Source organism: Corallococcus sp. AB032C (assembly GCF_003668935.1).
Lineage (GTDB): Bacteria > Myxococcota > Myxococcia > Myxococcales > Myxococcaceae > Corallococcus > Corallococcus exiguus.
This window is the reverse complement of the sequence record NZ_RAWP01000009.1, coordinates 1-54,653: the sequence shown is the minus strand read 5'-3', so window position 1 is coordinate 54,653 and position 54,653 is coordinate 1. Positions and strand designations below refer to the sequence as shown.

The 54,653-nt window shown below is 70.8% G+C and carries 55 protein-coding genes (1 of these 55 running past the window's edge); 31 read left to right on the top strand and 24 right to left on the bottom strand.

Translation table 11 applies throughout. The features are described 5' to 3' along the window. Both D7X99_RS05740 and D7X99_RS05735 read right to left on the bottom strand, forming a co-directional pair. On the bottom strand, window positions 1-40 hold the 5' portion of the coding sequence (locus tag D7X99_RS05740; protein WP_121776840.1) for a glycosyltransferase. Its footprint begins 1,031 nt before the window's first position; only the first 40 of its 1,071 coding nucleotides appear in the window; it begins with the start codon at window positions 38-40; the stop codon falls past the left edge of the window. Next, window positions 37-1,176, bottom strand: coding sequence for a glycosyltransferase (locus D7X99_RS05735; protein WP_121776839.1), 1,140 nt, complete (start codon window positions 1,174-1,176; stop codon window positions 37-39). The genes D7X99_RS05740 and D7X99_RS05735 overlap by 4 nt, the downstream gene beginning before the upstream one ends. A 237-nt stretch (window positions 1,177-1,413) precedes the next feature. On the opposite strand from D7X99_RS05735, the gene D7X99_RS05730 reads away from it, so the two are divergent. From D7X99_RS05730 to D7X99_RS05705, 6 genes are all read left to right on the top strand, one after another. Further along, a complete protein-coding gene (locus tag D7X99_RS05730) occupies window positions 1,414-1,800 on the top strand; it encodes a BlaI/MecI/CopY family transcriptional regulator (RefSeq protein WP_120565186.1) in 387 nt (128 codons plus the stop codon). After that, window positions 1,797-3,626, top strand: coding sequence for a M56 family metallopeptidase (locus D7X99_RS05725; RefSeq protein ID WP_121776838.1), 1,830 nt, complete (start codon window positions 1,797-1,799; stop codon window positions 3,624-3,626). Before D7X99_RS05730 ends, D7X99_RS05725 begins: the two co-directional genes overlap by 4 nt. Window positions 3,627-3,716: 90 nt before the next feature. Continuing rightward, window positions 3,717-4,592, top strand: a complete 876-nt coding sequence (locus D7X99_RS05720) for a 4-hydroxy-3-methylbut-2-enyl diphosphate reductase (RefSeq protein WP_233613101.1) — start codon at window positions 3,717-3,719, stop codon at window positions 4,590-4,592. 53 nt (window positions 4,593-4,645) lie between these two features. After that, a complete protein-coding gene (locus tag D7X99_RS05715) occupies window positions 4,646-4,984 on the top strand; it encodes a helix-turn-helix transcriptional regulator (protein ID WP_121776837.1) in 339 nt (112 codons plus the stop codon). Beyond that, window positions 4,981-5,472, top strand: a complete 492-nt coding sequence (locus D7X99_RS05710) for an SRPBCC family protein (protein ID WP_121776836.1) — start codon at window positions 4,981-4,983, stop codon at window positions 5,470-5,472. The genes D7X99_RS05715 and D7X99_RS05710 overlap by 4 nt, the downstream gene beginning before the upstream one ends. Before the next feature lie 160 nt (window positions 5,473-5,632). Then, a complete protein-coding gene (locus D7X99_RS05705) occupies window positions 5,633-6,022 on the top strand; it encodes a VOC family protein (RefSeq protein WP_121776835.1) in 390 nt (129 codons plus the stop codon). Window positions 6,023-6,030: 8 nt separating this feature from the next. Here D7X99_RS05705 and D7X99_RS05700 read toward each other — a convergent pair whose 3' ends face one another. Continuing rightward, on the bottom strand, window positions 6,031-6,648 hold the full coding sequence (locus D7X99_RS05700; RefSeq protein ID WP_121776834.1) for a hypothetical protein: 618 nt from the start codon (window positions 6,646-6,648) through the stop codon (window positions 6,031-6,033). A gap of 103 nt (window positions 6,649-6,751) precedes the next feature. Here D7X99_RS05700 and D7X99_RS05695 point away from each other — a divergent pair, with 103 nt between their 5' ends. The 10 genes from D7X99_RS05695 to D7X99_RS05650 all read left to right on the top strand — a co-directional run bounded on the left by D7X99_RS05695 (window position 6,752) and on the right by D7X99_RS05650 (window position 19,788). Next, the gene (locus D7X99_RS05695; protein ID WP_169826174.1) at window positions 6,752-7,570 is read left to right on the top strand and encodes a lysophospholipid acyltransferase family protein; all 819 of its coding nucleotides are present in this window, start codon (window positions 6,752-6,754) and stop codon (window positions 7,568-7,570) included. Then, complete coding sequence (locus tag D7X99_RS05690; RefSeq protein ID WP_121776832.1) at window positions 7,567-8,508, top strand: SDR family oxidoreductase; 942 nt, start codon at window positions 7,567-7,569, stop codon at window positions 8,506-8,508. Before D7X99_RS05695 ends, D7X99_RS05690 begins: the two co-directional genes overlap by 4 nt. Then, entirely contained in the window at window positions 8,498-9,727 is a 1,230-nt protein-coding gene (locus D7X99_RS05685) for an MFS transporter (RefSeq protein WP_121776831.1), read from the top strand. The genes D7X99_RS05690 and D7X99_RS05685 overlap by 11 nt, the downstream gene beginning before the upstream one ends. A 136-nt stretch (window positions 9,728-9,863) precedes the next feature. Beyond that, complete coding sequence (locus D7X99_RS44215) at window positions 9,864-11,081, top strand: endonuclease domain-containing protein (RefSeq protein ID WP_147476033.1); 1,218 nt, start codon at window positions 9,864-9,866, stop codon at window positions 11,079-11,081. After that, the gene (locus D7X99_RS05675) at window positions 11,062-12,078 is read left to right on the top strand and encodes a hypothetical protein (protein WP_121776918.1); all 1,017 of its coding nucleotides are present in this window, start codon (window positions 11,062-11,064) and stop codon (window positions 12,076-12,078) included. Before D7X99_RS44215 ends, D7X99_RS05675 begins: the two co-directional genes overlap by 20 nt. Before the next feature lie 22 nt (window positions 12,079-12,100). Then, window positions 12,101-15,346 carry a DUF87 domain-containing protein gene (locus D7X99_RS05670; RefSeq protein ID WP_121776829.1) on the top strand — a complete coding sequence of 1,082 codons (3,246 nt, stop codon included), beginning with the start codon at window positions 12,101-12,103 and terminating at the stop codon, window positions 15,344-15,346. 171 nt (window positions 15,347-15,517) lie between these two features. Then, window positions 15,518-17,935 carry a PAS domain-containing protein gene (locus D7X99_RS05665; protein WP_121776828.1) on the top strand — a complete coding sequence of 806 codons (2,418 nt, stop codon included), beginning with the start codon at window positions 15,518-15,520 and terminating at the stop codon, window positions 17,933-17,935. A gap of 43 nt (window positions 17,936-17,978) precedes the next feature. After that, the gene (locus D7X99_RS05660; protein ID WP_121776827.1) at window positions 17,979-18,416 is read left to right on the top strand and encodes a hypothetical protein; all 438 of its coding nucleotides are present in this window, start codon (window positions 17,979-17,981) and stop codon (window positions 18,414-18,416) included. 2 nt (window positions 18,417-18,418) lie between these two features. Further along, a complete protein-coding gene (locus D7X99_RS05655; protein ID WP_121776826.1) occupies window positions 18,419-19,243 on the top strand; it encodes an aminotransferase class IV in 825 nt (274 codons plus the stop codon). An 83-nt stretch (window positions 19,244-19,326) separates the two neighbouring features. After that, window positions 19,327-19,788, top strand: a complete 462-nt coding sequence (locus tag D7X99_RS05650) for a carbonic anhydrase (protein WP_121776825.1) — start codon at window positions 19,327-19,329, stop codon at window positions 19,786-19,788. On the opposite strand, the gene D7X99_RS05645 is transcribed toward D7X99_RS05650, so the two are convergent. Further along, window positions 19,789-20,544, bottom strand: a complete 756-nt coding sequence (locus tag D7X99_RS05645) for a DeoR/GlpR family DNA-binding transcription regulator (RefSeq protein WP_169826168.1) — start codon at window positions 20,542-20,544, stop codon at window positions 19,789-19,791. A gap of 140 nt (window positions 20,545-20,684) precedes the next feature. On the opposite strand from D7X99_RS05645, the gene D7X99_RS05640 reads away from it, so the two are divergent. Then, window positions 20,685-21,869 carry an MFS transporter gene (locus tag D7X99_RS05640; protein WP_121776823.1) on the top strand — a complete coding sequence of 395 codons (1,185 nt, stop codon included), beginning with the start codon at window positions 20,685-20,687 and terminating at the stop codon, window positions 21,867-21,869. Window positions 21,870-22,036: 167 nt separating this feature from the next. Here the strand turns inward: D7X99_RS05640 and D7X99_RS05635 are convergent, their stop codons facing one another. Beyond that, complete coding sequence (locus tag D7X99_RS05635; protein ID WP_121776917.1) at window positions 22,037-22,774, bottom strand: tetratricopeptide repeat protein; 738 nt, start codon at window positions 22,772-22,774, stop codon at window positions 22,037-22,039. Window positions 22,775-22,869: 95 nt separating this feature from the next. Here D7X99_RS05635 and D7X99_RS05630 point away from each other — a divergent pair, with 95 nt between their 5' ends. Both D7X99_RS05630 and D7X99_RS05625 read left to right on the top strand, forming a co-directional pair. Further along, window positions 22,870-23,580: a hypothetical protein gene (locus tag D7X99_RS05630; RefSeq protein ID WP_121776822.1), complete on the top strand. Its 711-nt coding sequence runs from the start codon at window positions 22,870-22,872 to the stop codon at window positions 23,578-23,580. Window positions 23,581-23,618: 38 nt separating this feature from the next. Then, window positions 23,619-24,446 (top strand): alpha/beta hydrolase, encoded by an 828-nt coding sequence (locus D7X99_RS05625; protein ID WP_121776821.1) that lies wholly within the window; start codon window positions 23,619-23,621, stop codon window positions 24,444-24,446. Window positions 24,447-24,505: 59 nt separating this feature from the next. On the opposite strand, the gene D7X99_RS05620 is transcribed toward D7X99_RS05625, so the two are convergent. After that, entirely contained in the window at window positions 24,506-25,699 is a 1,194-nt protein-coding gene (locus tag D7X99_RS05620; RefSeq protein ID WP_121776820.1) for a FadR/GntR family transcriptional regulator, read from the bottom strand. A gap of 597 nt (window positions 25,700-26,296) precedes the next feature. On the opposite strand from D7X99_RS05620, the gene D7X99_RS42680 reads away from it, so the two are divergent. Next, window positions 26,297-26,455 carry a hypothetical protein gene (locus D7X99_RS42680; RefSeq protein WP_158626929.1) on the top strand — a complete coding sequence of 53 codons (159 nt, stop codon included), beginning with the start codon at window positions 26,297-26,299 and terminating at the stop codon, window positions 26,453-26,455. A gap of 15 nt (window positions 26,456-26,470) precedes the next feature. Here the strand turns inward: D7X99_RS42680 and D7X99_RS05615 are convergent, their stop codons facing one another. Further along, the gene (locus D7X99_RS05615; protein ID WP_121776819.1) at window positions 26,471-27,355 is read right to left on the bottom strand and encodes an SDR family oxidoreductase; all 885 of its coding nucleotides are present in this window, start codon (window positions 27,353-27,355) and stop codon (window positions 26,471-26,473) included. Between the two features lie 70 nt (window positions 27,356-27,425). Here D7X99_RS05615 and D7X99_RS05610 point away from each other — a divergent pair, with 70 nt between their 5' ends. Then, on the top strand, window positions 27,426-28,097 hold the full coding sequence (locus tag D7X99_RS05610) for a TetR/AcrR family transcriptional regulator (RefSeq protein ID WP_120580940.1): 672 nt from the start codon (window positions 27,426-27,428) through the stop codon (window positions 28,095-28,097). A gap of 96 nt (window positions 28,098-28,193) precedes the next feature. Here the strand turns inward: D7X99_RS05610 and D7X99_RS05605 are convergent, their stop codons facing one another. From D7X99_RS05605 to D7X99_RS05555, 11 genes are all read right to left on the bottom strand, one after another. Continuing rightward, window positions 28,194-28,997, bottom strand: a complete 804-nt coding sequence (locus tag D7X99_RS05605) for a heme ABC transporter ATP-binding protein (RefSeq protein WP_120580939.1) — start codon at window positions 28,995-28,997, stop codon at window positions 28,194-28,196. Beyond that, window positions 28,994-30,079 carry an iron ABC transporter permease gene (locus D7X99_RS05600; protein WP_121776817.1) on the bottom strand — a complete coding sequence of 362 codons (1,086 nt, stop codon included), beginning with the start codon at window positions 30,077-30,079 and terminating at the stop codon, window positions 28,994-28,996. Before D7X99_RS05600 ends, D7X99_RS05605 begins: the two co-directional genes overlap by 4 nt. After that, on the bottom strand, window positions 30,076-30,969 hold the full coding sequence (locus D7X99_RS05595) for a hemin ABC transporter substrate-binding protein (protein WP_121776816.1): 894 nt from the start codon (window positions 30,967-30,969) through the stop codon (window positions 30,076-30,078). The genes D7X99_RS05600 and D7X99_RS05595 overlap by 4 nt, the downstream gene beginning before the upstream one ends. Further along, window positions 30,966-32,045: a hemin-degrading factor gene (locus D7X99_RS05590; RefSeq protein ID WP_121776815.1), complete on the bottom strand. Its 1,080-nt coding sequence runs from the start codon at window positions 32,043-32,045 to the stop codon at window positions 30,966-30,968. The genes D7X99_RS05595 and D7X99_RS05590 overlap by 4 nt, the downstream gene beginning before the upstream one ends. Further along, on the bottom strand, window positions 32,045-32,704 hold the full coding sequence (locus D7X99_RS05585; protein ID WP_121776814.1) for an HmuY family protein: 660 nt from the start codon (window positions 32,702-32,704) through the stop codon (window positions 32,045-32,047). Before D7X99_RS05585 ends, D7X99_RS05590 begins: the two co-directional genes overlap by 1 nt. Before the next feature lie 31 nt (window positions 32,705-32,735). Continuing rightward, window positions 32,736-34,928 (bottom strand): TonB-dependent siderophore receptor, encoded by a 2,193-nt coding sequence (locus D7X99_RS05580; RefSeq protein WP_121776813.1) that lies wholly within the window; start codon window positions 34,926-34,928, stop codon window positions 32,736-32,738. 137 nt (window positions 34,929-35,065) lie between these two features. Beyond that, window positions 35,066-35,260 (bottom strand): hypothetical protein, encoded by a 195-nt coding sequence (locus tag D7X99_RS05575; RefSeq protein WP_121776812.1) that lies wholly within the window; start codon window positions 35,258-35,260, stop codon window positions 35,066-35,068. A 103-nt stretch (window positions 35,261-35,363) separates the two neighbouring features. Then, window positions 35,364-36,338 (bottom strand): metallophosphoesterase, encoded by a 975-nt coding sequence (locus D7X99_RS05570; protein ID WP_121776811.1) that lies wholly within the window; start codon window positions 36,336-36,338, stop codon window positions 35,364-35,366. A gap of 52 nt (window positions 36,339-36,390) precedes the next feature. Beyond that, a complete protein-coding gene (locus tag D7X99_RS05565; RefSeq protein ID WP_121776810.1) occupies window positions 36,391-36,741 on the bottom strand; it encodes a hypothetical protein in 351 nt (116 codons plus the stop codon). A 125-nt stretch (window positions 36,742-36,866) separates the two neighbouring features. Then, on the bottom strand, window positions 36,867-38,246 hold the full coding sequence (locus D7X99_RS05560) for a hypothetical protein (RefSeq protein WP_121776809.1): 1,380 nt from the start codon (window positions 38,244-38,246) through the stop codon (window positions 36,867-36,869). A 78-nt stretch (window positions 38,247-38,324) separates the two neighbouring features. After that, window positions 38,325-39,461, bottom strand: coding sequence for an NAD(P)/FAD-dependent oxidoreductase (locus D7X99_RS05555; protein WP_121776808.1), 1,137 nt, complete (start codon window positions 39,459-39,461; stop codon window positions 38,325-38,327). Between the two features lie 234 nt (window positions 39,462-39,695). On the opposite strand from D7X99_RS05555, the gene D7X99_RS05550 reads away from it, so the two are divergent. Next, window positions 39,696-40,154: a YaiI/YqxD family protein gene (locus D7X99_RS05550; RefSeq protein WP_014394487.1), complete on the top strand. Its 459-nt coding sequence runs from the start codon at window positions 39,696-39,698 to the stop codon at window positions 40,152-40,154. A 12-nt stretch (window positions 40,155-40,166) separates the two neighbouring features. Here D7X99_RS05550 and D7X99_RS05545 read toward each other — a convergent pair whose 3' ends face one another. Both D7X99_RS05545 and D7X99_RS05540 read right to left on the bottom strand, forming a co-directional pair. Continuing rightward, window positions 40,167-40,652 carry a hypothetical protein gene (locus tag D7X99_RS05545; protein WP_121776807.1) on the bottom strand — a complete coding sequence of 162 codons (486 nt, stop codon included), beginning with the start codon at window positions 40,650-40,652 and terminating at the stop codon, window positions 40,167-40,169. 112 nt (window positions 40,653-40,764) lie between these two features. After that, entirely contained in the window at window positions 40,765-42,099 is a 1,335-nt protein-coding gene (locus D7X99_RS05540; RefSeq protein ID WP_121776806.1) for an amidohydrolase, read from the bottom strand. 250 nt (window positions 42,100-42,349) lie between these two features. Between D7X99_RS05540 and D7X99_RS05535 the strand changes: the two genes are divergently transcribed. From D7X99_RS05535 to D7X99_RS43460, 6 genes are all read left to right on the top strand, one after another. Then, on the top strand, window positions 42,350-42,970 hold the full coding sequence (locus D7X99_RS05535; protein WP_121776916.1) for an outer membrane beta-barrel protein: 621 nt from the start codon (window positions 42,350-42,352) through the stop codon (window positions 42,968-42,970). Window positions 42,971-43,640: 670 nt separating this feature from the next. Next, window positions 43,641-44,789, top strand: a complete 1,149-nt coding sequence (locus D7X99_RS05530) for an acyltransferase family protein (RefSeq protein ID WP_368667742.1) — start codon at window positions 43,641-43,643, stop codon at window positions 44,787-44,789. Window positions 44,790-44,873: 84 nt separating this feature from the next. Next, window positions 44,874-45,614, top strand: a complete 741-nt coding sequence (locus tag D7X99_RS05525; RefSeq protein WP_121776804.1) for a YqjF family protein — start codon at window positions 44,874-44,876, stop codon at window positions 45,612-45,614. Window positions 45,615-45,660: 46 nt separating this feature from the next. Beyond that, a complete protein-coding gene (locus tag D7X99_RS05520) occupies window positions 45,661-46,092 on the top strand; it encodes a DUF2089 domain-containing protein (protein WP_121776803.1) in 432 nt (143 codons plus the stop codon). A 6-nt stretch (window positions 46,093-46,098) separates the two neighbouring features. After that, on the top strand, window positions 46,099-47,127 hold the full coding sequence (locus D7X99_RS05515; RefSeq protein WP_121776802.1) for a hypothetical protein: 1,029 nt from the start codon (window positions 46,099-46,101) through the stop codon (window positions 47,125-47,127). Beyond that, complete coding sequence (locus D7X99_RS43460) at window positions 47,124-47,732, top strand: hypothetical protein (RefSeq protein ID WP_233613100.1); 609 nt, start codon at window positions 47,124-47,126, stop codon at window positions 47,730-47,732. The genes D7X99_RS05515 and D7X99_RS43460 overlap by 4 nt, the downstream gene beginning before the upstream one ends. 7 nt (window positions 47,733-47,739) lie before the next feature. Here the strand turns inward: D7X99_RS43460 and D7X99_RS05505 are convergent, their stop codons facing one another. Both D7X99_RS05505 and D7X99_RS05500 read right to left on the bottom strand, forming a co-directional pair. Then, window positions 47,740-48,390: a hypothetical protein gene (locus tag D7X99_RS05505; RefSeq protein ID WP_121776801.1), complete on the bottom strand. Its 651-nt coding sequence runs from the start codon at window positions 48,388-48,390 to the stop codon at window positions 47,740-47,742. 10 nt (window positions 48,391-48,400) lie between these two features. Further along, entirely contained in the window at window positions 48,401-49,228 is an 828-nt protein-coding gene (locus tag D7X99_RS05500; protein ID WP_121758817.1) for an endonuclease I family protein, read from the bottom strand. A 279-nt stretch (window positions 49,229-49,507) separates the two neighbouring features. On the opposite strand from D7X99_RS05500, the gene D7X99_RS05495 reads away from it, so the two are divergent. After that, complete coding sequence (locus D7X99_RS05495; protein WP_121776800.1) at window positions 49,508-50,470, top strand: TIGR01777 family oxidoreductase; 963 nt, start codon at window positions 49,508-49,510, stop codon at window positions 50,468-50,470. A 2-nt stretch (window positions 50,471-50,472) separates the two neighbouring features. Next, window positions 50,473-51,354: an alpha/beta hydrolase gene (locus tag D7X99_RS05490; protein WP_171805368.1), complete on the top strand. Its 882-nt coding sequence runs from the start codon at window positions 50,473-50,475 to the stop codon at window positions 51,352-51,354. A gap of 36 nt (window positions 51,355-51,390) precedes the next feature. Here D7X99_RS05490 and D7X99_RS05485 read toward each other — a convergent pair whose 3' ends face one another. Beyond that, on the bottom strand, window positions 51,391-52,461 hold the full coding sequence (locus D7X99_RS05485) for a helix-turn-helix transcriptional regulator (RefSeq protein ID WP_121776799.1): 1,071 nt from the start codon (window positions 52,459-52,461) through the stop codon (window positions 51,391-51,393). A 244-nt stretch (window positions 52,462-52,705) separates the two neighbouring features. Between D7X99_RS05485 and D7X99_RS05480 the strand changes: the two genes are divergently transcribed. Next, window positions 52,706-53,044, top strand: a complete 339-nt coding sequence (locus D7X99_RS05480) for a TerB family tellurite resistance protein (RefSeq protein ID WP_169828155.1) — start codon at window positions 52,706-52,708, stop codon at window positions 53,042-53,044. A gap of 51 nt (window positions 53,045-53,095) precedes the next feature. Here D7X99_RS05480 and D7X99_RS05475 read toward each other — a convergent pair whose 3' ends face one another. After that, entirely contained in the window at window positions 53,096-54,466 is a 1,371-nt protein-coding gene (locus D7X99_RS05475) for a TAXI family TRAP transporter solute-binding subunit (RefSeq protein WP_121776912.1), read from the bottom strand. Between the last annotated feature and the right edge of the window lie 187 nt (window positions 54,467-54,653).

Sequence of the window (54,653 nt, the reverse complement as noted above, 5' to 3'; positions counted from 1 at the left end):
GGCTGGAACCGAAGAAGGCGAAGCGCAGGCCGCGGCTCATGCGAGGACTCTTTCCGAGGACAGCGGGTGGAGGACGTCGCCGGACATCCCCAGCTCCTGACAGAAGACGAGCAGCGCCTCCACCCGGTGCGCGCAGGTGTGGCGCGACAGTACCGTTCGCAGGCCGGCTTCCGCGAAGGCGTGCCGCATCTCCGCGTCCGCGACCAGCGCTGACAGGTGGCGCCGCATCTGCGCTCCGTCCCGGGCGACGAGGTAGTCCTTCCCCGCGGTGAAGAGCCCGTCCGAGTCCTCCCAGGGAGCGGACACCAGCGGGATGCCGCACGCCAGCGCCTCGAAGGGGCGGATGGTGGGGATGCCGGGCAGCAGCGTGGCGTAGGGCCGCCGGGGGATGTGCACGGTGACGCGCGCCTGGGAGAAGGCCAGGGGTACGCGGTGGTTGGGCAGCCAGCCGGCGTACTCGATGCCGGCGTCGAAGAGGGCTCGCAGGGCGGGGACCGGGTAGCGCACGCCATGCACCCTCGCGGTGAGGCCCAGCTCGTGCACCGGCTCCACGAGGAACTCCTGCAGCTCCTTCGTGCGCTCGTCGTCCCCCCAGTTGCCAATCCAGACCAGGTCGCGCACCTCGCGGTTGCGCGGGTGCGGGTGGAACACGCGCACGTCGGCGGCCTCGTGCCAGGTCCACGCCCGCCGCGCCCAGCCCCGCTCCAGGTAGAGGTCCCGGAGCACGTCTCCAGAGGCGAGCACCCCGTCGTACCGGGACAGCTCGTAGCCAGCCATCACCTCCGGCGCGCTCACGCACCGGTGCCAGGTGTCGTGGAAGAGGAGGCGGAAGCGGCCGCCGTCACGGCGGTGCACTCCCATGCGGCGCACCAGGTCCGGCGGCGTCCAGGCATGCACCAGCACCAGGTCCGCGCCTTCGAGCACGGCCTCCAGGTCCAGCGTGTCGGGCGCGTACCGCTCCGGACGCACGTGCGGATAGAGGGCGCGGACCTCGTTGAGCGCGGCCACGCCGTGGGGCTCCTCCAAGAGGCACTGGAAGCTCCCCGAGTCCTCGGGTTCGAACACGCGCACGGAGTGGCCTCGCGCGGCCAGCTCCGTCACCACCCCGCGCAGGAAGTGGGCGTCACCATGGTTCCAGTCCGACAGCAGGGAATGACAGAAGAGGATGACGCGCATGGATGGACAGGCTCCTCGGGCTCCCCGCCGCGTGGCCGTGGGACCCGGTCGGGAAAACGGTAAACACCCCGCCGTCCGGTTCACCCCTCCCTGATGGCTTGTCTGGGCGTCAGCCCTCGCGCACGCCCGTTCCCCTCCCCCAAGGGCCCCTTGCCCATGAAGTACGAAATGCTTCGTTGACACCTACGAAATCGTTCGTATAACTATGCGTAGGAAGCGGTGAGGAGAGAGGAAGCCATGAGCCGAGGAAAGCTGCCGCGCCCCACGGATGCCGAGCTGGCCATCCTGCGGGTGCTGTGGGACGGGGGCGCGCGCACGGTGCGCGAGGTCCACGAGACGCTCCAGGACGGGGGCGGCTACACCACCGTCCTGAAGACGATGCAGATCATGACGGAGAAGGGGCTGGTGACGCGCGACGAGTCCCAGCGTGCGCACGTCTACAGCGCCCGGCTCCCCCGGGAGAGCACCCAGCAGCAGCTGGTCACCGACCTGGTGGACCGCGTGTTCGGCGGCTCCCCGGCGCGGCTCGCCCTGCAGGCCCTGTCCACGAAGAAGACGTCCCCCGAGGAGCTGGCGGAGCTGCGCCAGCTGCTGGATTCGCTCGAGAAGGAGTCGGAGTCATGAACGGTCTCGTCCTGGAAGCGGTGGGTTGGGCGCTCGTGCACCTGGTGTGGCAGGGCGCGCTCGTGGCGGTGGCCCTGGCGCTGGCGCTCCGGTGGGTGGGCCGGCGTTCGGCGAACCTGCGCTACGCGCTGGCGTGCGGCGCGCTGGGCATCATGCTGGCGCTGCCGGTGGCCACCGCGTGGCGGCATGCCTCGCGCGCGGTGGAGTCCCGTCCCGTGGTGAGCACGGCGTCCGTCCCGCGGACCGTGGCGCCCATGCAGGCCCGGGTGTCCCCCGCGCTGACGCAGCTGCCCGCTCCTCGTCACATGAAGGAGACCGCGACGTTGCCCCGGCTGGACGGGCTGTTCCAGCAGGTGGGCGAGCACCTGCCCTGGCTGGTGCTGGCGTGGGGCCTGGGCGTGGCGGCGTCGTCGCTGCGGCTGCTCAAGGGCTGGATGGGGCTGCGCCAGCAGGTGGATGAGGCGGTGCACGCGTCGTGGGAATGGCAGCAGCGGCTGGAGGTGCTGGCGCGGCGGCTGAACCTCACGCGTCCGGTGCGCCTGCTGGTGTCGTCGAAGCTGGATGTGCCGTCCACGCTGGGCTGGCTGAAGCCGGTGGTGCTGGTCCCCACCGCCACGCTCACCGGGCTGGCCGTGCGGGAGCTGGAGCTGGTGCTGGCCCACGAGCTGGCCCACATCCGCCGTCACGACTTCGCGGTGAACGTGGTGCAGACGCTGGTGGAGACGCTGCTCTTCTACCACCCGGCCGTGTGGTGGATGTCCCAGGTCATCCGCGTGGAGCGCGAGAACTGCTGTGACGACCTCGCGGTGCGCCATGGCCCCGGCGCCCTCCCCTACGCCCGAGCGCTCACCGCGCTGGAGGCGCTGCGGTTGCAGGGCATGGACGCCAGCGGACCCGCGCTGTCCGCGCTGGGCGGTTCGCTGAAGGACCGCGTGCGGCGGTTGGTGGTGGCGCCCACGTCGCGGTGCTCGTCACGCTGGGCAGCGGGGGTGTCCATCGTCACGCTGGCCAGCAGCCTGGCGCTGGCGGTGCCGCTGACGGCGCTCGCCGTGCAGCCCGTGAAGGCGCCGGAGACGAAGTCCCTGGCGTCTCCTGTCGTCAGCGTTACGCCCCGTCCCCACGTCTCCGTGTCCGCGCCGGTCGCGGTTCCGGTGCTCGCGGTCGGCGCAGCGCCCCCTGCTCCGAACCCCGCGCCCGCGCCGGTCGTCGCGCCGGCTCCGAACCCCGCGCCGTCCCCGAAGGAGAAGGCCCGCGCGGCGAGGAAGGACTCCGATGATGCCGACGAGAAGACCCGCGTGGGCGTGGATCCGCTGAGCGTGGACCAGCTGGTCGCGCTGAAGATCGCGGGCGTCACGCCGGAGGTCGTCGACCGCATCACCGCCATGGGCTACGAGCCCACGGTGGACACGCTGGTGGGCTTCCAGCACGCAGGCGTCACGCCGGACTACGTGAAGTCCATGGCGGACCGCTTCGGCCGGTCCATCCCCGCCGAGCAGCTGGTGGCCATGAGGCACCTGGGCGTCACGCCGGAGTGGCTGGGCCAGATGGCCGCACTGGGCTTCGACAAGGAGGACTCCGACGAGCTGCTGTCCGCGAAGGCGCTGGGCATCAACGCCGCGTGGCTCAACGAGCTGAAGGCCGCTGGCTTCGGGAAGCTGAGCCTGGATGAAGCCGTGCAGCTGCGTGCGCTGGGCGTCGACTCCAGCTACCTGCGCGAACTGGAAGCCGTGGGCGTGAAGCCCGCCACCGTGGATGAGCTGGTGCGCCTGCGCACCGGCGGCGTGGACGCGGACTTCATCCGCCGCATGCAGAAGTCCCGGAAGTAGCCCCTCCCTTCCTCTCCCAAGCGGCCCCACCGTGCGCTCCCTCCCGAGCGCACGCGAGGGCCGCGCCTTGCCGAAAAAGGAGTCGCCGTCATGACGTCGCGCCTGTCTCCGTGGCTCACCCTGGTCGTGATGCTCCTCACCCTCCCCGTCCTCGCCGCCGATGCGCAGAGCACCGGCACGTGGGGCGCGTACGTGAAGGAGCAGCAGTTGCAGCTGTCATTGCAGCCCAAGGACCGTCCTGATTCGCACCACGGCTTCTCCGCACCGCTCGCCGATTTCCAGGGGCTGTCCACGGCGGACGGAAGCAGCGCCCCCTTCAAGCTGGTGCGCGAAGCAGGCACGTTCGACTTCGAGGGCCGCTTCAAGGACGGACAGGGCGTGGGCACCTGGCGCTTCAGCCCGGACGCAAGCTTCACGAAGAAGCTCGGGGAGCTGGGCATTCCCAAGCCGGACGCGGATCAGCAGCTCCTCCTGGCCAGCGTGAACGTCGGCCCGCGGCGCGTCCAGGAGCTCGCTGCCGTGGGCCAGAAGGTCAGCACCGTGGATGAGCTGGTCCAGGTGGGCATCTTCAACGTCACCCCGGAATACGTCCGGGCCATGGCGGCCGAAGGCCTCTTGAAACTGACGCTTGAGCAGCTGGTGAGCTGCCGTATCCACAACGTCACGCCGGAGCGCATCCAGGGCTTCGCGGCGCTGGGGTTCAAGGGCCTGACGTTCGACTCGCTCCTGGCCATGAGCATCCACGGCGTGACGCCTGACTTCATCCGCGAGATGCGCGGCCTGGGCTTCAAGGACCTGAGCGCGGAGGACCTGGTGTCCATGCGCATCCACGGCGTCACGCCCGCGTTCGTGAAGGAGATGCGCGACGCGGGCTACGAGAACGCCACCGCGGACGACTTCGTCTCGATGCGCATCCACGGCATCGACTCCATCTTCGTCCGCTCGATGTCGAAGAAGCGCAAGTAGCCAGGCACCGGGGGCCTTGACGTCGTGAGTTCCATGCCTTAACACTGAACCAAATGGTTCAGTCTCAAGCCGCCCTCGACCGTACGTTCGCGGCGCTGTCGGACCCGACGCGCCGGGCCATCCTCCTGAGGTTGGGGGGAGGGACCGGCACGTCCATCGGCAGCCTGTCCGAGCACTTCGAGATGACGCTCACGGGCTTCCAGAAGCACGTGCGCATCCTGGAGGAGGCGGGGCTCGTCACGACGGAGAAGGTCGGACGGGTCCGCCAATGCAAGCTCGGGCCGAAGCGACTGGAGGACGTGGCGAAGTGGATGGCCACGTACCGGACCATGCTGGAGCAGCGCCTGGATCACCTCGAGGACTTCCTCGAGCGCACGAAAGGAACGCCATGACGACCCAAGTCGCGAGTGCATCCCCCAAGGCCATCGTCACCCAGACCGCGGAGCGGGAGCTGCGCATCGAGCGCATCTTCAACGCGCCCCGCGAGCGGGTGTGGAAGGCGATGACCGACCCCGCGCTCGTCTCCCAGTGGTGGGGCCGGGGCAACAAGGTGGTCGTCGAGCGCATGGACGTTCAGCGCGGTGGCCACTGGCGCTTCGTCGAACACTCGCCCGAAGGCAGCCACGGCTTCGAGGGCCGCTACCGCGAGGTGAAGCCCATGGAGCGCATCGAGCAGACCTTCGAGTGGGACGGCATGCCGGGCCACGTGACGGTGGAGACGATGACGCTGGAGGACCTGGGCGACGGCCGCACGAAGCTCGTCAACATCTCCCTGTTCCACACCGCGGAGGACCTCCAGGGCATGGTCGGCTCCGGCATGGAGCAGGGCCTCAACGAGAGCTACGCGGCGCTGGACAAGCTGCTCGCGCGGCCCAACTGAGGCAGGGCCCCAAAGGCGGGAGGCTCCGGCGGCGCGGAGTGGTGCGCGCCGCACATCCCTCCCACCCTTCAATCCGTCGTACCTTCCACCCGCTTTTCGGTGTATCCCTGGCTCCCCCTTCAACGGGCTTCCCCCCTGCCCGGCCCATCAGGAGCGAGCCATGCATCACAGCCGACTCAGCACGTTCGTCATCGACTGCAAGGTCGAGGACTTCGACGCCGCCACACGGTTCTGGAGCGCGGCGCTGGGGCGGGCGGTGAAGCCAGTGGATCCGGACTCGCCCACCTACCGCGAGCTGGAGGCGAAGGACACCGAGCCCATGCTGCTCCTCCAACAGGTGGAGCACGAGAGCCGCATCCACCTGGACATCGAGTCGGATGACCTGGACGCGGAGCTGGAGCGGCTGGAGTCCCTGGGCGCGAAGCGCGTCGCCTACGTGCAGCGCTGGTGGGTGATGGAGGCCCCCACCGGCCAGCGCTTCTGCATCGTCCGTCCGCAGCGCGGTCCCCTGGCGGGCCGCGCCAACGTGTGGGACGGCGAGGGCCGCTGAAGCGCGCCCTACCCCGGGCCCAGCGCGGCCTGGAGCAGGTCCAACAGCCCCGGCCACTCCTCCGCGGACAGCCACAGCCCTTCCGGCGCGTGCTCCGCGGTCATCCGCAGGGAGGAGGACTCGAAGAGGCGGGCCGCCAGCGCGCCCTCCTTCGGCAGCGCCCCTTCTACCCGGAGCACCTGTCCGTCCCAGGCCAGTCCCGGCGGCAACAGCTTGCGCGCCAGGGCCTGGAGCGCGGCCTTCCCGGCCCCCGTGCGCAGCGCGCCCATCAACAGGGATGACGCGCCGGGGGACTCCTCCAGCTCCACCCGGCCCGGCGTGGCCAGCCACAGCGTGTAGCGCCCACCGGCCAGCTCCACGCGCTGGGGGGTGGTCTCCACCCGCAGCTTCCAGCCGCGCACGTCCAGTCGCAGGTCGTACACGGACGCAGTGATGTCCCACGAGCGAAGGGTGAGCCCCTTCACGCGGCCCAGCACGCCCCGCGACAGCGCCTCCACCCGCGCGTGCGACAGGCGCACCCGCCGGCCGCTCACGTCCACCGCCACCTGGTTGGACAGCCCCGCCGGCAGGGCCTTGGCCCACGCGACCACCCCGTCCAGCATCTCCGTCCACGGCTGCCCCGCCATCACGCGTCACTCCCTGGGGGCCCGTCCGGGGCACCCGTCGGGTGCACAATGGGGGACGCGGGCCCCCCGTGCAAAGCACCCGCGCGGTGCTACGGTGCGCCCCGTGCCCCAGAGCGAGTCCCTGTCAGAGCGGGTGGAGCGGTTGCAGCTGCCCTTCAATGAATACGGTGTCGACCCCTACGGCATCTCCAAGAAGCACCTGAAGCTGGCGCTGGAGTTCTTCGCCTTCCTCTACCGGAACTACTTCCGGGTGCGTTGCACCGGCGTGCAGCACATCCCCAAGAAGGGCCGCGGCATGCTGGTGGGCAACCACTCCGGCGGCGTCGCGGTGGACGGGATGATGGTGCTCACCTCCACGATGCTGGAGATGGATCCGCCCCGGCTCGCGCAGGGCATGGTGGAGCGCTTCATCCACAAGTTCCCCGTGGCCTCGCTGTGGGCCAGCCGCACCGGCCAGTTCACCGGCCTGCCCGAGCACGCCGTGCGCCTCTTGGAGGACGACCGGCTCCTGATGATCTTCCCGGAGGGCGCGCGGGGTACCGCGAAGCTCTACCCGGACCGCTACTCGCTGGTGGACTTCGGCACGGGGTTCATCCGGCTGGCGCTCCAGACGCGCTCGCCCATCATCCCCTTCGCCTTCCTGGGCGGCGGCGCGGCCATCCCCACGGTCACCAACGCGTACGCGCTGGGCAAGCTCCTGGGCGTCCCGTACGTGCCGCTGACGCCGTACCTGCTGCCGCTGCCCCTGCCCGTTGGCCTGGAAATCCATTACGGCGAGCCGCTCGTCTTCGAAGGCACGGGTGACGAAGAGGACCACGTCATCCAGGGCTATGTGGACCAGGTGAAGGCGAGCATCCAGCGGCTCATCGAAGACAACCGCGCCGAGCGCAACCTGCGCCGGGCCCGGAGGCTGTTGCCATGAGGGTGTTGATTGCGGGCATCTCCGGCGGCATCGCGCGGAGGCTGGCGCTCAAGCTGCGCGACAGCGGCCATGAAGTCGCGGGCATCGACATCCGCCCGTGGAGGGACGCGCCCAAGGGCATCGAGGTCCACCCGGTGGACATCCGCAAGCGCGCCGCCGAGGACCTCTTCCGGCGCTGGAAGCCGGAGGCCGTGATTCACATGGCCACGGTGACGGCGTTCACCGTGCAGGGCCACGAGCGCGGCCGCATCAACCTGGACGGCACCAAGGCGCTGTTCGACCACTGCGCGGCGCACGGCGTGAAGCAGGTGCTCTTCGTGGGCCGGCACACGTTCTACGGCGCGGCGCCGGACTCGCCGCTGTACCACTCCGAGGACGAGCCCCCGCGCGCGCTGGAGGCCATCCCGGAGCTGGCGGACCTGGTGGCCGCGGACCTGTACGCGGCGACGGCGCTGTGGCGCATGCCGGACGTCAAGACCGCGGTGCTGCGGCTTGTCTACACGCTGGGCACGCCGGGCACGGGCACGCTCGCGAACCTGCTGCGCGGCAAGCGCGTGCCCATGGTGCTGGGCTACGACCCCCTCTTCCACGTGCTCCAGGAGGAGGACGTGGTGACGGCGCTGCAGCTGGCGCTGGAGAAGCAGGTGCGCGGCATCTTCAACGTGGCGGGGCCCGCGCCGGTGCCGCTGTCGGTCATCATCCGGGGCACGGGCCGCACGCCGGTGCCGCTGCCGTCGCCGCTGTTCTCCGTGCTGATGGGGCGCGCGGGCTTCCCCCGGCTGTCCGTGGGGGCCACGGACCACCTGCGCTACCCCATCGTGGTGGACAACAAGCGCTTCCTGGAGGCCACGGGCTTCCAGGCCACCTACGACGAGGGCCGCATCCTGCGCGCCTACGCGGACGCGCTGCCGGTGGACCGGGCGGGACATGGTGGCTGACAGCGTGGGTGCCTCGTCCACCGCCACACCGGGCCTCCTGCGCCGGGTGGAGGCGGTGGTGTTCTTCACCGTGTTCCTGGACCTGGTGGGCTTCGGCATCGTCATCCCGATGCTGCCCTTCTACGTGCAGTCCATGGGCGGCTCGGCGCGCACGGTGGGCATCCTGCTGGGGTGCTTCAGCTTCACGCAGCTGCTCGCCACGCCGCTGCTCGGGCGCTATTCGGACCGGCACGGGCGGCGGGCGGTCATCCTGCTGAGCCTGCTGGCGAACGCGGTGGCCATGGCGCTGTTCGCGCTGGCCAGCCACCAGTTGCTGCTGCCGCTGCTGTTCGCGTCGCGCATCCTGGCGGGGGCGACGTCCGGCAACATCGCCGCGTGTCAGGCGGCGCTCGCGGACGTGACGACGAAGGAGACGCGCGCCCGGGCCATGGGCCGCATTGGCGCGGGCATTGGCCTGGGCATGGTGCTGGGGCCCACGCTGGGCGGCCTGTTCTCCGGCCTGGGCCCGTGGGTGCCGCCGCTGCTCGCGGGAGGCCTGGCGCTGGTGGGCTTCGTGGCCGCGTTCTTCGCGATGCCGGAGACGCACCCGGTGGAGAAGCGCGTGGCGGCGAAATCCCAGACGCGCTGGTCCGCGTTGCAGGACCCGTCCCGGCGCAAGGCATTGGGGATGGTGCTGGGTTTGTTCTTCGCGGTGTTCCTGTCCATGACCACGCTCCAGGTGGCGTTCGCGCTGCTGGTGCAGGCGCGGCTGGGCTGGGGCTCCAAGGAGGTGGGCTACACCTTCGCGGTGGTGGGTGGCCTGGGCATGGTCATCCAGGGCGGGCTGATTGGTCCGCTGTCGCGCGCGGCGGGTGAGTTCCGGCTGCTCATCTGCGGAGCGCTCCTGCTCGCGGGCGGCATGGCGGGGCTCGCGGTGTCGTGGCAGGCGATTCCCATGATGCTCTCCGTGGTGCTGGTGGGCGTAGGGATGGGTTTCCTGCAGCCGTTGATTTCCAGCCAGGCCTCCCAGGTCGCCCCGCCGTCGCAGCAGGGCGCCGTGCTGGGTCTGGCGCAGTCGTGCGGTGGACTGGCCCGCACGGTAGGTCCGGTGGCGAGCGGCTGGATGTATGCGTCATGGAGCACCCAGGCCCCCTTCCTGACGGGCATGGTTTCAGCGCTCGCGGCGGCCGGATTGGGACTGCTTCTCCATCGGGAAACCGGCGACGACGCAGGGCGGTAAAGCCTTTCAGACCCACCCGGGTCTCTTCCTTCCCGGAATGCCATACCTCCTTTGGGGGGCTTGTCTTCACCCGACCCGTGGGAGCAGTCTTTTGCTCACGAGGGGCGGTGAAGCCATCACTCCCGGGGGGTAGTGCTTGCCATTGGCGGGTGACGTCGCGCTGCTGGATGCGTTGGACCGCCAGGCCCGGCGCCGGGCGGAGGGCATCGCGACCCTGAGCGTGTTGGAGGGACCGGAGGCCCTGGGAGGGACGCTCTGGAGCCAGTGGGCCGCGAGGCACGGGCTGACGGTGGTGGAGGTGTCCGGGGAGGACCCGCACGAGGCGGCGCTGGGCTGGGCCCGGGCGCTGGCGGCGACCCGGGACCTGGGGGCGGACGCGGAGGCGCTGGCGACGTTCAGCTTGACGGCGGCGAATCCCAGACACACGCCGCGGTTCCAGGGAAAGACAGCCCATGAGCGGCGCGTGCTGCTGGAGGCGCTGCCGCCGCCCGCGATGCTGGCGGACGCCACGTGGGCGCTGTGCCGGGAGCTGGTGATTGGCCGTGAGGCCGTGGAACCCGGAGCGCTCCCGAACGCCGTGCGCACGGCGCTCGCGAGGAACCTGGGCGCGGGGCTGCGTGCGGTGCACGCGCTGGTGCCGCCCGGGCAGGCGCCGGTGGTGCGAATGGCGGTGGGGGAGGCGCCATCGTGCCGCGGGCTCCAGGTGGCGGGGGTGTTGAGCAACGCGGTGCCGGCGCTCGCGGTGGCGTGCGTGGTGTCCAGCGAGGCGTTGAGAGCGTTCCTTGCGGGCGGGGAGACACGGCTGAAGGCGCAGGTGCGCGAGGGCGTGCTGGAGGTGCCGGCGGAGCCGTCCGAGGCCGCGAGCGCGGTGGCGACGCTCCGCAAGCTGGAGCGCACGGGGGCGTCCGAGCAGCAGCGGGCGAGCGCCGCCGAGGTGGCGTTGGCGGTGCTGACGGGCGCGGGCGCGGCGGGCGCGGACCGGGCGCGGAGCAAGGCGGAGGCGTACCTGCGCGACCGGCTGGAGGAGCACCCGGGCACGGCGGGCCTCTTCGAACTCAACGTCCGGATTCACCCCGAGGACAAGCGCAGCTGGGAGGTGGACCTGCTGTGCCGTTCGCTGCGCATCGCGGTGGAGATCGACGGCTACCACCACTTCCAGGATCCGGAGCGGTTCCGCCGCGACCGGCGCAAGGACCTGGACCTGCAGCGCGAGGGCTACTGGGTGTACCGGCTGCTCGCGACGGACGTGCTGTCCCAGCTGGAACACATCTTCCACACCCTCGACACGTTGATTGAAGCCCGCGGGCGCGAGCCTGGCGGGCGGGAGCCACGACATGGACACCGACACTCCTGACACCCGGCTTCAGGGCCTGGCATTGGCCTGGTTGGCGACGCGCTCGCCGAAGAAGGCGGGCACGCGCACTGAGCTGGCGAAGACGCTGCAGGCCTTCGTGGAGCACCGCTGGAGCCGGGGCGAGTGGACCCGCCGGTTCGACGCGCTGCTAACGGAGCTACAGGAGGACAAGCTGGTGGAGGCCCGGAGCCGCGCGGCGCTGGCGCTGACCTCGCAGGGACGGCAGCGTGCCTTGAAGTTCCTGCGGGTGGACTCCCCCAAGGGACTCACGTGGAAGCGCGTGAAGCAGCAGCACCTGCTGGCGAAGGGCCTGGGCCTGCCGAACTCCAAGGCGGTGTTCGGGCGCCTGTCGAATGCCGGGGGCGTGCGGTCCCTGCTGCTCAAGCGGGCCCACAAGGTGGAAGGACCGGAGCTCCCCACGCTGGCGCAGGTCGAAGACCGGTTGCTGTGGCGGGAGCTGGGCGTGGAGACGGATGAGAAGCTCACCCTTGCCGCGCTGAAGGCCCACCTGCTGAGCAGGATCCTGGGCCAGGAGGTCACCAACGCGAGGCGGGGACTGGACCTGCTGGCTGCCCGCGCCGTCGGTGCGTCGCGAGTGGACGCGGAGGTGGTCCGGATGTCCGCGCTGCGGCGCTGGGTCCTGCCCGAAGGCGAGGACACGTCGAAGACGAAGACCTCCAAGCCCGTGCGCGTGGAGACGCCTCCGGCAGCACTTCCCGCCGACACGGCCTCCTTCGCAACGCGCATCCTCGCGGTGGCGAGGAAGCTCCCCACGGGGCGGTTCGGCGACAACAAGGTCTTCATCTCCCACGTCTGGAAAGCGGTCCAGCCGGAGTGGAGCAATCGCGAGGCGTTTGACACCGCGTTGCTCGACGCCAACCGCAAGCGGCACCTGTCGCTGAGCCGGGCGGACCTGGTCCAGCACATGAACGCCACGGACGTCGCCGAGTCCGAAGTGCAGTCCTACGGCGCCACGTACCACTTCGTCGTCATCTAGCCCGAACCCTCCTGGAACCCCCATGCCCACCGACGCCCGCCTCGCGGCCTTCCTGGCCGACGGTCCCGAAGTCTTCAGCAGCGTCCAGCAGGGACAGACCCTCTGGAAGCGGGACCCCTTCGATGTCGAGTCCCTCAACGCTCCCGCGCGTGCGAGCTTCGAGCGGTTGGTGAAGCGTGCCACCCGGAATCCCCCGCCGGACGCGGGCCGCATGCTGCTGCTGCTGGGTGAGTCCGGAAGCGGGAAGACCCACCTGGTGCGCGCCTTCCGCAACGGCGTCCACGCCCGGCAGGTGGGTTACGTCGGCTACATGCCGATGACCGTGGATGCGTCCCACTACGACCGCCACATCCTGTCGTACTTCATCGACTCGTTGGATCAGCCCTATGACTCCGGCGAGGGTGAGGACTCCGGGCTGATGCGGCTTTCGGACGCGGTCATGGCCCGGTGCAGGAGCGCCTTCGCCCCGCTCATCCCGGAAGAGCGCATCCTGGAGGAGCACGAGCTCCACGACATGATCCGCTCGGTCGCGGATGAGCTCCACGCGGACGAGGCGTTCCGTCACATCGACGTGCAGTTGCTGCGCGCGCTCATCTGCCTCCAGCGGCGGGAGGCGCGCTTCCACCACCGCATCCTCCAGTGGCTGCGCTGCGAGGACCTCCCCCCCGTCGACCGCGCCGTGATTGGAGACCTGGTCCCACGGACCGCCGACAACGACCCCATCCGCATGCTGAGCCATCTGGGGCTGCTCATGGGGGTGATGGGGCAGGCCATGGTGCTCTGCGTGGACCAGGTGGAGGACATCAGCGACTTCGAGCAGAGCCCTGGCATGGAGCCCTCCTTCCGCCGGGCGATGAACAGCCTGGCCGCCTTCGCCGGCAAGGTGCCCACCGCGGTCGTGGTGGTCTGCTGCCTGGAAGACTTCTGGATGAAGATGCGCAACCAGCTCAACCAGGCCATGCGGGATCGGATCGAGCACGATCCCGAGCCTGTCGAGCTGGAGACGGTGGTGACGGCGCAGACAGCCCGGGACATCGCGGCACGCAGGCTGAGCGTCCTGTTCGCGCAATCCGGCATCGCGCCGGATCCCGCCGACCCCACCTACCCCTTCCCCGCGAAGGGCTTCGAAATGCTCAGCGGTCAGCGAACGCGGGATGTCCTCAACCAGTGCCGCCGCTACCGTGAGCGCGCCATCCAGGATGGAAAGCTCCCCAAGGAGTTTCCGCTGCCCATGTCCGTCAGGGGTGGCGGCAAGCCCCCTCACGTTCCGGAAGTCAACGGCGTCCACAAGACGGACCAGGCGTGGATCGACTTCCGGGCGAAGTTCAAGGGCGCCATTCCCGAGGAGGACTCGGATGTCGCCGCGCTGCTGGCCTGGGCCATCGAGCTGGGCGGAGACGAGCTGGGAGGCTCCACCCGATTCCAGGTCAAGCCCCGCGACGAGGACTCCCTGAACGTCACCATCCAGCCCGGCAACACCCAGATGTTCGTGGCGCTCTGCAATCGCTCGCCACGAGGCGGTGGGCTGGGACGCCAGATGGCGGATGCCCTGAAGGCCTCGGCGGGGAAGCTCCCGGTGCTCGTGCGCACGACGGAGTTTCCCGGAACGCTGGGGACGCTGGTCGCGGACCAGACCACGGTGCTGCTCAAGAAGGGCGGACGCCGGGCGGTGATCGGCAACAGCGACCTGCGTGAGCTGGTGGCATTGCAGTCCTTCCAGAAGGACCACCCCGCGCCCGCATTCATGGAGTGGAGCCGGTCGATGCGGCCCGTCACCCGGCTGAAGGCGATTTCGGACGTGTTGGCCCTGGAGAAGAGCCCGCCCCACGTCCCCCCCGAGAAGGCCGTCCAGAAGCCAGAACCCGTCACCGCCCGCGTCCCGCAGGAAGAGGTTGAACTGGACGGACAGCGCATCAAGGCCGTCAGCGAGCCGCTCGTGGGCAAGGGCCAGAAGAGAACCCAGACGCCCAAGGAGATGCCGCAGCAGAAGCCGCCCGCGAATGACACGAAGCCGGGCGCGCTGCGGGTCGGCGATTCCGAGGGGGTCTTCACCAATCCCGTCTTCGTGCAGACGGAGGAACTGACGAAACACAGCGCGTTCCTCGGCGGCTCCGGCAGCGGCAAGACGACGCTGGCCTTGAACCTCATCGAGCAACTGCTCCTGCAAGGCATTCCCGCGTTGCTGGTGGACCGCAAGGGCGACCTCGCCGCGTATGCGCGCGGCGAGTCCTGGGAGGAGGAGCTGAGCAACCCCGCGATGGAGGAGCGCCGGCGCTTGCTGCGGGAGCGCGTGGACGTGGCCCTCTACACGCCGGGCCGCACGGACGGACGCGCGCTCGCGATTCCCGTGGTCCCCCGGGGGCTGGAGTCACTGCCGCCGGAAGAGCGCGAACAGAGCGTGATGCAGGCCGCGGACGCCATCTCGAGCATGCTCGAGTACCGCAACAGCGCCAGGGACAGGGCCGCGAAGGCGCTGCTCGCCCAGGCCTTGCGGCTGCTGGTGGAGCGCCCCATCGGACAGGAGCTGACCCTGGACCTGCTCCAGAAGTTCATCGCGTCCGAGGACGTCACCCTGGTCCAGGAGACGAGCGGCATCGACCAGAGGGTGTTCCCGAAGCTCGCCCAGGACCTGGCGACGCTGCGGCTCAACGCGCGAAACCTCCTGGCCTCCCAGGGCGAGAAGCTGAACATGGAGGAGTTGCTCGGGCTCGGGAGCACGAAGGTGCCGGGCAAGACGCGGCTGAGCATCATCAGCACCAAGTTCCTCGGGGGAACGCAGGGCGCGCTCTTCTGGGTGTCGCAGCTGCTCGTGGAGGCCAATCGCTGGGCCAGCCAGCATCCCTCCTCCAAGCTCCAGGCGATCCTCATGTTCGACGAGGCGGACATGTACCTGCCGGCCGTGGGCATCCCCGCGACCAAGCAGCCCATGGAGAACCTGCTCAAGCGCGCACGCTCGGCGGGCATCGGCGTGATGCTCGCGACCCAGAGCCCGGGCGACCTGGACTACAAGTGCCGGGAGAACGTGCGCAGCTGGTTCATTGGCCGCGTGAGGGAGGACCGCGCACTCGGCAAGCTCCGGCCCATGTTCTCGGATGCGCGCATGGATCCCGCCACGCGTCTTCCCGCGCAGAAGACGGGCCAGTTCCACGTCCTGCGAGATGGCCAGGTCGAACAGCTCAAGGCGGACCGGAACATCGTCAAGGCCGACCAACTCTCCGAGGACGAAATCCTCCAGCTCGCGCATCGCACCCGCGAGCAGGGCTCCTGACGTCCGTCTCACAGGCTCCCCTTCCCCGCGGGATTTCAGGCCCGCGGGCAGGGGGGCGCTCCCCTCCCGTGGACGGGACTGGCCCACGAGCGGGGAGTCATCCCCGCGCGGCTCCGCGAGGCAGCAACTCCCATACTTCCTTCAAGTGTCTTTCATGAGGGGAGTGGAGGAATGGCCGTGCGACAGGGCCAGGGACGGACCTCGCGTGGGCGCCCCGCGACCGAGGCCCCCTCATCCATCCAGGCCCTCGACGCCCTGGAGCGCATCTCGGACGCGGTCTTCGCGCTCGACCGCTCCTGGCGCTTCACCTACCTCAACTCGAGCAGCGAGTGGCTGCTGCGCCGCCCGCGCGCGGAGCTCCTCGGGCGCGACGTGTGGGATGAGTTCCCCGCGGCGCGCGGCTCCTTGTTCGAGCAGGAGTACCGGCGGGCGCTCGCGGAGCAGGTCCATGTCGCGTTCGAGTCCTACTACGAACCCCTCGATGCCTGGCTGGACGTGCGGGCGTACCCCTCCTCGGGAGGCCTCACGGTCTGCTTCCGGGATGTCAGTCCCCGCAAGCGCGCCGAACATGCACTGCATGCGTCGGAGAAGTTCCTGCGCTCCACGCTCGACTCGCTGTCCACGCACATCGCCATCCTGGATGGCCGGGGCGCCATCCTCGCCGTCAACGCCGCATGGAGGCGCTTCGCGCGCGACAACGGCTGCGCGGACGGGGACGCCCGCTGCGGCGTGGGCGCGAACTACCTGGAGGTGACCGAGAACGCACGGGGCGAGTACGCCGAGGAAGCCGCCGCCGTGGCGCAAGGCATCCGCGACATCCTCGCGGGCCGCAGCGAGTCGTTCCTCCTGGACTACCCGTGCCACGAGCCCGCGGGAGGCAAGCGGCGCTGGTTCCTGCTGCGAGCCACGCGCTTCATCGGGTCGGGCCCGCTGCGCGTGGTGATGGCCCACGAGGACATCACCGCCCGCTACGAAGCCGACGAGGCGCGCAGCCGGCTGGTGCGGGAAGAGGCCGCCCGCGAGCAGGCGGAGGCCGCCCGCGAGCGGATGAACGCGGTGCTCGAGCGCATCGCCGACGGCTTCGCCGCGTTCGACCGGGACGGGCGCTTCACCTATGTGAACCGGCCCGCGGAGGCCCACTTCGGCCTCAAGCGCGAGGTGCTGCTGGGCCGGCGGCTGGAGGAGGTCTTCTCCAGCGACCACGGCCCGGCCATGGCGGCCCTGGTGCGCCGGGCGACGACGGCGCAGCTCCCCGTGGAGGAGGAGCAACCCTCGCTCGTGGACAACCGCTGGCTGCGCGTCGTGGCGTATCCGTCCCCGGAAGGACTCTCCGTCTACTTCCGCGACATCACCGAAAAGCGGCGCGTCGAATTGTGGAGCCGCTTCCTCTCCGACATGGGCGCCGCCAGCACGCGCTCCCTGGACTGCGTTGAGGTGGTCCGCACGGTGGCGACGCTCGCGGTGCCCACGCTCGCGGACGGCTGCGCCATCTCCACGCGGGGTGGCTGCCTCGATGAGGGGGCCTCCACCGAGGTCGCCGCCGTGACGCACGAACTGGCGGACACGCTGCGAGCGGCGTGCCTCCCCGGGGCCGCGGCCGCGTTGGGGCGGACCGTGGCGCAGGCGCTGCGCACGGAGTCGGGAGTGCTCCTGCAGGGGCCCCCCGCGGACAGCCCCGGAGTGGAGTCCGCGGTGGCCGTGCCGCTGGCCCTCCAGGACCATTCCCTGGGCGTGCTGCTGCTGGTGTCCACGCACCCGGGCCTGCGCTACGGAACGGAGAGCCTTCCGCTCGTGGAGGAGCTGGCGCGGCGGACCGCGCTGGCACTGGAGAACGCGCGGCTGTACCGCACCGCGAAGCAGGCCATCGCCGAGCGCGACGAGACGCTGGGCATCGTCTCCCATGACCTGCGCGCGCCGCTGAACACCATCACCCTGCTGTCCCAATCCGCGGAGCGCAGCCTGGTCCGGACGCACCAGGAGGCCCATGCCACGGAGGCCCTGCGCAAGGTCCGCCTCGTGGTGGGCAACATGGAGGGGCTCATCGACGACCTGCTGGAGGTGGCGCGTGTGGAATCTGGGCGCACGATGCTGGACGTGGAGCCGCTGGACGTGCCCCGGCTGCTCCACCAGGTGCAGGCCTTGAACGAGCTGTTGGCGGCGGACAAGGCGCTGCGGCTCGAAGTGGAGTCCGAGCCGGGCCTCCCCCAGGTGCGCGCGGACCGGGCGCGCATGGTGCGCGTCTTCCAGAACCTGGTGGGCAACGCCATCCGCTTCACCCCGGCCGGGGGCCACATCCTCCTGAAGGCCGAGCGCCGGGGGGACCATGTGTGCTTCCGCGTGAAGGACTCGGGGCCGGGCATCGACTCGCAGTCGATGCCCCACGTGTTCGACCGCTTCTGGCAGGCCATCCACACGCGCAAGGCGGGCGCCGGCTTGGGGCTCGCCATCGTCAAGGGGCTGGTGGAGGCCCACGGCGGCCGCGTCTGGGTGGAGAGCCAGCCGGGCCACGGCGCCGCGTTCTTCTTCACGCTGCCCGGCATCCCGGCGGCCTCCGCGAGCCTCCCGCTCGGCGACGCGGTCAGCCCGTGAAGGGCCCTCAACGCAGCCGCGCACGCGGGTCTACAATGGCGCCATGTCTCCGCAGCTCTCCCCCCACGTGATGCCGTGGTTCTTCCTGGCCCTGTTCCCGGTGATGTTCGTGATCGTCTCGTACGTCCTCGCCTCGATGGGAGGCTGGCGGCGGCTCGCGCGGGACTACCGCCTGGACAAGGGCGGAGGCTTTCCGTGCAGCTCCTTCACCTCCGGCGAGGTCGGCGGGGTGGAGTACCGCGGCTGCCTCACCGTGGGGGGCGACACGCGGGGGCTCTACCTCGCGGTGCTCCTCCCCTTCCGCCTGGGCCACCCGCCGCTGTGCATCCCCTGGGCGGACGTCCGTGACCGCGTCCACGAGCGGCGCTTCTTCCTCCACTGGGACACCTTCCGGGTGGGGACGGACGGAGTGGAGCTGCGCATCCGGAGCAGCGCCCTGGCGCCGCTCGACGGCTACCTGCCCGCCGCCCGCCAGGCCTGATCATGTACTCCACCGTCACCGTCGATGGCGTCGTCCAGCGCTGGGAGGACCTGCGCCTGCACGACTTCTCCCAGGGCTTCTTCTTCGGCGCGGGCTTCTTCACCACCTTCCGCATCGACTCCGGGCATCCGAGGTTCCTCGCACGGCACCTGTCCCGCCTGCGCGGAAGCCTGGACGCGTTCTCCACGGCGGTGCGCGCTCCGGCGCCCGCGCATCTCCGCGAGGACGCCGTGCGGGAAGCCCTGCGCCGCTGTCTCACCGCGGATGCGGCGATGGGTCCCCGCTTCACCGGCGTGGGCAAGCTCGCGGTCAGCGACGGACACGTGCTGTGCACCTTCCGGCCCTTCCCCCCGGAGCTCGAAGCCCTGCACCGGCAGGGCCGCGAACTGGAAGGCGTGGAGGCCGGGGCCTACCGGCGCGCGGAGCGCACGGTGAACCACAAGGGCCTGGCCTGGTTCCGCCAGCACGCGCTGCAGCCGTGGATGCCCGTGCTCACCAACGAGGCGGCGGAGGTCTGCGAGCTGCCCACCGCCAACCTCTTCGTGCAACTGGACGGCGCGCTCGTCACGCCGCCGCTGTCCGCGCCGTGCCTGCCGGGCATCGCGCGCGCGGTGCTGCTGGCCATGGCGTCCGTGGACGGCCTGCCGGTGGTGGAGCGCGTGCTGCCGCTCGCGGACCTGTCCCGGGCGCAGGCGTGCTTCTACAGCAACGCGGTGGCGCTGGCCGTGGGCGTCCCGAGGCTGCTGGGCCGGGAGCTTCCCGACAGCCTCCGGCTCGCGGAGCGGGCCCGCGCCGCGCTCGAGGCCCGGGCCATTCGCGAGGGCTGAGTCCGTGTCCCACCCGCGCCCCCGGGAGTGCTTCGGGGCACAAGGCGCTTTCGTGGAGGCCGGGAGCCATTAACCTGGGGCGCATGAGCGCACCCTATGTCTCCCGCGTCCCCTTCGAGGCCGTCCACCCGAAGGCCCTGGCCGTGTACTGCTCGGACGGGCGCTTCACCGAGGCCGTGGAGGACCTGGCCCGCCACCTGGGCCACCCTCGCATCGACACGCTCACCCTCCCCGGAGGCCCCGCGCTCCTCAACCGCTGGGCGTCGGACTACCTGGAGAGCGAGGGCTTCACGAAGGCCGCCCGCTTCCTCATCGAAGGCCACCACATCGAGGACGTGCTGCTGCTGGCGCACGCGGGGTGCGGCTACTACCACGCGAAGCACAGCGCGCTGGGCCCGGACATCGCCGTGGAGCAGCAGCTGAAGGACCTGCACTTCGGCGCGAAGGAACTGCAGACGGCGTACCCGCACCTGCGCATCCACCTCTATTACGTGCGCCCCCACGGGAAGACGATCGAGTTCGAGCCCATCCCCCGCGAGGGATGATCAGCGCTGGACGAGCTCGACGCCCGCGAGCGCGAGCTCCCGTGCGAAACCGGCGGGGGCAGGGGCGTCCGTCACCAGCCGGTCGATGAGGGAGAGCGGTCCGACGACATAGGGAGCCGTGGTGCACAGCTTCTCCCCGGCCGCGATGACGATGACCTCCGTGGCCGCGGCGACCATGGCGCGCTTCACCTCCGCGTCTTCGTGGCTGAACACGCCCAACCCCAGCTCCGGGTGCACGCTCGCGGTCCCGAGCACGCAGAGGTCCGCGCGGAACTTGCGATACCCCTCCACGGTCTCGGCCCCGGCCAGGGAGAGGGAATCCTTCAGCAGCCGTCCTCCGAGCAGGATGACATCCACCAGCGGGTGCTCGGCGAGCACGGAGGCGACGGGCAGGCTGTGCGTGACGACCGTCAGCTTCAGGTCCGCCGGCAGCTGGGACGCGACCGCCGTGGCCGTCGTCCCCGCGTCCAGGAAGATGAGCTGTCCGGGGCGGAGCAGGCCCGCCACGGTGGCGGCGATGGCGCCCTTGGCCGCCACGGACTCCTCCCGCCTTCCCGCATAGGTGGGCGAGATGGGCGTGCGGGGGACCGCGCCGCCATAGACGCGACGGAGCAGCCCCTCCTCGGCCAGCTCCCGGAGGTCACGGCGGATGGTGTCCTCGGAGACGCTGAACTCCTCGGCCAACGCGGACGCGGCGACACGTTGGTCCCGGGCCAGGAGCTCGAGGATCCGCTTGTGCCGCTCTTGGGTGACCATGCGTCCGCCTCCATGCCTGATTCGGCACCCCGGATACCGACTTCGGCTCGGCTCGTTGCAAACGGGAGCCTGATTCGGCAGATATATGCCGAATCGTGCAGATTTCATTCACGGAAGACAAGGTCCCAGGGCGGCAACCCATGAAGCAGCAAGACGTAGGAAGGGCGCTCCTGGCGCTGTCCCTGGGTGGCTTCGGCATCGGGACGACCGAGTTCGCCACCATGGGCATCCTCCCGCAGATCGCGAGCGGGCTGGGGACGACGATTCCCCGGAGCGGGCATGTCATCGCCGCCTATGCGCTGGGCGTGGTCGTGGGAGCGCCGCTGGTCGCCATCGTGACCGCTCGGATGTCGCGCCGGGCGCTGCTGCTGCTCTTGATGGTGGCGTTCACCCTGGGCAACACGGTCTCGGCGCTGGCGCCGACCCTCGACACGCTCGTCGTGGCCCGGTTCATGGCGGGCCTGCCGCACGGCGCCTACTTCGGGGTGGCCTCCGTCGTGGGAGCCGAGCTGTTGGGAGCCGGGCGCAAGGGGCGTGCGGTGGCGCTGATCATGGCCGGGCTCACCGTCGCCAACATCATCGGTGTCCCTGTGGCGACGTTCCTGGGGCAGCAACTGGGCTGGCGGAGCACGTTCCTGCTGGTCGGTGCCATTGGACTGGTGACGCTCGCGGCCCTGTGGCTGTGGGTGCCGCACGTGGCGTCACTGGGAGGCAGCAGCATCCGTCAGGAGTTGTCCGCGCTGAAGCAGCCGCAGGTGTGGTGGACGTCGCTGGTGGGCGCGGTGGGCTTTGGAGGGCTGTTCGCGGTCTACAGCTACATCGCGCCGACGCTGACGTTCGCGTCGGGCCTGCCCGAGTCGGCGCTACCGTGGGTGCTCGCCCTCTTTGGCGTGGGCATGACGATGGGGGCGATGCTGGGAGGCCGTCTGACGGACCATTCGGTGTCGCTCGCGATGTGGGTGGGGTTTGGCGCGACGACGCTGGTGATGACCCTGTTCGCGCTCACGGCGACGTCGCCCTGGGCGGCGGTCCCGCTCGTGTTCCTCATCGGAATCTCGGCGCAGTTCCTCGCGCCCGCGGTGCAGGTGCGGCTCATGGAGGCTTCGCCCGGTGCGCCCTCTCTTGCTGCGTCGATGTCGCACTCCGCCCTGAACATCGCCAACGCGGCGGGAGCATGGCTGGGCGGCGTGGTCATCGCGGCCGGGTATGGCTACCTCGCGCCGGCCTGGGCCGCCGTCGCGCTCACACTGGTCGGAGCTGGGATCTTCGCGGTCTCGAACCGTGTCGGCGGCCATCCCGCGCCGGCACAAGCCGAGCACGCGTAGCCCTCCGAGGCAGCGCGGCAGTCGCGAGAACAGAAGCGCCCAGCACGTCCCGCACCGTCGAGCCTTGTCGCGCGTCCATCCACAAGAAGGCGCTCGGCGCGTCCCGCCCTCAGAAGCAGCCGCGCCTTGTCGCCCGCCAAGGAGCGCGCCCAGCGACGAGGATGTGCTCAGCGCGTCCCGCCCTCACGAGATGCCGCGTCCTGGAGCCCGCTACGGAGCGCGTCCAGCAATGACGGCGGGTCACCCACGCGGAAGGCCTGGAGCCCCGCGTGGAAGTCGGCGCGAGAGCCCGTGACATCGTCACGCTGAAGCCTGAGCACGCCCCGCTCGTACAGCAGTTCGGGGTCCACCGCGTCGCCGACCTGGGACGCGAGTGCTTCGGTGAGGTCCGCTTCCGCGGCATCCATCCGCCCCGCGCGGGCGCGACTCCGGGCCCGCTGCTGGAGCAGCCATGGATTGCCCCGGTCCTCCGCCAGGGCCGCCGTCCAGTCCGCCTCCGCCTCCGTCAACCGCCCCAGCACTCCGAGCGACTCCGCGCGCTTCATGTGCAGCACCAGCGCCTTGCGGAACCCCGCGGCCTCCACCTGCGCGAACTCCTCCACCGCCTCCGCGTGCCGGCCCAGCCGGGCGAGCGTGAGCGCCCGGTGGTAGCGCGTGGCCACGTGGCCCGGCGCCAACTCCAGCACGCGGTCGAACCAGGGCAGCGCCTCCGCCGGCTGGCCACCCCACACCCCCAGCGTCAGCCCCACCTCGACCAGCACCCGCACCTGCGTCGGATGCGCCTCCGCCAGCGTCCGCGCCAGCGCCAGCGCCGACGTGTAGCGGCCTCCCCGGCGCAGGCGGTCCACCTCGCGCAAGGGCTCGGAGAGCTCCGGGGGCCACGCCTGTCGTCCGTTGCGTTCCATGGGGTGGGGGCGGTCATCCGGCATTTCGCAGGCACGTCCCGGGGTGTCAAGGCGACGACTTGACCCGGAGGCCCGGTCGCGCGAAGAGCGCTGGCATGAAGCCCTGGGAAACAGTGGAGCGAGCGCAGTTGCCGGACGTGGGCGAGGTCGTGCTCGCCAAGCGGGACGAAGAGTACGTGCTGCGCGTGCGCGGCCAGACGTTGATGTCCAGCCGCCAGCATGGCTCGGAGATGGCCATGGCCGACGCCGGCTGCGCGAACTTCGCGGCGGACGCGCCCGCCCGGGTGCTCGTGGGCGGGCTGGGCTTCGGCTTCACGGTCCGCGCGGTGCTCGACCGACTGGGACCGGGTGCCCGCATTGTCGTCGCGGAGCTGATGTCCCCGGTCGTGGAGTGGAACCGGGGTGTGCTCGCGCCGCTGGCGAACGCGCCGCTGGAGGACCCGCGAGTCACCGTGGTGGAGGGTGACGTGGGCAAGGTGATGCGCAGGCAGCAGGGCGCCTTCGACGCCATCCTGCTCGACGTGGACAACGGCCCGAAGGCCCTGACCCACCCGGACAACGACAGCCTCTACGACCTCACCGGCGTGTCGCACGCCTTCAACTCCCTGCGCTCCAACGGAACGCTGGTGGTGTGGAGCGCCGGGCCCTCGCCCGCGTACGTGAAGCTGCTGGAAGAGGTGGGCTTCACCGTCAACCTCCTCCACCCCACGGCGCACGGCACCAAGGGGCCGCGGCACACCCTCTTCGTCGCCCGGCGCGTGCCCAAGGCGAAGTCCTCGTCGTCCCGTCCGCCGTCCCGTCGCTGAAGAACCCGAGCATTCATCCCTTCCTGAGGTGGCAGCCCATGCGGGGTGTCCGTCTGTTCCTGCTCGCCGTCGTCCTTGTCAGCGGCGTGGCCCAGGCCGCTGAAACGGAGCCGATGCCTCCGCACGCGACGTTCACGCTGCCGTCGAAGAAGCTGCGGGAAACGCGGCGCATCAACGTCTACACGCCACCCGGCTATGACGCGGCGAAGGGCGTGCGCTACCCCGTCCTGTACATGCCCGACGGCGGCGAACAGGAAGACTTCCCGCACGTCGCCACCACGGTGGACACCGCCATCCGCGCCGGGGAGATGCGGCCCGTCATCCTGGTAGGCATCGAGAACACCGAACGGCGCCGGGACATGACCGGCCCCACGCAGGTCGCGGAGGACAAGAAGATCGCCCCGCGCGTGGGTGGCTCCGCGGCGTTCCGCGCCTTCCTGCGCGACGAGCTGATGCCCCACGTCCGCCGCAAGTACCGCGTCACCGACGAGACGGCCATCATCGGCGAGTCGCTCGCGGGGTTGTTCATCATGGAGACGTTCTTCCTCCAGCCCGGGATGTTCGGCACATCCATCGCGCTGAGCCCCAGCCTCTGGTGGAACAACGAGGAATGGGTGCGCAAGGCCGGCGACCAGCTCAAGGCAAGGCCGGGCCTGAAGGCCACGCTCTACATGGCGTCCGCCGGCGACGACGTCGCGGCCGAAGCCGGACGCCTGGCCGAAGCGTTCCGCGCGACCGCGCCCACGGGACTGAAGTGGAAGTACGAACCCCATCCCGACCTGCTCCACGCCAACATCTACCGTTCGCTGGAGGCGAAGGTACTGCGAGAGGCCTTCGCGCCAGCCACCACCAAGGCCGTCCCTTGAGCAGATAGCCAGACGCAAATCGCCCCAGGAACAACAGAGGACGCAGGGGCCGTCGCCACTCACGAAGCAGGCAGACCCAGGGTCATGGCAATGAATCGCCAGAGGCGAGCGGCCCACTGCCCCAGGGGGCTCCGGCCACCATGAAGCGGACCGGTGTCCGTGTGCACCGCCCCCTGAGAGAACCCGCGAGAGCCCCTGGGCAAGAGTTGCTCCTCCACTCTCAAGGCGGCAGGACCTGTCCGACAGCAGGACACGTTGCCCACGGCCGCGCTCACCGAATCCCCGGCACACGCCCCACCTGGCTCACAGGGTACGAGCCCGATGGCGGCTGGAGACAGTAGCGGCCCGCTGGTTTGCTCCACGCGGAAGCCGTGTTCCTGGACGAGCCCCTCACTGCTCTCGACTGCTGGGGTGGGACAGTCAAGGCCACGCTCCTCCACGCCGGGGCGTGTTTCCATTGCATTGACCTGCGCGGTGGCTGACGCAGGGGCAGGGGGGATTTCCTCCTGGGCGCGGTCGTCCTGAGAGGATGGGCGCCCCTGAGGAGCAGGGGCGAAGGCGTTCAGCACGTGCTCATCGCGCGCTTTCAGCAATGCTGGCAGCTCATGCTGAAGTGCCTGCACGTCGCGCTCGTTCAGAATCTCCATCACGCGGATGGCCCACTCGTGCAGCGCCCCTCCGCCCATGAGCGGCAGCAGTTGGGCGGCTCCTCCCAGGAATGCCCGCTGCAGGGATTGAACGAGGAGCACGTGCCCGGGACGCGCCGCCACCCGCGCCGCATGCCGAAGCAATTCGAATTCCGCTCGCGCGCAGACTTCCCCCGACTCCCAGCGCGCCGCGTCCTGGAGCCGGTAGCACGTGCTCCCCAGCCGGTCCAGGTCGAGGTCCGAGGCTCTCGCGCAGCAGTCGGCCAGCAACTCCACCAGCGCCTGCCGCTTGAGGCTGAAGTAGCCCTCCAGAAGCCACCGCGCATCCGGGTTGCTCGCGTCATGCAGCGCCAGGCCCAGGTTCTCCAGCGTCAGCGACTCATCCAGCGGCACCGCGCGCGTCTTGCGGCCGGAGCGCTGCACCACCAGGCCTCGCGCCGCCAGCCGCCGCAGCGCCTCGCGGATGGTGCCCCGGCACACCTCATAGCGGCGCGCCAGCTTCGCTTCGGAGCCGAATCGCCCGCTCGGGTGCAGCCGCCCCAGCGCGATGTCGCGCTCGATTTGCGCCTCCACATAGGCCACGAGTCCTCGCCGCTCCATCCCCATTCCCCTTCCTCGTCCCAGCATCGCCATCCAACCACAGGGGTCTGACATGGACGTGCGGGCCCACCCTTCTCATTGCCAGCCAGGGGGGCACCCTCCGGGCCCGGTCGGAGAAAACCTGTCCGACTGTCGGACAAGTTCTCGGGCCGCATGGGGCGAAAACCTGTCCGACTGTCGGACAGGTTTTGAGGCAACCGGCCCCGGACGGGGGCGTCTGTCCATGCCCCACTTTCGCGTCCGCGCACGGCCACGACCGCGGCCCACCATCAAGGTTGGGGCTTCATGCGGTGCATTCCTGTCCGACTGTCGGACAGGTTTTGAGGCAACCGGCCCCGGGCGGGGGCGTCTGTCCATACCCCACCTTCGCGTCCGCGCGCGGCCACGACCGCGGCCCACCATGGAGGTGGGGCTTCATGCGGCACATCCCTGTCCGACAGTCGGACAGGTTTCCGGAAAGCGTGCCCGGTGGGCGGCGCTGTGCTCCTCGATGAGAACTTCAGGCCTTGGGATTGGCCAACCCCTGTGCAAGTCGCTGCACATCCGGGCGCAGGAAGGACGGGGGCTGGAGTTCGTGGCTCGACCCGGCCGTGGTGGCCTTCCGTGGACGCATCAGTCCTTCGGAGCTGGAGGGCTTCGTTCGTCTTCACTGGCGAGTGGGCCCCGCGCAGCGAGGCCTTCTTCCAGCTCACCGACGCGCAGCTCGCAGTGGCCCTGGACTCGCCCACGCCGCCGGTGCCGAAGCGGCGTCCGGCATCCTGAGCCTGGGGCACGCCGCTACGGCGCGAGCCGCGCGGTGCCCGTGCCCACCGCCTCTGGCGGCCGCATCATCACGGCCGCCACGCGCAGGCCCAGCCAGCGCGGCGTGAAGCGCGTCAGGTTCGCCTGCATCCAGTTGCGCCACCCCGGCACCGCCGACGCGCGGCCCTGGTCCAGGGCCTTGAGGGCGTGCAGCACCACCTCCTCCGCCGTCGCCATGGGACCGACCGCGGCCTGCTGGGTGCCCACCACCTCGAAGAAGGCCGTCTTCACGGGACCCGGGCACAGGGCGAGCACGCGCACGCCGCGCTCGCGCGTCTCTTCCGACAGCGCCTCCGTGAAGGACAGCACGAACGCCTTGCTGGCCGCGTAGATGGCCATGTACGGCACCGGCTGGAAGCCCGCGATGGACGCCACGTTGAGGATGCCGCCCACGCCGCGCGCGAGCATGTCCGGCAGGAACAGGTGGCTGGTGTCCGCCAGTGACGTGACGTTGAGCATCACCTGCTCGTGCTGCCGCGCGAACGGCGCCGCGTCGAAGGCCCCGTGTGTGCCGAAGCCCGCGTTGTTCACCAGCAGGTCCACCCGCAGGCCCTTCTCCTGGCACCGCGCATATAGCTCTCGGCCCGCGCCCTCGCGGCCCAGGTCCAACGCGATGACCTCCGCCTGGATGTGGTAGGCCTCCTTCAGCTCCGCCGCCAGCGCGCGCATCCGGTCCTCGGAGCGGGCCACCAATATGAGGTCCATCCCTCGCGCCGCCAGCGCGCGGGCGAACACCACTCCCAGGCCGGACGACGCGCCCGTCACGAGCGCGCGGTGACCCGCGTAGGGGAAGGCCTTGCCCCTCGGGGCGGACGGCGAGACAGCCGAATGAACAGGAGACTGGGACGAGGTCGTTTGCATGGGGTTAGAATGTGAGCGGTCGCTCACGTTCTCAACTCGCGTGGTGCTCACATTCCCTCGAGGAGTCCTCATGCCCCGCCGTCCCCCTCCCTCCCGTCGCAGGGCGCCCCGCCAGGAGCGGGCGCAGGCCACGGTTGATGCCATCCTCACCGCGACTGCTCGCGTTCTGCTCAGGGATGGCTACGAGGCCGCGAGCACCAACCGCATCGCCCAGGAGGCGGGGGTCAGCGTGGGCTCGCTCTACCAGTACTTTCCCAGCAAGGAGGGGCTGGTGACGGCGCTGATGGAGCAGCACCGCGCGCGGTCGCTGGCGGACTTCGAGTCCGGGCTGGTGCCGCTCGCCGGGCAGCCGCTTCCGGTGGCGATGCGGGCCATCATCCGGCAGGTGCTCGCGGTCAAGCGGGAGAACCCTCGCCTGCAGCAGGTGCTTCATGAGCTGATGCCGCGGATGCGACAGTGGGGCCTGTCGGATGCGTACTCGCAGCGGCTGCACCGGCTGGTGCGGGCGTTCCTCGCGCCCCGCTTCGAGGACCTGCGCCCCCGGAACCTGGACATGGCGGTCTTCATCCTGGTGAACACCGTGGAGGCTCTGTGCCACACGGCGCTGACGGACAGGCCGGACTACGTGGAGGACGATGCGTTCGTGGATGAAATCGCCGCGCTCGCGGTCGGCTACCTGCGTCCGGAGCCGGCCCAGGCGCGTCCAAGGCGCGCGACGCGGGAGCGCGTGGCCCGCGTGTAAAGGGCACAACGTCCTTCCGCGAGGAGGGTCCAACGCGTGGCCTTGGAGGGGCGTTCTCGCGCGTGGACACCCTCCTCGCGGCAGGAAGGCCGTGTGTCAGGGCGGCGCGGGTGCGCGGCCCAGGGGAATCACCAGCGGCCCGGGCAGGTCCGGCCGCGACACCACCTCCACCTGCAACCCGAAGGTGCCCGCGATGAGGCCAGGCGTCAGCACGCCCGAAGGCGTGCCCGTCTCCACGCACCGGCCCTGATCCAACACCGCGATGCGGTCCGCGTACCGCGCGGCCAGGTTCAGGTCATGCAACACCGCGAGCACCGCGCCGCCGTCCTGCGCGAAGGCGCGAGCACGCTCCAGCACCAGGTGCTGGTGGGACAGGTCCAGGCTCGCCGTCGGCTCGTCCAGCAGCAGGTAGCGGTGGCCATGCGCGGGCGGCGTCCACAACTGGGCCAGCACGCGGGCCAGCTGCACGCGTTGCCGCTCGCCACCGGAGAGCGTGGTGTACGCGCGCGAGGCCAGGTGCTGCGTGTCCGTGGCATCCAGCGCCGCGCGGGCGATGTCCAGGTCGGACGCGTCACCGCCACGCCGGGCATGCGGGCTGCGGCCCAGGGCCGCCACTTCCAGCGAGGTGAAGCCGAAGCCCAGGGAAGACTCCTGCGGCAGCACGCCCAGCCGCTGTGCGCGCTCCAGGTAGGGCCACTGGTGCAGCGCGCGGCCCTCCAGGTACACGTCGCCCGTCTTGCAGCGCAGCTCGCCTGACAGCGCCGCGACCAGGGACGACTTGCCCGCGCCGTTGGGGCCCACCACGGCCAACACCTCGCCGGGCTGGACCTCCAGCGACAGTGGACCGGCCACCCTGCCCCGCCCGCGCCACACCTCGATGCCGCGAGCTTCCAGGCTCATGCCGCCCCCTTGCGCGCGAGCAGTCCGATGAAGGCGGGCACACCCAGCACCGACGTGAGCGCGCCCACCGGCAGCTCCGATGGGGAGGACAGCGTGCGCGCGAGCAGATCCGCCGCGAGCAGCAGCGAAGCCCCCGACAGCGCGGACGCGGCCAGCAGCCTGCGGTGGTCCGGACCGAGCGCGATGCGCAGCAACGCCGGCACCAGCAGGCCCACGAAGCCAATCATCCCGCAGAACGACACCGCGGCGCCCACGCCCAGCGCCGCGGCGAGGATGAGCTTGCGCTTGAGCCGCTCCACGTCCACGCCCAGGTGCCACGCCTCACGCTCACCCAGGAGCATCAGGTTGAGCGCCCGGGCCTCGCTCAAGAGCAACCCCAGCGTCACGACCAGCGGAATCGCCGCGGCGCCCACGGTCTCCCACGACGCGCCGCCCAGGCTGCCCAGGCTCCAGAAGGTGATGGTGCGCAGCTGCGCGTCCGACGCGGCGTGCGTGAGCAGGCCCATGCCCGCGAACGCGCCCGCGCTCACCGCCACGCCCGCCAGCAGCACGCGCGGCGTGTCCGTGCGCCCTCCGCCCGTGCCCAGCCGCAGGGCGAGCACCGTCGCCGCCAGCGCGCCCAGGAAGGCCGCCCCCGGCACCACCAGCATCCGGAAGGGCCCCACGTGCGCGGCCAGCGTCACGTCCAGCACGATGGCCAGCACCGCGCCCAGCGCAGCCCCACTGGAGGTGCCAAGCAGGCCGGGCTCCACCAGCGGATTGCGGAAGAGGGCCTGGAGCGCGGCGCCCGTCGTCGCCAGCACCCCGCCCACCATCACGGCCATCAGCATGCGCGGCAGGCGCAAGGTGAGCAGCACCGCTCGCTGCATGGCGTCCAACTTGTGGGGGGCCTCGCCCAGGCCCAGCGCCTCCCAGAGACTTCCGAGGATGGCGGACGGAGGCACCGTCATGGAGCCCACCGCCAGCGACGCCAGGACCATCAACGCCAGCAGCAGCCCCAGCGTCACCCAGGGTCCCGCGCCCGGCCCCCTGGAAGGCACCGGACGCGACGCGGGCACGGGCATGGCCTCCGACGCGCTCATTTGCCGCCGCCCTTCACCGGAGCAGTAGCCGGAGCCGGGACCAGCGCGTCCTGCACGCGGGCCACCGCCTGGCCCAGGTTGGGCCCCAGGCCCATGAAGTCCACGTCCTCCACGGTGACGAGCCTCCAGCCCTTCACCTGCGACAGCCCGGGCAGCTTCGCCAGCCCCTCCGCGCCGCCCACGGACGACACCGAGCTCGCGGGCAGCAGCACGAACTCCGGCGCCGCCGCCACCACGGCCTCCGCGCCCAGCGGCTTGTAGCCCGGCAGCGAGTCCGCCGCGTTCATCCCGCCCGTCAGGCGGATGAGCGTGTCCGCCACGGTGCCCGAGCCCGCCACCATCATCGTGCCCGCGCCGCGAGCGTAGATGGCGAGGATGCGCGGCGGCTTCGTGCCCTTCACCTGCGTCGCACGGTCCGCAGCCTTCTTCAGGTCCGCGTCCAGCTTCGCCACCAGCGCCTTGCCCTGCTCCAGCGTGCCCAGCCGCTCCGCGATGCCCTGGATGCGAGCGCGCGCACCCTCCACCGTGGGCTCGTTGGCGAACGTCTCCACCTTCATGCCCGCCTGCTTGAGCTGCTCCAGCACCGGCGGAGGCCCGGCTTCCGCGGAGCCCAGCAGCAGGCCCGCGCCCAGCGACAGCACCCCTTCCGCGGACAGCGCGCGCTGGTAGCCCACCGTGCGCACCTTGGATGCCTCCGGCAACGCCGCGCTGGAGTCGTCCACGCCCACCACCCGGTCGCCCGCGCCCAGCGCGAACACCGTCTGTGTGATGGCCGGTCCAATGGTGATGAGCTTCGGCGCCGGTGCGGGCTTGGGGGCGGGAGGCGCCGCGTGCGCCACCAGCGCGAACAGGGCCGTGGCGAGGCCCCACTTCGAGGCCGTCCGCCTCATGACGCCACCTCCACCGCGGGCAGCGTCCGGACCAGTTCCTCCATCAGCGTCCGCCACGCGGGGGACTCCAGCTCGCCCGGCTTCCGCTTGCCGAACAGCAGCGCGATGTTCTCTCCCGCCTTGTCGAACAGCTCCAGCGAGGTGACGTCGCCGTCGCGCGTGGGCTTGCGCACCACCCAGGCGGTGTGGACGTGGTCCGCGCGGACGTGCAGGTTGAAGCCCGGGTCCATCACGTTCATCCACGGGCCCATGGGCCGCACCGTGCGCACCGGGCCGGTGTGGATTTGAATCGCGCCCGGGTTGCCCACGAACACCATGATGGGCAGCTCGCTCGCCGCGGCGCGCTCCAGCGTCCAGCCCAGCGAGTCCGGCGTCACCGGCTTCGCGAACTCCGTCCCCGCGAGCCGCAGCGCCTGCGTGCGCGCCACCTTGAACTTGCCGAGCAGCGCGAAGAATTCGTGCGTGTCCTGGAGCGCGCGCCAGCCGGCCTTGAGCCCCAGCGCGTCGATCTCCGAATCCGGCCGGGGCTCGGCGGGAGGAGCCACCGGCACCACGTCCAGCACGTGGCTCTGGTCCTCGTGCTGGAGCTCGCGCACCAGCCCCTCGAAGGCGGCGACGTTCGCGTCGTCCTGGAGGTAGATCTTGTGCACCGCCGTGCCGGCGGCGTCGAACACCTGGAAGCTGCGGCGCACCGTGCCGGAGAGGTCCTCGCGCAGCGCGAAGACGAAGCACCAGCGCGACAGGAACAGCCGCAGGTCGATGTCCTCGTCCAGCACCAGCGCCCGGGCGCCGTGCAGCTCCACCTTGCGGTAGATGCCCTTCTTCTCATGTACGGCGGACGCGTTGCGCGTGAGCGCCATCACCCGGCCCAGCGACTCCAGGCGGGGCAGCAGCACGTCCAGGCGCGGCTCCAACCGCACCAGCTCGCCATTCAATCCGGTGGCGAGCAGCTCCGCCTCGCTCACGCCCAGCTTGTCCGCCGCGTCGCGGATGCGCATGCGCGGCTCGGACTCACGCAGGGCCACCCAGCGCTCTCGCAGCGTGGCGAGCGGGCTCCCCTCCTCCGTGCGGCCCATCACGGCTGCCCCCCGGCCGGCGCGGCGACCTTCGCCCAGAGCAGCTTCATCATCGCGGGGGTGCCGGCGGCGTCGTAGTAGGACTGCACCTGCACCTTGAAGTACGTGCCGGAATCCGAGCGCACGACGTAGAGCTGGTCGCGCGGCGTGAGCGTGTGGGTCAGCAGGTCATAGGAGTACCAGCCGTCCCCCGCGTTGAAGACGGTGTCCGGGCTGTCGCCGGTGTCCAGGCCGTCCGCCGCGTCCGTCACGTAGCCGGACGCGGGCGCCTGGGTGAGCGCCGCGAACGTCGTGCCCGGCACGATGGCCACCTGCACGCCGCCCGTGCCGCTGACGCCGCCGCGCGCCATCACCGTGTAGCGCTGGAAGGCCAGGTCCCAGACCGCGTCCTCCGTCGCGCTCACCTCCTTGCCCGTGTCCAGGTCCAGGCCAATCCACACCTTGCCGTCGGTCGCGTTGACGACGGAGGTGAACGAACCGTCGCCGTTGTCCTGGTGCTTCAGGTTCGCGCCGTCCTGCGGCGTGACGACGGGGTTCTCGTCCTCGTCAGGCCCTGGCGTGGGCTGGAGGTCGTCACCGCACGCGGTGCCCAGGCCCGCGATGAGCAGCGCCGCGCAGGCGCGGCCCAGGAAGCCGGGACGGAAGGGAATGGGGAACATGCGGACTCCTTCAGTGTGCAGGGGTGAAGAATCAGAACCGGGTGGAGACACCGGCCTGGAGGGTGCGGGGTGGGATGGGCAGGTCCGTCGGATTGCCCGCACCGGTGAGGTTGCTGCCCACTACGAAAAGCTGGAGCCCGCCCGCTGGCATCAGCCAGGCGACTCGGGCATCCAGGGAGACGGTGGGGCTGGCACGGTAGGAATCCGCCACACCGTCTCCGTTGGTATCGGGATAGAAAGGACGCTCGCCAGTGAGCGCGCCGCGCAGGTTGGCCTCCAGGCCCCACTCGCGGTGGCGCCACGTGGCCTGCGCGGTGAGCCGGTGCCGCGCCTGGCCCTCCAGCGCGCGGTCCAACTCCTGGTCGGTGCCGTCGGTGAGCGTGTAGCCCAGCTCCACCTGGATGCGGCCGGGCAGCGTCTGGCGCAGGCCCAGCTCGCCGCCGCGCACGCGCGCCCGGGCGATGTTGATGTACGAGTAGCGCAGGAAGTCGCCCTCGGACTGCAGCGACGCGGAGATCATGTCGCGCAGCGAGTGCTGGAACAGGCCCACCCACACCACGGAGTCGCGCGTGGGGCGCGTCTCCACGTTGAAGCTGAAGCTGCGCGAGCGCTCCGGCTTCAGGTCCGGGTTGCCGCGCACGGTGTAACCCACGGAGGGGTTCTCGAAGTCGATGAGCAGATCCTGGAAGCTGGGCGCGCGGTAGCCCCAGCCGTAGCTGCCGCGCACGGTGAGCCACGACAGGGGGTCCACCTTCAGCGCGAAGCGGGGCGTGAGCGCGAGCCCGAACTGCGAATCCACATCCACCCGTCCGCCGCGCATCGCCACCAGCCCCTTGCGCTCCCACAGCGTCCAGCTGTCCTGCGCGTACAAAGAGCCGCGACCGCGCCGCCCGCGTCCGCCGTCCAGCCGGTCCGACTGCAGCCATTCACCCAGGTACTCGGTGCCCACCACCAGCGCGTGGCCGGCGCCGGGACGCGCGTCCATCTGCGCGCCCACGCGGGCCTGCTGGTCGCGGGTGTCCTCCACGGTGTCCAGCGCGGAGGCGTTGCGCTGGTCGCGCAGGTAGCGCCGCTCGTAGTGCCCGTAGGACACATCCGCACGCAGGTTCACCTTCTCCCCCAGCCGCCAGGACGGTGACAGGCGCGAGGCGAAGGTGTTGTCGCGGGTGGCCCGGTCGAACACCGCGCCCGCGGCGCCCAGGTCCACGCCTCGCTGGATGCGGTGCGAGTAGGAAGCGGTGCCCTCCAGCGACATCGTCTCCGAGCCACGCCAGTCACCGCGCGCGGACAGGTCATAGCCGCTCAGGCTGCTGCCCGTGGTGCCAATGTCCGTGGCGTCCAGGTCGTAGGCGGAGCGCCGCTGGAGCCCGGCGCTCATGCGCAGGCCCCACGCGTCGCCGCGCGTCTCACCGGTGGCGTCCAGGTCCAGGCGCCCGAGCGTGCCGTACGCGGCGCGCAGGTCCGCGCCCAGGGTGCGCTGCGCGCGGCGGGTGATGAAGTTCACCACGCCCGCCACCGCGTCGCTGCCGTAGAGCACGGACCCGGGGCCCTTCACGATTTCGACCTGCTCGATGTCCTCCAGCGACAGGCGCGACAGGTCGATGTTGCCGTCCACCTTGCCGGTGACGCGCTCGCCGTCCACCAGCACCAGCACGTACTCCGGGGCCAGGCCCTGCATGGACAGCCCGGAGCCCGAGAAGCCCTGCTGCACCACGAAGCCCGGGCGCGCGTTCAACAACTCCGACGCGTCTCGCGCGCCGCTGGCGACAATCTCCGAACGGGTGATGACCTCGGTGGCCACCGGCGTCTCGCGCAGACGCTCCTGCGTGCGAGAGCTCGTCACCACCGTCTGGAGCGCGGGAGGCTCCTCCACCGGAGGCGTGGCCTCCACCGCTTGAACGGGCTTCGCGGGCACGGCCTCCGCGGACACGGAGGCGGCATCCGGCTCCGACGGCGACGCGGCCGCGGGCTCGGCTGACGCTGCGGACTCCGCGGACACGGCGGTGGCACCCGGCTCCGACGTCGACGAGGCCGCGGGCTCCGCTGACGTAGCGGCCTCCGCGGCTGGCGCGGACTCCTGCCCCGGCGTCTCCGGCGCGGGCTCCGCGTCAGACGGTGACGCGACCCGCGCCACGCCTCCGTCCGCGGACGGCACGTCCTCCGCCCGGGCCATGCCGGACACGGCACTCCACAGCAGCGCGCACAGCCACCAACGCCCGGACATCCCACGTCCTCCCGGCACGAAAGCCGGGGGGCCTCCGCTCACGGGAAGCCTGTCGGGCGCTGGGCTCAAGGGCCTCGGGCCTCAGGAAACACACTGCCGCGAGCCCCTCACCGAAAGGCCCGGTCCTTCAAAGCGTCTCAGCCGCCACTGCCCCGGGGAGCACCGCCGCCCCGTGGCTCCGCCGACGAACCCGGCTCCAGGGGAACCACCTGCGTCCGGTGACACCGGCGGCACTTCAGCTCCACGCCGCCCGGCACCAGTCGCGCCAGCAGGCTGCCGCACATGCAGCGCAGCTCTCCGGCACTTCCCTGTGGCCCGCATCCCTCGTGCATCGCGGCTCCCTGCGTTCGATGGGGCCGGACGATATTGATACTGACTATCAAAGTCAAAAGACTTCCAGTGAACGCTCCAGGTAGGCGTCTGGAGGAGGACCGTCTACTTCGTCCCCGTCTTCGCCTCGGGGCGCGGGGCGGGGGCGGCGGCCTTCGGTATGGGGAGCAGGGGCACCCGGCCTTCCGGGTAGAGCGCGGTGAGGCGGTCGCCGCGCAGTTCCAGCGCGGCCAGGTGGCGGCCGTAGTGGGTGCTGAGGCCGGTGTCGATGACGATGACGCGGCCGCCGAAGCGGACGGAGAGCCGGCCATCCTTGGACGGCGTGTGGCCCATCACCATGCGGCGTGCGCCGAAGCGCTCCAGCACCTGGGTGAGGCCCGCGTCCCACTTCGCCTCGTCGTCGATGGCGTAGCCGCGGAACCATACCGGGCCCTGCGGATCCACGCCGCCGCCCGGCGCCTGCCCGGGCGTCAGGTCCTGCCACACCCAGCGGTTCACCTCCTCCAACGTGGTGCCGGGGACGGTGGGCGCCAGGCCGCCGTGGAGGAAGAGCGTGTCGTTGATGCGGATGACGGCGGGGTGCGAGCGCAGCCACTTCCCGTAGCGCCCGTCCGCGGCGTAGGCGGCGGCGTGGCCGTGGAGCCCCTTGGGTTCCCCCGGGCCGTCAGCGACGGAGGACTGGTCCGCGAAGGAGGCGAACTCGCCGGACGTGACGTAGCGCAGGTCTCCGCGCATGTTCATCAGCTCGTGGTTGCCCAGCAGCGGGTGCACGCGGCCGCCGGCCTTGCGCGCCTCGGTCTCCAGGCGCATCAGCAGCTCGAAGGCGTCGCGGGTGTGGTCGCCCCGGTCCGGCAGGTCCCCGGTCTGCACCAGGTGCGCCTTGCCGCCAATCCAGTGGTCCTTCGCGTCGATGAGGCCCGCGAGCCGGAGCACTTCCTTCAACGCGTCCACGTCGCCGTGCACATCCGCTACGGCGACGATGCGCTCCACGCCCGTGAAGGCGAAAGGATCCTGAGCCTTGGGGGCGGCGGAACCCGCGAGCGCGGGCAGGAGCAACAGGGACAGGAGAACGGGACGCACGGGCTTCCTTCCTTCGAAGAGGGAGGAAGCCTAACGCACGTCCCGCTTGGGCCTACGCGTTCGCGGCGGCGTAGATGTCCAGCAACGTGATGCCCGCGACAGCGCCGGTGGCTGCGAGCAGGCCGCCCTTGCGCACGCCGGGCTCGCGCAGGCCCTTGCCCATGGTGGCCAGGTCCAACGCGTCACCGGCCACGCGTGCCCACAGCCACGGACGCTTGTTCGCGGGGCTCAGCAACGCCACACCGGCGGCGAGCTCCCGGGCGCCGTAGGCCCGCACCCACCTGTCGCCGCGCGAGATGCCGAAGAACCGAAGCAGGTTCCACGCCCCCAACAACTCCGTGACGCCCAGGCCCACGCTGAACCACCCCAGCGCGCGCGGCAGCTTGCTCATCGCCTTCGCCATGTCACCGTCTCCTCGAGCAGAAAGGTCCGGTGGAAAGCAGAGGGTGTCTCCGGCGCACGCCAAGGCCCTTGGCTGTCCGGGCGCTGACGCATGCTGGAAGGCAGGCAGGCGACGGAGCCCCTGCCCTACGGGGAGTTGCCGCGGAAGCGGGCCGGAATGGCGCGCAGGAGCTGCGGATCCTTCCAGTCCCAGACGCGCTCCGTCGCGAAGTCCACGTCCACCGGCACGGAGTTCCACGCGTGCACGTCGTAGGAGGTGGAGGCGCGCCAGTGGAAGACGACGCTGAACGCGGCCGTCGCGGCGAGCACGCCCGCGAGAACGCGATGCCGGCGGGGCTCATCCACCGCGAGCTGCACGGGATACGCGAGGAAGACGACGAGATAGGGCAGCACGTCCGTGAAGAACCGCGGCCCCACGGAGTGCCCCGCCCACCAGACGGGGAACGCGGAGACGGCCACCCAGTGCAGGAGCACGATGACGGCGAAGGCCTTCTCGTACGGCTCCAGCTCCCGACGGCGCCACCGCTGGACGAACCCCACCCCGGCGAGCACCAGGAACGGCGAATAGAGGAGCAGCCCACGCGACGGGCTCACCAGGTTCGCGGCCAGCGCCATCACGAAGCGCGAACCCATCACGTCCAGCGGATGCGTGTAGTACGGCGACAGGATCGAGCCGTAGAGGTGCAGGTTGTACCCGCAGAACGGCAGCGCCACGAGCGCCGCGCCCGCGAAGTACGCAGGCAGCAGCCGGTGGAAGCGCAGCACGAAGTACGCGGTGACGACGACCACGGAGATGGAGTGCGTGGGCCGGCACACATACGCGAGCGCCACCGCGAGCCCGGCGAGGAACGCGGTGCGCCGCGTCTGCGCGGGCCTCGCCAGCAGCAGCACGACACAGGCGATGGCGAGCAGCCCGGGGCCGTGCTGCCAGAGGACGCGGCTGGCGGTGGAGTACGCCGTCGTCCCCAGCCCGAAGAGCAGGACGGTGACGAGCGCGGCGCGAGCGGACACGCGCCTTCGCAGCGCGACGAGCAGCACGCCCGCGGCGGCGCACACGTAGAACGAACCGATGAGCTGTTCGGTGCGGTGGAAGGAGCCCAGGTCCACCTTGCCGGTGCTCCGGAACAACTCCAGCCACGCCAGCGCATCCGCGCCAGGAGTCCCCAGGTGCGCAAGCACCGGCCGGCCCAGCGAGAACAGCCCCTCCGCGGCCGCAAGGAACGGGAGCGCGGCGACCATCACCCCGGGCGGATACTCGTAATAGGTGCGGCCGCCGTAGACGCCTCGCGCGTACGCGGTCGCCGGGGTGAACGACGGCGCGTACTCGTCCAGGTCGGCGTTGCCCTCGTGGAGGATGCTGGCCGCGGAGGGGATGGACCACAGCGAGTCCGTCTGCATCTGCACCTGGCTCGCGGTGTAGACCGCGAACAAACCCAGACACAGCAGCCAGGCCGCGAGGGTCGAGGCCGCGAAGTCGCGAGGGGACGGAGAGGACGCCGGAAGCATGACGCCGCTTCTAGCGAATCCCCGCCCGGAGCGCGCGAACTGACGTCACTCAGCCTCTCCTTGCAACGGGGAGGGGGCTCAGGGCGGCGACGAAAGGACGGGGGCGCAGGATTGTTGGCGGTTGCGCCAGTACGGCGCTCCGGGCCAGCGGCGCTCCAGGCGGTAGTAGCCCTCGCGGATGCGCAGGTGCTCCTGGAACTCGTGCCGCGTTCGCACCTCGTGGAGGCGCAGCGCGGCGGAGTCACCCCGGAGGTAGCGGCTCACCACGTCGGCGGCCTGATTCGCGGTGCGCAGGGCCTGGGACGTGCCCTGCGAGGACAGCGGATCCAACATGCACGCGGCGTCGCCCACCGCGAGCCAGTCCTCGCCGTGCAGCCGGTCCAGGCAGGCGACGTTCGCGGACACCGCGAGCAGGGGTTCGCCGGTGAAGACACATGCCTCCAGGCGGCGGCGCGTCTCGGGCGCGCGCTCCATCCGCGCACGCCATGCCTCGGCGTCCTCCGGCATCAACCCCTGGAGCGAATCCTTGTCGCCCATCAGCCCGAAGACGATCTGGTCACCGGGCATCCGCGCGGAGTACCACCAGCCGTCCTCGCACGACTCCACCAGCGTGAGCGCGTCCACGGCGCGGCCGGGCTGGAGCGCGAACGTGCCGCACAGGCCCAAGGTGCGGTCCACCGTGTGGCGCCGGGCCCCCTGCGACGTGGCGAAGACCGCGCTCCGGCCCGTGGCGTCCACGACGAAGCGCGCGTCCACGAAGTCACGGGGCGCATCGCCCTCCGTGGGAACGAAGAGGCGGTGGCCGCCGTTCTCCAGGGGCGTCCAGTCCGTCACCACCGAGCCGATGCGCACGTCGACGCCGAAGCGCAGGGCCTCGTCCGCGAGCATCCGGTCGAACCGGGAGCGGTCCAGGTGCCAGCCCGTGCCCCACGGCGAGCGCAGATGATCATTGTCACCCAGCGCGGAGTCTCCCCAGCGCGAGCACGAGCCCATGGAGCGCAAGTGGCCCTGACGCGCGAAGGCCTCCCAGACGCCCAACCGCGCCAGCAGCCGCCGGCTGTCCGGAGGCAGTGTCTCGCCCAGGTGGGGCTGCGCGTAGGTGGAGCGCTCGAACAGGACGACGCGCAGGCCCGAATGCCTGCACAAGGCCAGCGCCAGCGCCGCGCCCGCGGGACCGCCGCCCAACACGGCGACGTCATACCGGAGGGTGTCCAAGGCTCAGGCCGTCCCGTCCGCGTGTGCCAGCGGCCGACGCTCGACCTCCAGGAATTGAGGCATGCCCGCCCCACTGCACCCGGCGTACCAGCAAGCGGCGGATGACTGCCTGTGGGGTTCGCGAGGCGCGGTGGCCGCTGGACGCGTCAAGGGTTGCGTCCGCGACGTGTCAGCCAGGGGGATGACGCGTCAACGCGCCTGACCCGGGCGGGACAATCAGCGAGGATGGCCCGCATGAAAATCTGGGTCGATGCCGATGCGTGTCCGGGGCCCGTGCGGGACATCCTGCTGCGCGCCGTGCAGCGCGTGAAGGTGCCCATCGTCTTCGTGGCGAACAAGCCGCTGGCGCTGCCGCGTCTGGCGTACGTGTCCACCGTGCAGGTGGGTGCGGGGCTGGACGTGGCGGACCGGCACATCGCCACGTCCGCGGAGGCCGGGGACCTGGCCGTCACGCAGGACATCCCGCTGGCCGCGCTGCTCGTCCCCAAGGGCGTCGTGGTGATGGATCCGCGAGGAGAACTCTTCACGCCGGAGACCATCGACGAGCGGCTGTCGATGCGGAACTTCATGCAGGAGCTGCGCGACAGCGGCGTGAACACGGGCGGCCCCGGGGGCTTCTCACCGCAGGACCGCCAGCAGTTCGCGGCCACGCTGGACCGCGAACTGACCCGGCTGGTGAAGCAGCAGGGCTGAAGAGGACAGAGCCTAGTGGCCGGCGCCGCCGCTGCCCTCCGCGGGAGGCGTGCCGGTGGACGGCGCCACGGGGCTCGTGCCGATGCCCTTGTTGCGGTGCCAGGCCTCCGGGATGATGTCCAACCGCGCGCCGGGGTTCTGCGACGGCACGACTTCCGGGGCCAGGTTGTCCACGCCGCGCATGTCGATGCCGCCTGAGCCACCCGTGCCCACCTCGTTGGCGTCCACGCATTTGAAGTCCTCCGGCTTCGAGGACTTCTCGATGCCCGTGCCTCCGGTGGCTTCCGCGTTGGCCTGGGCCTCGGCGCCCACGGTTCCGTAGAAGTTCAGGTCATGCTCGCGCAGCATCTCCTGCGTGCGAGGCGACTCCTCCGAGTCCCAGGACATCTCGTCGCTGGCGAATGCCTCGGACGGGGACTCCTGTGGAACGGACGCGGTCTGCGTGGCACAGCCGCCCAGCAGGAGCGCGGTCATCGAGGCCATGAGCGGAAGCTTCATCGGGATGTCCTTTAGAAGTGTCGTCCGCCTCTCAAGTTGGAGGCACTCGCGGCGGGGGCAAGCGACGGGGAGCCAGCCGGGCCAGCGACCCCGTTCCAGGCCGGGGCCGCTCTCAGTGGTTCACGGACGCATCGCCCGCGTGCAGGCAGGCCAGCGCCGCCACGGTGAGTGACTCGCAGCCGCCGCGCAGCGAGCCCTCGCGGTCCGGGGCATAACCGCTGGAGTGCGGCCCTGGCACGTGCGCCATCTTCTCCTGCGGCGTCGCGCCCGGTGCCTCCTCCCAGGCCTTTCGCGGCGTGATGCCCATGAACCAGTACGCAGTGGGCACCGGATGTTCCGGCCCCTGGGCGAAGAAGGGGAAGTCCTCGCTCGCGGTGGCGAGCACCCCCGGAACCAGTGCGTCGCGCCCGAACCATTCCGCGTGCGCGTCCCGGACTCGGCGCATGAGCTCCGGGTCGTTGCGGTTCACCGGCCCGCGGTTCACGACTTCCACCAGGGGAGCCCTCGGCGCGCCCGACGCCGCGGCCTCGCCCTTCGCGATGCGTTCGATGGCCGCGAGCACCCGCGCCTGCACCGCGTCGTCCTCCGTGCGCACCGTCAACTCCAGCAGGGCTTCGTCCGGAATCACGTTGGCGCGAGTCCCCGCATGGAAGGCCCCTACCGTCACCACCGCGGCTTCCAGCGGCGACAGCGCGCGCGACACGATGGTCTGCAGGCGCATCACCACGCTGGCCCCCAGCACCACGGGGTCCACGGACAGCTCCGGCAGCGCGCCATGCGCTCCCCGGCCGAAGAGGCGCAGGCGCACGTGCGCGGAGCCCATCATCGTCACGCCCTCGCGGTGCATGAAGGTGCCCACCGGCAGCGGCGCCGTGTGCTGGCCCAGCACCGCGTCCGGCGTGCCGAAGCGCGAGTAGAGCCCGTCATCCAGCATCGCCTTGGCGCCCTGGAGGGTCTCCTCCGCCGGCTGCCCCACCACCATCACCGTGCCGCGCCACGCACCGCGCGAGCGCGCCAGCACCGCCGCCGAGCCCACCAGGCACGCGGTGTGGACGTCATGGCCGCACGCGTGCATCACCGGCTCGCCGTCCTCCGTCCGCACGCGGCTCGCGTAGGGCAGCCCCGTCTTCTCCTCCACGGGCAGCGCGTCCATGTCCCCGCGCAGGAGCACCGTGGGCCCGTCGCCGTTGCGCAGCAGGCCCACCACGCCGTGGCCGCCCACGTCCCGGCTCACCGCGTAGCCCTCCGCCTCCAACCGGCGCGCCACCTGGGCGGCCGTGCGCGCTTCCTGGCCGGACAGCTCCGGGTGTTCGTGCAGGTCTCGATAGAGCGCGTCCACGTCCGGCAGCACCGCATCCAAATGCGCGAGGACGCGCCGGGCGCGGGCATGAAGGACAGCAGGGGTGGACGGGCCCGCGACGGATGGGGGGTGCGCGGCGTCGTTCATGGCGGTGTGCTCCCTTCCCGGACGCGAGGAGGAGGTACCGAGGGCATCCGGGTACGGCTCAAGGTGGAAGCCGCTCGCGGGGCGTCACAGGGGATGGGCGGGGAGCCAGGCAGTGGACTGGCTTCGTGCGTCGCCTCCCCCACCCTCCGGGGAACCGTGGGCCTTCGGGGTACCGCCTGTCCGTTCGTTGTTCGCCCCTCCCCCCAAGGTCACCTTCTGGCTGCGCACGCGACACATGAAGGGAGCGGTCATGAGGCGAAGCATCGCGTTGGGGCTCTGCCTGGCAGGATTGACGGGTGGCGCCGCCAGAGCCCAGGACCCACCGTCGGACGCGCCCACGCGGATGGGACGGGTGGATTGGCAGGGCCCCTACTTCCTCCTCGGATTGGGCGTGGAGGGCTACACGGGCAAGCTCGCGCCCAACCTGGATCCAGGGCCGTCGTATGGCGTCGTCGTCGGCTACCGCGCCAATGACTACGTGGGCCTGGAGCTGGGCTACAGCGGCGGCGTGAGCAGCCTGTCCGTCGCGGACAGCTCCGACTTCTTCGGCACGCCGGACCTCGTGCGAAACGGAGCGCAGGCGGCGCTCACGGTTGGCTTCACCCCCACCCGGCTGCAGCCCTATGTGCTCGGGGGAATCGGCGTCGAGCGCTATTCGGTGCGCGAGGGCAGCTTCTTCCGGTTCTTCGACGACACCGGGGGCTACGCACCCGTGGGCGCGGGCGTGCGCTTCAAGATCAACCCCCAGCTCACCGCCGAGGTGCAAGGCAGCTACAGCTTCCTCTTCGGGCAAAACTTCGCGCCCTCGCAGGACATTGGCGCGGGGGACGGCCGCTACTCGGGCCTGCTGATGATTGGCGGCAGCTATTGAGGCACGCATGCCCGTCACGCTGATCGACCTCCTCGACGAGCGAAGCCGCGCACACCGAGCGTTCCGCGCGGGAGTTCCGGGTCCTGGCACGCGTGCCGGCGCGCTTGCGAGCAAGGGTGGAGGACCTGGATTCCCAGACGCCCTGACCCCAGGGGGCCGGGCGCCCTCCGAAGCATGAAGCCGAGAGCGCCCACGCTCCCGGCCGACACGGCCCCAAAACCTGTCCGACTGTCGGACAAGTTTCCGCGGCCCGGGCGACGAGGAGGCCCCCCGGCGGCGGTTCTCCAAAACCTGTCCGACTGTCCGACAAGTTTCCGCGGCCCGGGCAGCGCACCAGCCGCGGTTCTGCGGACCCGGCTGGCGGTCGGACAGGTTCGAGAGGTGCACCGCGGACGGGGAGGCTCGAAAGCTGTCCGACTGTCGGACAGGTTTTTTCGGTGCGCCTCTGACGGGGCGCCTCCAAAGGGTTCTCACCTTCTCATCCCAATGGAGCGCATTCGTTTCCGAGAGCCTGTCGCCTGGGCGGTCGGGCCTTGGGGCGCAGCCGGGCGGAAGACCTGCGCGAACTCGTGGTCGGCGCGTCCCGAACGAGATGAGCGGCGTGTCACTGGCGGCCGGGGCGCGGCTTGCTAGCATCGGGCGCACTTCCCCCCGCTGAAAGCCGACTCCGCTGAACGCCACCGAACCGCGCCATCTGGCCGGCCTGGACCTGCTCCGGGGCCTGGCCATCCTCGTCGTCGTCGTCTACCACTACCCCCGCCCCCAGGGTCACGAGGCCTTCCAGGCGTTCGCCAACTTCGGCTGGACGGGCGTGGAGCTGTTCTTCGTGCTCAGCGGCTTCCTCATCGGCTCGCAGCTCCTGGAGCCGGTGTCGCGCGGTGAGACGCCGTCACTGCGGCGCTTCTACCTGCGGCGCGCGCTGCGCATCCTTCCGTCCTTCCTCGTCGTGCTGGGCCTCTACCTCTTCGTGCCGGCCTGGAGCGAGCGGCCCCTGGTGACGCCCGCGTGGCGGTTCCTCACCTTCACGCAGAACTTCGGCCTGCGCATCAACGGCTTCTCCCATGCGTGGTCGCTGTGCGTGGAGGAGCACTTCTATCTAGTGCTGCCGCTCACCGTGCTCGCGCTGCGAGGACGACTCCGCGCGCCGTCCCTCATCGCGCTCGCGGTGGCCGTGATGGGCGGAGGCATGCTCCTGCGCGGCGGGCTGTGGCTCCACCACTTCTCCGCGCTCGGTCCCGCGGATCCGGGGTGGCGCGATTTCGACATGCTGCTCTACTACCCGACATACGCGCGGCTCGACGGGTTGACGTGCGGCGTGCTGCTCGCGGCCTTGCGCGTCTTCCGGCCACAGGCCTGGGAGCGCTGGACTCGCGGCGCCCGCGCGCGGGGGATGGCCGTCGTGGGACTCGCGTGTCTGGGCGGCGTCCTCTTCATCAACGAGGAGCACTTCCGCTACCTCCCCTACGTCCTGCTGTCGTTCCCCCTGGCCGCGCTGGGCTTCGCGGCGCTGGTGCTGGCGCTGGCGGGCCCCGCGGCTTCGCGCGTCTGCGCCCGCATCCCGGGCGTGAAGACCTTCGCGGTCCTGAGCTTCACCGTCTACCTCACGCACAAGGCCGTGCAGCACGGCGTGCGGGACGCGCTGGCGCCCCATGGCATGGACGCGTTCCACGTCGTCACGGTGTTGGGCGGCGCCGTGGCGGTGCTGCTCGCCTCGCTCGCGCTGCACCATGGCGTGGAGCGGCCCGCGCTGAAGTGGCGGGAGCGGCTGGAGCGGGGGCTCACCTCCCGGAAGCCCCAGGCGCGGCCCGCCGTTCCCTGAAGGCGGCCCGCGCTTCTGCGCGACAGAAGCCGCGCAAGGGGGCGGGCCTGGGCCCGGGCGTCGCGTGCGCGCTAGACCTCGCGCATGCGCCCCTTCCTGACGGCGACGTGGCGGTACCTGCTGATGCTCAACTACGAGGTGGATCCGGCGGTGCTGCGGCCCCTCGTTCCCCGTGGCACGGAGCTCGACGCGTGGCAGGGCCGCACGTTCGCGAGCATGGTCGGCTTCCGCTTCCTCGACACGCGCGTGCGGGGACTCGTGGTGCCGTTCCACCGGGACTTCGATGAGGTGAACCTGCGCTTCTACGTGCGCCGCCTGGGCCCCGAAGGCTGGCGGCGCGGCGTGGTGTTCGTGCGCGAAATCGTGCCCCGGCTCGCCATCGCCACCGTGGCGCGAGTCCTCTACAACGAGCCCTACGTCGCGCACCCCATGCGCCACGCCGTGAACATGGACGGCGCGGACACCGGCGCGCCCGGCCACGTCGAGTACGCCTGGAAGTCCCACGGCCGCTGGCACCAGCTGTCGGCCCGGACGCTCGGCACGCCGTCCGAGAGCGCCCCCGGCTCCCAGGAGGAGTTCATCACCGAGCACTACTGGGGCTACACCGCCCAGCGCGACGGCGGCTGCGCCGAGTACCGCGTGGAGCATCCCCGATGGAGCGTCTGGCGCGCCCAGGAGACCGCCTTCGACTGCGACGTGGCCCGCTTCTACGGCCCCGCCTTCTCCGAATGCCTCCGGGGCACGCCCCACTCCGCCTTCGTGGCCACCGGCTCGGAAGTGTCCGTCTTTCCTGGAAATGAACTCCAGCCCTTGCCAGCGCCATAGAAATCAATATTCTCAATCTAGAAATTGATTTTCTGAAGAACCAACCATGACAACCTCCAAGTCCACCTGGCCCGTGCCCACCCGCTGCCCCGTCTGTGGAGGCGGCACCGTCATCGAACGGGTTCGCTGCGACGGGTGCGCGTCCGCGGTGGAGGGGCGCTTCACGACCGGCTGGGTGCAGCAGCTGTCGCCGGAGCAGCTCGCGTTCGTGCGCGTGTTCATCGCGTGCCGGGGGAAGATCAAGGACGTGGAGCAGGCGCTGGGCCTCTCCTATCCGACGGTGGTGGCGCGGCTGGACGACGTGGTGGAGGCCCTGGGCCAGGCGCCCGGAGGCCCGCCGCCTCCCGCGCCTCCTCCACCGCCACCTCCGTCCCGGGAGCGCGGCTCTCCGCGCCGGGCGCAGATTCTCGATGACCTCGCGGCCGGGCTCATCGACGCGGACGAGGCCGCTCAACGTCTCAAGAAGGCACGGGAGTAACCACCCATGATGGACCCTGAAGCCACGCCGTCCTCCGACGCCTCGTCTTCCTCGCGCGACAGCACCCAGCGCCACGCGATTCCGTGGGGACAGCACGCGGAGCTGGTGCTGCACGCGCCCGCCGCCACGCTCGTCGTGTCGCCGCTGCCGGAGGGAGAGAAGCCCTACCTGGTGACGCACGGCCGGGTGGAGACGCGCATCCAGGAGCACGGCCGGGTGACGAAGGTGGAGCTGATGCCGCGTGAGGCCGGCTTCCTGTCACTGTTCTGGCGCCACGGCGGACAGGCGGAGCTGTTCGTGCCGCCCGACGTGCGCGCGAAGCTCCTGCTGGACGCGGGCGCGGTGCGCATCTCCGGCCTGAAGGACTGCGAGTTGGAGCTGAACACCGACGCGGGCACGGCGAGCCTGCGCGACGTGCACGGCAAGCTGACCCTGCGCACGGGCGCAGGCCGCATCATCGGCGAGCGCGTGGGCGGCACCCTCCACGTGCACGCCACCGCGGGCGCGGTGAAGCTGGACGTGGACGCGCTGGACGTGGGCGAGCACCGCATCGGGACGCAAGTGGGCGCGGTGGAGCTGCGCCTGGTGCCCGGGCTGGATGTGAACATCTCGGCCCATACGTCGCTGGGCTCGGCGCAGACGCGCTACCCGTCCAACCCCCAGGCGGCGACGACGATCCTGCTGGAGACGGAGCTGGGCTCGGTGCGCATCCGCGACTCGGGCCGTTCACGCGGCGAGGACGCGGAAGCCTGGGAGGAGGACTCCATGCGCTGGCAGCGTCAGGCGGAGCGCTGGCAGCGCCGCGCCGAGCGCCACGCGAACCAGTGGGCCCACGCCTGGGCAAACTCCTGGGGCGCGCCGCCCTGGGCGGGCCAGGGGGCCCAGCACCACCGGCCTCGGCCGCCCGCACCGCCCCCTCCGCCCCAGTCCCGGGGCATCCCCGACGACGAGATGCGCCGCGTGCTGGACTTGGTGGAGGCCGGCAAGCTCAGCGCGGAGGACGCCCAGAAGCTGCTCAAGGCGATGCAGCGATGAGCCTCTTTCCACGCCCCCCGGGAAGCCGTGAGCCCGGCCCTTCGCGCCTGCTGTACGACGTGCCCAATGGCGCGTGGGGGCGGGATGCGCTCTTCGAAGTGCTCGATGAGACCATCCAATGGTGCGCCCCCCGAGCGGATCCGGACACACCGGCCCTCTGCCTGCGCACACCCGGCTTCCAGCCCCGGCTGATGGTGGATGGCGACCGCTTCCAGATGATGGAGCGGGTCCTCAGCGAGCGGCACCATGCCCTGCGGGGCCAGCCACCGCGGGCCCTCCCGCCGCGCGAGGGAGGACGTCTTCAAGGGGGCCGGCTGATCGTCTACTTCCCGGATGACAACCTATGCGACGGCGCGGCCGAGCTGGCCACCCGGGGCTACTTCGACGTGGAAAACCTTCCCCCCTGGGACACCTGGGTCGGCATGTTCCGCGAGGACCCGGAGTCCAGCACCCAGACGGGGGACTACCTCATCGCCTGGGTGCCGCCGGTGTTCCTCGACGCCGTCGCCCAGGGTCTCTTCGTGAACCCCGAGCAGTGCATCCAGTGGCTGGAGGACTCCACCACGATGATGGCCAAGCGGCTGAAGGACCTGACCGCGCCCTGACGCCGCTTCAGGCGCCCTGGGTGAGGAAGCGGAACGGACGCACGCAGTCCTCGCGCGTGCAGCGGAAGAGGTAGCCCCGGCCGTTGTCGCCGAAGTCCAGGCCGAACGGCATCGCGGCCAGCTGCGCGACGAAGCGCATGGGCGCGTCACAGCACTCCGGGGTGCCCTCGCCGTTGAGCCACACGGGCACGCCGCCCACCTTGCTCTCCGGCGCCTCCGCCTGCGCGCGGTCCAGCGCCAGGAGCTGCTCCTCGGTGGCCTCGTTGACGTCCACCGACAGGGCCTCGGTGTCCTCGGTGGCGGGCTCGAAGCCGAGCGTCCACTCCGCGTACGGCTTCACCGGCCCCGGCGGCGCGCTCACGGACGGCGCGCCCGCATTCACCGGCACGGCCGCGTTGGCCCCCTCCTCCGGGTCCCAGCGGAAGCAGACGGTGTCGGGGTTCTCGCACTGGAAGACGTGGACCGACGCGTGCGGCGCCAGGTCCAGCCGTCCTTCGACGTGCGGCAACTGGAAGAGGAAGCGCTGGGGCCCGCCGCACATCGCGCAGGCGGGCCACTCCAGGGATCCCGGCGCCTCGGGCGTGCCCCCCACCTTCAGCAGGGGGACACCGGTGCGGCCAGGGACGAGCGCCCACAGGGGCGCGAGGGGACGGGACATGCCCCGGACTCTAGAAGTCCGCGATGCGGTCGGCCAGCGACGCGTCGTCCACGAAGGGGTTGCGGTTCTGCTGGTAGGTCTCGATGGCGTCGTTGCGCGCGACTTCCGCCGCGTCCACCTTGTCCAGCGTGTTCCACTGCTTGAGCACGGCCTCGTCGTCCGCGGGGATGTGCTTGTTGTAGACGGTGGAGAAGTAGAACAGCGCGCGCGCCACGTTGCCCTTGTGCTCGTCGGGCGGCTCGAAGACGGTGCGGCCCTTCTCGTCGGTGCCGAACTTGGCGCCGTTCTCCTCCCACTTCACGTTCTTCACCGTGCCGAAGGGCCAGTTGCCCCGGATGGAGTTGGCCTTGCTGTCGGTGGGGAACAGGTGGTGCAGATCCGCCTTCGCCGCGCCCGTGGCGCCCTTGGACTGGGGCCAGGTGTGCTCGGTGTTCATCACGTTGCTGTTGGGGATCTTGTTCGTCGCCACTTCCTTGCCCGTGTAGACGCACTTCACCTTGCCGTCGTGGTTGTCGAGCGTGGTGAAGATGATCTTCCGGGCCTGGTTGTAGCCCAGGTCCTTGTGCTTGCTGACCGCGTCGTGCAGGGCGTTGATCAGCGCCTGGTCCTTCAGCCCGTCGTAGCGGGGATCCGACTTGGGCGGCACGTCCTCCACCGGCACCTGCGGCGCGGGAACCGGCGTCGTGGGCGTCGTCGGGGCCTTCTTCGCCGACGCGCCGGACTCGAACGTGGAGACCGAGGAGAACGCCTTCGGGATGATACGGGCCGTGGAGGTCGTGGCCGACGCGGAGTTCGTCGAGGGGCGGGTCGCGGAGAGCGGGCGGGACGGGATGATCATGACGGCCCTCAAGACTTCGAGGTGGGGGATGACCCATTTTCGTCCGGACGTGTCCCCGGTTGCGTGACGCATCGCATTTTCCCTCCGAGCCGGTGGGTTTCTTCCGCCCGACCCGGGACATCCCGGGAAATGCCCCACCGTCGGGCTCCGGAGCCGGGGAAAAGCGGGGCTCATCGGCGGCACCAGGACGGCCCGGGGGCCCATTTCCGGGGACCGTGCGGCCCGGACGGGGTGCGCGCTATGCCTCCGGGTGTCGCAATCCATGAGGGGGTTTCGTCCATGAAGGTCGTGATTCCGGGTGGCACGGGACAGGTGGGCGCCCTGCTGGCGCGGGCGTTCACCGCGCGAGGGGATGACGTCGTCCTCATCAGCCGGGGAGGCCGGGGCGAGGCGCGCACGGTGTCCTGGGATGGACGCACCCTGGGTGATTGGGTGAAGGAGGTGGATGGCGCCGACGCGGTCATCAACCTGGCGGGACGCAGCGTGAACTGCCGCTACTCGGAGGAGAACCTGCGCCAGATGATGGACTCGCGGGTGGACTCCACGCGGGTGGTGGGCCAGGCCATCCAGCAGGCCGCGAAGCCGCCGCGCGTGTGGCTGCAGATGAGCACCGCGACGCTGTACGCGCACCGGATGGACGCGCCCAACGACGAGGCCACCGGGCTCATTGGCGGGAACGAGCCGGGGGTGCCCGCGTACTGGAAGCGCAGCATCGACATCGCGCTGGCCTGGGAGCGCACGCTGGCGGAAGCCGAAACGCCCCACACGCGCAAGGTGGCGCTGCGCACCGCGATGGTGATGAGCCCGGACAAGGAGGGCATCTTCGACGTGCTCCTGGGCCTGACGCGCCGGGGGCTGGGCGGCCCCGCGGGCAGTGGGCGGCAGTACGTGTCGTGGATCCACGGCCAGGACTTCGTGCGCGCGGTGCAACTGCTGCTGGAGCGCGACGACCTGGACGGGCCGGTGAACCTGGCCGCGCCGAATCCCCTGCCCCAGCGCGAGCTGATGGCGAAGCTGCGAGAGGCGGCGCACGTGAGCGTGGGGCTGCCGGCGGCGAAGTGGATGCTGGAGGTGGGCGCGTTCTTCATGCGCACGGACACGGAGCTGCTGCTCAAGAGCCGCCGCGTGGTGCCTGGCCGGCTGCTGGACGCGGGATTCACCTTCGAATATCCCGACTGGGGGACCGCCGTGACGAACCTCGTCGAGCGCTGGCGCGCGGGGAGCGGCCCCCTCCGGAGCTGACCGTGTCCACGAAGCAGTACCGCGTCCGCTGGGGTCGCATCGCCGCGCTGGGGCTCGCCCTGGGCACGCTGGGCATGGGCGGGGTCACGGCGGCGCGAGGCCTGCGCACGGCCCAGGCCCTGGTGCACCCGGCGCGCGGCCCGGTGGCGCGGCCCTCCGGCCCGGACGCGCTGCCGGGCCTGGAGGACGTGTCCTTCGAGGCCGCGGGGCGGAAGCTCCAGGGGTGGTACGTCCCGTCGCGCGACGGGACGGCGGTGGTGCTGGTGCACGGCTTCGCGGACAACCGCACGCGAGTCCTCTTCGAAGCCCGGGTGCTGGCGGAGGCCGGGCACGGCGTCCTGCTCTTCGACCTGCACGGCCAGGGCGAAAGCGAAGGCGACGCGATTGGCTGGGGCGACAGCGAGCGCGAGGACGTGCGCGCGGCCCTGGCCTTCGTGCGGGCCCGGCCGGACGTCACCCCGGGGCGCGTGGGCCTGTTCGGATTCTCCATGGGCGGGACGACAGCCCTGCTGGTGGCGCAGGAGGACGCGCGGGTGAAGGCGGTGGCGGCGGCGGGAGCGTTCCCGGACCTGGCGCGGGACATGGGCTCCCACTACGGCCTGAGCACCTGGGCGGTGCTGTGGGGGATGCGCCGGTCCGGCATCGACGTGGACGCCGTGCGGCCCGTGGACGGCATGTGCCGCCTGGAAGGCCGGCCGCTGCTGCTCATCAACGGCGGCAGCGACCCGGACGGCCCCCAGAAGCTGGACGGCAGCCTCTACCGCACCGCCTGCGAGCCCCGCGAGCAGTGGCTGGTGCCCCAAGCGGCCCACGGCGAGTACGCCCAGAAGGACCCCGAAGGCTACGCCCGCCACCTGCGGGAGTTCTTCGCTCGCGCGCTATGAGCGCTGTCCCCGGGTGACGAGGTCCAACCGGACGTCTCACTCTCGGCGGCCCTTGGCGACGAACTCCCCGCGGCTGTGGATGCCGGTCTTCTCGAACAGCGACTTGATGTGGACCTTCACCGTCTCCACGGAGCACCCCAACCGGGAGGAGATCTCCTTGTTCGCCAGCCCCTCGTGAAGACAGTCCGCCACGCGTGACTCCTGGGCGGTGAGCTTCTCCTTCCAGTCCGGGCGCAGCCAGTGGACCCGCTCGTGCATCCGCACCTGCCACAGGTTGCGGCCCCCCCAGCTGACGGCGGAGGGACTGAACGTCACGTCCAGCCGGTCCGCGCCGCGCTCCAACGTGAGGGACTCCAGCCGTGGATCCACCGCGACGTCGAAGCGGGACAGCGCCCTCACCCGCTCCGCCCAGGCGCGGGGAACCCCGTCACTGAGCTCGTGGGACGCGAACCACTGCTCCAGCAGCGGAATGGCCGGCCCCGTGTCCGCCACCTTCCGCCCCAGGCTGTTGAGCACCAGCACCGGGTTCGCGCCCATCGCGATGGCCTTCAGCAGGTCCCGCTCGAAGCGGACGGCGTAGAGCTCCTGGAGCCGCGCCACCGCCCGGGAGATGTACGGGATGATCTGCTGCAGGAACCACTGCGCCCGGAGCGTGAAGGGCCGGGAGGACTCCCGGTACATCGCGACGCCGCCCTTCAGGTCCTGCTCCGTGAAGAGGAGTGACGCCAGCACGCGCTTGAGCTTCAGTCCCGCGCCCTGGCTGCGCCGGAAGGTCTCCGTCTCCACCAGGGGCTGCCCCCGCAGCATCTGGACGTCGCTGAGCACCAGGTTGGGCTGCGCCACCGTGGCTCGGAAGACGAAGTCCTCCTGCACCCATTCCGCGTAATCCTTGAGGAGGGGGTGGACGGTGTCCGTCTTCCACTGCACCCCCGCCGTCCCATCCGGATTCGCGCAGCCCACCGCCAGGTGGTCCGCCTCACAGAGCGAGAGGAGCGCCCGGGAGAGGGCCTCGTAGACGTCCTCCAGCGTCCGGGCGTTGCCCAGCGCTTCCTTCAGCTCCGCGACCAACGCCTGCTCATGCGACAGGAACTTCCGCGCCTTGCCCATGGGTACAACCCCCGTTTGCAATACCCATCAAGTATTACGAGGGCTGAAACAGGGCCCATCCCTCCAAAGAGGTATGACAGGCCTGTCGGAAGCGGCCGCCTGCCGCGAAGTCCTGCGTCACCCATTCGGGAGCAAAGGCATCGCCGCGCGGCGCGTTTCCGCTCGCTGACGGGGCGGCGACGTCGGGCTGGACGACTCCCCCCCTGGCAGGTCAGCCTGGACATCCTTGGAGGATGCAACCCACATGGCCGCCCCGCTGCCCCCTGAAGCCCAGTTCCATATCGAGGTCATCAAGCTCCTGCTCCAGGTGGCCACCAGCGACGACCGCGTCACCCGCGAGGAGATTGACTCCATCATCGACACCGCGCGCGGCTTCAGCGTGCCGCTGACGGAGCTCAGCGCCCTCACCCGCTGCCTCCAGGAGGGCCATCCGCTCCCGCCGCCGAACCTGGGCATCTTGCGCGAGGACCCCAAGGCCGTCCTCGACGCCGTCCACACGCTCATCGCTGGCGACGGCCACGTGCACGAGTCGGAGATCGCCATGGCCCGGCAGATCCGCGAGCTGCTCGGCATCGCCCCCTGAAGTCTCCCAAGGGCGGCCCCAGGCCCGGGCCGCCACGCACCGCTCAGCGCGTCACGCCGGCATCTGCAATGGGTGCCCGTCCTTGTGCTCGGGCGCGCCCGCGAGTCTGCGGGTGAGCCGACGGCGCACGACGTCCACGTGCTCGCGGAAGAAGTACAGGTTCTCCGCGTAGGCGATGGGCACCGCGATGCGGTTCACCTCGCGCTCAGCCTCCTCCAACCGCTTGAGCATGGCCTGGAGCATCTCCTGATCCGGGTCCTCCTCCAGCTGGATTTCAATCTCCTTCAGCCGCGCGTACCACCTGTGGATGCGCGAGCGAACCCGCCACAGGAACATCGCGGGCACCGCCCGCCCCAGCGGCACCACCACCGCGATGATGGGCACCAGCATCACCCACAGCCGGTCCACCAGGTTCGCCGCCCAGAAGGGCAGGTAGCGCTGCAGCAGCGGAACGCCCGACGCGTAGTAGCGCTTCGCCTCGCTGCTCAGCGCGAAGCCCGCCGCGAGCGGCGCGGGGAACTCGTTCGTCTTGTCCAGGATGCCCGCCGAGCCGTGGATCTCACTGGCCGCGCGCATCAGCAGGTATGCGAGCGCCGGGTGCAGCGTGTCCTTCGCCAGCAGCAGCGCATTGGGAGAGAGCAGCACCACGTCCTGGTCCGGCACGTCCTTGGCGAAGTCGAACACGCCCCGAGGCAGCACGTGGCGTGACAGGTACGGATAGCGGCGCGTGTACGCCTCCGCGCGATTGAAGCTCAAGAGGCGCACGTCCTTCACCGCGGCCAGCTTCTGGATGCGCGGCGACTCCGCCATGGAGACCAGGAACACCGCGTCCACCTTGCCCTGCGTCAGCGCGTCGATGGCCGCGTCCCGATCCAACGGCAGCAACTCCGTGGGCGCCGTGTCCACCTTGTTCGCCTGGAGCAGCGTCATCGCCAGCGCGCGCGTGCCGCTCTCCTCGGGCCCCACCGCGATGCGCTTGCCAGCGAGGCCGCGCACGTCGTCCACGGGCTCGCCCCGGTAGAAGACCCACAGCGGCACGTAGGAGAGGCTCCCCAGCGACGCCACGTGCTCCGGCACCTCCTGGCCCTTGCCACCGGTGGTGCCGCTCTGCGCGAAGGCGATGTCCACCCCGCTGTCCTCCGCGCTGAGCAGCGCCACGCTGCCCACGGAGCCCTTCGTGTTGCGCAGCTCCAGCGTCACCCCGTGCTGCGCGAGGAACTTCTGGTAGCGCTTCGCCATGTAGTTGAAGCCGCCCTCTTCCGGCGCCAACGCCATCACCAGGGTCTTGGGCGGCGCGGGCTTGACGAAATAGAACGTCACCGCGAACGCCACCGCGATGAGCAGCGTCGCGGGAGCGACGGCGATCCACAGGTCGCGCCGCAACGTGCGCTTGAGCTGCGCCTTCAACGTGTCCGTCTTCATGAAGCCGCGCAGTATACCGACCGCGCCGTGCGTGGCCCCGCCGTACACCGCGTCGGTCCAGGCAAGCGAGCACGTCACGACCCAGGGGCACTTGGCGCAACCCCTTGCGCGACACACCCTCCCTCCCAGGCCTTATTGAAGGGGTGTGGCATGGGTTGGCGCGGCGGGTGGGTGATGTCCTTGCTGG

What these genes read in the sequence shown, in the direction of transcription:
- D7X99_RS05735 (WP_121776839.1), bottom strand. Translation starts at nt 1,176, where the DNA reads ATGCGCGTCATCCTCTTCTGTCATTCCCTGCTGTCGGACTGGAACCAT.
- D7X99_RS05730 (WP_120565186.1), top strand. Translation starts at nt 1,414, where the DNA reads ATGAGCCGAGGAAAGCTGCCGCGCCCCACGGATGCCGAGCTGGCCATC.
- D7X99_RS05725 (WP_121776838.1), top strand. Translation starts at nt 1,797, where the DNA reads ATGAACGGTCTCGTCCTGGAAGCGGTGGGTTGGGCGCTCGTGCACCTG.
- D7X99_RS05720 (WP_233613101.1), top strand. Translation starts at nt 3,717, where the DNA reads ATGACGTCGCGCCTGTCTCCGTGGCTCACCCTGGTCGTGATGCTCCTC.
- D7X99_RS05715 (WP_121776837.1), top strand. Translation starts at nt 4,646, where the DNA reads ATGGTTCAGTCTCAAGCCGCCCTCGACCGTACGTTCGCGGCGCTGTCG.
- D7X99_RS05710 (WP_121776836.1), top strand. Translation starts at nt 4,981, where the DNA reads ATGACGACCCAAGTCGCGAGTGCATCCCCCAAGGCCATCGTCACCCAG.
- D7X99_RS05705 (WP_121776835.1), top strand. Translation starts at nt 5,633, where the DNA reads ATGCATCACAGCCGACTCAGCACGTTCGTCATCGACTGCAAGGTCGAG.
- D7X99_RS05700 (WP_121776834.1), bottom strand. Translation starts at nt 6,648, where the DNA reads ATGGCGGGGCAGCCGTGGACGGAGATGCTGGACGGGGTGGTCGCGTGG.
- D7X99_RS05690 (WP_121776832.1), top strand. Translation starts at nt 7,567, where the DNA reads ATGAGGGTGTTGATTGCGGGCATCTCCGGCGGCATCGCGCGGAGGCTG.
- D7X99_RS05685 (WP_121776831.1), top strand. Translation starts at nt 8,498, where the DNA reads ATGGTGGCTGACAGCGTGGGTGCCTCGTCCACCGCCACACCGGGCCTC.
- D7X99_RS05675 (WP_121776918.1), top strand. Translation starts at nt 11,062, where the DNA reads ATGGACACCGACACTCCTGACACCCGGCTTCAGGGCCTGGCATTGGCC.
- D7X99_RS05670 (WP_121776829.1), top strand. Translation starts at nt 12,101, where the DNA reads ATGCCCACCGACGCCCGCCTCGCGGCCTTCCTGGCCGACGGTCCCGAA.
- D7X99_RS05665 (WP_121776828.1), top strand. Translation starts at nt 15,518, where the DNA reads ATGGCCGTGCGACAGGGCCAGGGACGGACCTCGCGTGGGCGCCCCGCG.
- D7X99_RS05660 (WP_121776827.1), top strand. Translation starts at nt 17,979, where the DNA reads ATGTCTCCGCAGCTCTCCCCCCACGTGATGCCGTGGTTCTTCCTGGCC.
- D7X99_RS05655 (WP_121776826.1), top strand. Translation starts at nt 18,419, where the DNA reads ATGTACTCCACCGTCACCGTCGATGGCGTCGTCCAGCGCTGGGAGGAC.
- D7X99_RS05650 (WP_121776825.1), top strand. Translation starts at nt 19,327, where the DNA reads ATGAGCGCACCCTATGTCTCCCGCGTCCCCTTCGAGGCCGTCCACCCG.
- D7X99_RS05645 (WP_169826168.1), bottom strand. Translation starts at nt 20,544, where the DNA reads ATGGTCACCCAAGAGCGGCACAAGCGGATCCTCGAGCTCCTGGCCCGG.
- D7X99_RS05640 (WP_121776823.1), top strand. Translation starts at nt 20,685, where the DNA reads ATGAAGCAGCAAGACGTAGGAAGGGCGCTCCTGGCGCTGTCCCTGGGT.
- D7X99_RS05635 (WP_121776917.1), bottom strand. Translation starts at nt 22,774, where the DNA reads ATGGAACGCAACGGACGACAGGCGTGGCCCCCGGAGCTCTCCGAGCCC.
- D7X99_RS05630 (WP_121776822.1), top strand. Translation starts at nt 22,870, where the DNA reads ATGAAGCCCTGGGAAACAGTGGAGCGAGCGCAGTTGCCGGACGTGGGC.
- D7X99_RS05625 (WP_121776821.1), top strand. Translation starts at nt 23,619, where the DNA reads ATGCGGGGTGTCCGTCTGTTCCTGCTCGCCGTCGTCCTTGTCAGCGGC.
- D7X99_RS05620 (WP_121776820.1), bottom strand. Translation starts at nt 25,699, where the DNA reads ATGGGGATGGAGCGGCGAGGACTCGTGGCCTATGTGGAGGCGCAAATC.
- D7X99_RS05615 (WP_121776819.1), bottom strand. Translation starts at nt 27,355, where the DNA reads ATGCAAACGACCTCGTCCCAGTCTCCTGTTCATTCGGCTGTCTCGCCG.
- D7X99_RS05610 (WP_120580940.1), top strand. Translation starts at nt 27,426, where the DNA reads ATGCCCCGCCGTCCCCCTCCCTCCCGTCGCAGGGCGCCCCGCCAGGAG.
- D7X99_RS05605 (WP_120580939.1), bottom strand. Translation starts at nt 28,997, where the DNA reads ATGAGCCTGGAAGCTCGCGGCATCGAGGTGTGGCGCGGGCGGGGCAGG.
- D7X99_RS05600 (WP_121776817.1), bottom strand. Translation starts at nt 30,079, where the DNA reads ATGAGCGCGTCGGAGGCCATGCCCGTGCCCGCGTCGCGTCCGGTGCCT.
- D7X99_RS05595 (WP_121776816.1), bottom strand. Translation starts at nt 30,969, where the DNA reads ATGAGGCGGACGGCCTCGAAGTGGGGCCTCGCCACGGCCCTGTTCGCG.
- D7X99_RS05590 (WP_121776815.1), bottom strand. Translation starts at nt 32,045, where the DNA reads ATGGGCCGCACGGAGGAGGGGAGCCCGCTCGCCACGCTGCGAGAGCGC.
- D7X99_RS05585 (WP_121776814.1), bottom strand. Translation starts at nt 32,704, where the DNA reads ATGTTCCCCATTCCCTTCCGTCCCGGCTTCCTGGGCCGCGCCTGCGCG.
- D7X99_RS05580 (WP_121776813.1), bottom strand. Translation starts at nt 34,928, where the DNA reads ATGTCCGGGCGTTGGTGGCTGTGCGCGCTGCTGTGGAGTGCCGTGTCC.
- D7X99_RS05575 (WP_121776812.1), bottom strand. Translation starts at nt 35,260, where the DNA reads ATGCACGAGGGATGCGGGCCACAGGGAAGTGCCGGAGAGCTGCGCTGC.
- D7X99_RS05565 (WP_121776810.1), bottom strand. Translation starts at nt 36,741, where the DNA reads ATGGCGAAGGCGATGAGCAAGCTGCCGCGCGCGCTGGGGTGGTTCAGC.
- D7X99_RS05560 (WP_121776809.1), bottom strand. Translation starts at nt 38,246, where the DNA reads ATGCTTCCGGCGTCCTCTCCGTCCCCTCGCGACTTCGCGGCCTCGACC.
- D7X99_RS05550 (WP_014394487.1), top strand. Translation starts at nt 39,696, where the DNA reads ATGAAAATCTGGGTCGATGCCGATGCGTGTCCGGGGCCCGTGCGGGAC.
- D7X99_RS05545 (WP_121776807.1), bottom strand. Translation starts at nt 40,652, where the DNA reads ATGAAGCTTCCGCTCATGGCCTCGATGACCGCGCTCCTGCTGGGCGGC.
- D7X99_RS05540 (WP_121776806.1), bottom strand. Translation starts at nt 42,099, where the DNA reads ATGAACGACGCCGCGCACCCCCCATCCGTCGCGGGCCCGTCCACCCCT.
- D7X99_RS05535 (WP_121776916.1), top strand. Translation starts at nt 42,350, where the DNA reads ATGAGGCGAAGCATCGCGTTGGGGCTCTGCCTGGCAGGATTGACGGGT.
- D7X99_RS05525 (WP_121776804.1), top strand. Translation starts at nt 44,874, where the DNA reads ATGCGCCCCTTCCTGACGGCGACGTGGCGGTACCTGCTGATGCTCAAC.
- D7X99_RS05520 (WP_121776803.1), top strand. Translation starts at nt 45,661, where the DNA reads ATGACAACCTCCAAGTCCACCTGGCCCGTGCCCACCCGCTGCCCCGTC.
- D7X99_RS05515 (WP_121776802.1), top strand. Translation starts at nt 46,099, where the DNA reads ATGATGGACCCTGAAGCCACGCCGTCCTCCGACGCCTCGTCTTCCTCG.
- D7X99_RS43460 (WP_233613100.1), top strand. Translation starts at nt 47,124, where the DNA reads ATGAGCCTCTTTCCACGCCCCCCGGGAAGCCGTGAGCCCGGCCCTTCG.
- D7X99_RS05505 (WP_121776801.1), bottom strand. Translation starts at nt 48,390, where the DNA reads ATGTCCCGTCCCCTCGCGCCCCTGTGGGCGCTCGTCCCTGGCCGCACC.
- D7X99_RS05500 (WP_121758817.1), bottom strand. Translation starts at nt 49,228, where the DNA reads ATGATCATCCCGTCCCGCCCGCTCTCCGCGACCCGCCCCTCGACGAAC.
- D7X99_RS05495 (WP_121776800.1), top strand. Translation starts at nt 49,508, where the DNA reads ATGAAGGTCGTGATTCCGGGTGGCACGGGACAGGTGGGCGCCCTGCTG.
- D7X99_RS05485 (WP_121776799.1), bottom strand. Translation starts at nt 52,461, where the DNA reads ATGGGCAAGGCGCGGAAGTTCCTGTCGCATGAGCAGGCGTTGGTCGCG.
- D7X99_RS05480 (WP_169828155.1), top strand. Translation starts at nt 52,706, where the DNA reads ATGGCCGCCCCGCTGCCCCCTGAAGCCCAGTTCCATATCGAGGTCATC.
- D7X99_RS05475 (WP_121776912.1), bottom strand. Translation starts at nt 54,466, where the DNA reads ATGAAGACGGACACGTTGAAGGCGCAGCTCAAGCGCACGTTGCGGCGC.